44 protein-coding genes, 2 tRNA genes and 2 rRNA genes (2 of these 48 cut by a window edge) are annotated in these 57,671 nt (G+C 61.0%); 28 read left to right on the top strand and 20 right to left on the bottom strand.

The genetic code is table 11. The annotated features are described in order from the left end of the window. The 4 genes from ACYQ2T_RS00895 to ACYQ2T_RS00910 all read left to right on the top strand — a co-directional run. Positions 1-381 (top strand): 23S ribosomal RNA (locus tag ACYQ2T_RS00895) (it extends 2,561 nt beyond the left edge of the window). A 43-nt stretch (positions 382-424) separates the two neighbouring features. Then, positions 425-539 (top strand): 5S ribosomal RNA (gene rrf / locus ACYQ2T_RS00900). Positions 540-2,234: 1,695 nt separating this feature from the next. Next, complete coding sequence (locus ACYQ2T_RS00905) at positions 2,235-3,359, top strand: integrase core domain-containing protein (RefSeq protein ID WP_459897691.1); 1,125 nt, start codon at positions 2,235-2,237, stop codon at positions 3,357-3,359. A 598-nt stretch (positions 3,360-3,957) separates the two neighbouring features. Beyond that, entirely contained in the window at positions 3,958-4,596 is a 639-nt protein-coding gene (locus ACYQ2T_RS00910) for a hypothetical protein (protein WP_459897693.1), read from the top strand. A 192-nt stretch (positions 4,597-4,788) separates the two neighbouring features. Here ACYQ2T_RS00910 and ACYQ2T_RS00915 read toward each other — a convergent pair whose 3' ends face one another. Then, entirely contained in the window at positions 4,789-5,529 is a 741-nt protein-coding gene (locus tag ACYQ2T_RS00915; RefSeq protein WP_459897695.1) for an SGNH/GDSL hydrolase family protein, read from the bottom strand. Between the two features lie 386 nt (positions 5,530-5,915). Between ACYQ2T_RS00915 and ACYQ2T_RS00920 the strand changes: the two genes are divergently transcribed. The 3 genes from ACYQ2T_RS00920 (at position 5,916) to ACYQ2T_RS00930 (ending at position 10,921) form a co-directional block, all read left to right on the top strand. Further along, positions 5,916-7,214 carry an efflux RND transporter periplasmic adaptor subunit gene (locus tag ACYQ2T_RS00920; protein WP_459897697.1) on the top strand — a complete coding sequence of 433 codons (1,299 nt, stop codon included), beginning with the start codon at positions 5,916-5,918 and terminating at the stop codon, positions 7,212-7,214. Positions 7,215-7,221: 7 nt separating this feature from the next. Beyond that, a complete protein-coding gene (locus ACYQ2T_RS00925) occupies positions 7,222-10,290 on the top strand; it encodes an efflux RND transporter permease subunit (RefSeq protein WP_459897699.1) in 3,069 nt (1,022 codons plus the stop codon). A 79-nt stretch (positions 10,291-10,369) separates the two neighbouring features. After that, on the top strand, positions 10,370-10,921 hold the full coding sequence (locus ACYQ2T_RS00930; RefSeq protein ID WP_459897701.1) for a hypothetical protein: 552 nt from the start codon (positions 10,370-10,372) through the stop codon (positions 10,919-10,921). Positions 10,922-11,005: 84 nt separating this feature from the next. Here ACYQ2T_RS00930 and ACYQ2T_RS00935 read toward each other — a convergent pair whose 3' ends face one another. Then, on the bottom strand, positions 11,006-12,355 hold the full coding sequence (locus ACYQ2T_RS00935; protein ID WP_459897703.1) for a dihydrolipoyl dehydrogenase family protein: 1,350 nt from the start codon (positions 12,353-12,355) through the stop codon (positions 11,006-11,008). A 95-nt stretch (positions 12,356-12,450) separates the two neighbouring features. On the opposite strand from ACYQ2T_RS00935, the gene ACYQ2T_RS00940 reads away from it, so the two are divergent. Continuing rightward, entirely contained in the window at positions 12,451-13,404 is a 954-nt protein-coding gene (locus ACYQ2T_RS00940; protein ID WP_459897705.1) for an Lcl C-terminal domain-containing protein, read from the top strand. Here the strand turns inward: ACYQ2T_RS00940 and ACYQ2T_RS00945 are convergent. Together ACYQ2T_RS00945 and ACYQ2T_RS00950 are read right to left on the bottom strand one after the other, a co-directional pair. Beyond that, a complete protein-coding gene (locus tag ACYQ2T_RS00945; protein ID WP_459897707.1) occupies positions 13,401-14,321 on the bottom strand; it encodes a YitT family protein in 921 nt (306 codons plus the stop codon). The genes ACYQ2T_RS00940 and ACYQ2T_RS00945 overlap by 4 nt on opposite strands. A gap of 254 nt (positions 14,322-14,575) precedes the next feature. Further along, positions 14,576-15,400, bottom strand: coding sequence for a hypothetical protein (locus ACYQ2T_RS00950; RefSeq protein ID WP_459897709.1), 825 nt, complete (start codon positions 15,398-15,400; stop codon positions 14,576-14,578). A gap of 359 nt (positions 15,401-15,759) precedes the next feature. Between ACYQ2T_RS00950 and pheT the strand changes: the two genes are divergently transcribed. The 6 genes from pheT (at position 15,760) to ACYQ2T_RS00980 (ending at position 21,712) form a co-directional block, all read left to right on the top strand. Continuing rightward, positions 15,760-18,159, top strand: a complete 2,400-nt coding sequence (gene pheT, locus ACYQ2T_RS00955) for a phenylalanine--tRNA ligase subunit beta (protein WP_459897711.1) — start codon at positions 15,760-15,762, stop codon at positions 18,157-18,159. Positions 18,160-18,244: 85 nt separating this feature from the next. Then, positions 18,245-18,595, top strand: a complete 351-nt coding sequence (locus ACYQ2T_RS00960) for a MerR family transcriptional regulator (protein ID WP_459897713.1) — start codon at positions 18,245-18,247, stop codon at positions 18,593-18,595. A gap of 79 nt (positions 18,596-18,674) precedes the next feature. Then, on the top strand, positions 18,675-19,313 hold the full coding sequence (locus ACYQ2T_RS00965; protein ID WP_459897715.1) for a LysE family translocator: 639 nt from the start codon (positions 18,675-18,677) through the stop codon (positions 19,311-19,313). Between the two features lie 278 nt (positions 19,314-19,591). Continuing rightward, positions 19,592-21,244 carry a SulP family inorganic anion transporter gene (locus ACYQ2T_RS00970; protein WP_459897717.1) on the top strand — a complete coding sequence of 551 codons (1,653 nt, stop codon included), beginning with the start codon at positions 19,592-19,594 and terminating at the stop codon, positions 21,242-21,244. A 208-nt stretch (positions 21,245-21,452) separates the two neighbouring features. Beyond that, a tRNA-Pro gene (locus ACYQ2T_RS00975) sits at positions 21,453-21,529 on the top strand. A gap of 107 nt (positions 21,530-21,636) precedes the next feature. After that, positions 21,637-21,712 (top strand) — tRNA-Thr (locus ACYQ2T_RS00980). A gap of 467 nt (positions 21,713-22,179) precedes the next feature. On the opposite strand, the gene cobU is transcribed toward ACYQ2T_RS00980, so the two are convergent. From cobU to ACYQ2T_RS01015, 7 genes are all read right to left on the bottom strand, one after another. Further along, positions 22,180-22,713, bottom strand: a complete 534-nt coding sequence (gene cobU, locus ACYQ2T_RS00985; RefSeq protein ID WP_459897718.1) for a bifunctional adenosylcobinamide kinase/adenosylcobinamide-phosphate guanylyltransferase — start codon at positions 22,711-22,713, stop codon at positions 22,180-22,182. A gap of 151 nt (positions 22,714-22,864) precedes the next feature. Continuing rightward, the gene (locus ACYQ2T_RS00990) at positions 22,865-23,002 is read right to left on the bottom strand and encodes a hypothetical protein (RefSeq protein ID WP_459897720.1); all 138 of its coding nucleotides are present in this window, start codon (positions 23,000-23,002) and stop codon (positions 22,865-22,867) included. Next, a complete protein-coding gene (locus ACYQ2T_RS00995) occupies positions 22,999-23,769 on the bottom strand; it encodes an HD-GYP domain-containing protein (protein ID WP_459897722.1) in 771 nt (256 codons plus the stop codon). The genes ACYQ2T_RS00990 and ACYQ2T_RS00995 overlap by 4 nt, the downstream gene beginning before the upstream one ends. After that, positions 23,766-24,068 carry a tetratricopeptide repeat protein gene (locus tag ACYQ2T_RS01000; protein WP_404845606.1) on the bottom strand — a complete coding sequence of 101 codons (303 nt, stop codon included), beginning with the start codon at positions 24,066-24,068 and terminating at the stop codon, positions 23,766-23,768. The genes ACYQ2T_RS00995 and ACYQ2T_RS01000 overlap by 4 nt, the downstream gene beginning before the upstream one ends. Then, entirely contained in the window at positions 24,065-24,376 is a 312-nt protein-coding gene (locus ACYQ2T_RS01005; RefSeq protein WP_404845607.1) for a DUF2325 domain-containing protein, read from the bottom strand. The genes ACYQ2T_RS01000 and ACYQ2T_RS01005 overlap by 4 nt, the downstream gene beginning before the upstream one ends. Before the next feature lie 76 nt (positions 24,377-24,452). Next, positions 24,453-26,627: a ferrous iron transport protein B gene (gene feoB, locus ACYQ2T_RS01010; RefSeq protein WP_459897725.1), complete on the bottom strand. Its 2,175-nt coding sequence runs from the start codon at positions 26,625-26,627 to the stop codon at positions 24,453-24,455. Positions 26,628-26,630: 3 nt separating this feature from the next. Further along, complete coding sequence (locus ACYQ2T_RS01015) at positions 26,631-26,846, bottom strand: FeoA family protein (RefSeq protein WP_404845822.1); 216 nt, start codon at positions 26,844-26,846, stop codon at positions 26,631-26,633. 44 nt (positions 26,847-26,890) lie between these two features. Between ACYQ2T_RS01015 and ACYQ2T_RS01020 the strand changes: the two genes are divergently transcribed. From ACYQ2T_RS01020 to ACYQ2T_RS01040, 5 genes are all read left to right on the top strand, one after another. Beyond that, a complete protein-coding gene (locus ACYQ2T_RS01020) occupies positions 26,891-27,202 on the top strand; it encodes a hypothetical protein (RefSeq protein WP_459897726.1) in 312 nt (103 codons plus the stop codon). A gap of 103 nt (positions 27,203-27,305) precedes the next feature. Continuing rightward, on the top strand, positions 27,306-28,244 hold the full coding sequence (locus tag ACYQ2T_RS01025) for a GGDEF domain-containing protein (protein ID WP_459897727.1): 939 nt from the start codon (positions 27,306-27,308) through the stop codon (positions 28,242-28,244). Positions 28,245-28,364: 120 nt separating this feature from the next. Continuing rightward, positions 28,365-28,970, top strand: a complete 606-nt coding sequence (locus ACYQ2T_RS01030; RefSeq protein WP_459897729.1) for a DUF1007 family protein — start codon at positions 28,365-28,367, stop codon at positions 28,968-28,970. Beyond that, complete coding sequence (locus tag ACYQ2T_RS01035) at positions 28,925-29,896, top strand: nickel/cobalt transporter (protein WP_459897731.1); 972 nt, start codon at positions 28,925-28,927, stop codon at positions 29,894-29,896. The genes ACYQ2T_RS01030 and ACYQ2T_RS01035 overlap by 46 nt, the downstream gene beginning before the upstream one ends. Positions 29,897-30,076: 180 nt before the next feature. After that, positions 30,077-31,312 carry an ISL3 family transposase gene (locus ACYQ2T_RS01040; protein ID WP_459897733.1) on the top strand — a complete coding sequence of 412 codons (1,236 nt, stop codon included), beginning with the start codon at positions 30,077-30,079 and terminating at the stop codon, positions 31,310-31,312. 3 nt (positions 31,313-31,315) lie between these two features. Here the strand turns inward: ACYQ2T_RS01040 and ACYQ2T_RS01045 are convergent, their stop codons facing one another. Further along, positions 31,316-33,832 carry a PAS domain S-box protein gene (locus tag ACYQ2T_RS01045; protein ID WP_459897734.1) on the bottom strand — a complete coding sequence of 839 codons (2,517 nt, stop codon included), beginning with the start codon at positions 33,830-33,832 and terminating at the stop codon, positions 31,316-31,318. A 178-nt stretch (positions 33,833-34,010) separates the two neighbouring features. Here ACYQ2T_RS01045 and ACYQ2T_RS01050 point away from each other — a divergent pair, with 178 nt between their 5' ends. Together ACYQ2T_RS01050 and ACYQ2T_RS01055 are read left to right on the top strand one after the other, a co-directional pair. Continuing rightward, positions 34,011-35,444 (top strand): sigma-54-dependent transcriptional regulator, encoded by a 1,434-nt coding sequence (locus tag ACYQ2T_RS01050; protein WP_459897736.1) that lies wholly within the window; start codon positions 34,011-34,013, stop codon positions 35,442-35,444. Between the two features lie 141 nt (positions 35,445-35,585). After that, positions 35,586-36,866 (top strand): O-antigen ligase family protein, encoded by a 1,281-nt coding sequence (locus ACYQ2T_RS01055; protein ID WP_459897738.1) that lies wholly within the window; start codon positions 35,586-35,588, stop codon positions 36,864-36,866. Between the two features lie 83 nt (positions 36,867-36,949). On the opposite strand, the gene ACYQ2T_RS01060 is transcribed toward ACYQ2T_RS01055, so the two are convergent. Both ACYQ2T_RS01060 and wbaP read right to left on the bottom strand, forming a co-directional pair. Beyond that, positions 36,950-38,041, bottom strand: a complete 1,092-nt coding sequence (locus ACYQ2T_RS01060) for a glycosyltransferase (protein WP_459897740.1) — start codon at positions 38,039-38,041, stop codon at positions 36,950-36,952. A 29-nt stretch (positions 38,042-38,070) separates the two neighbouring features. Continuing rightward, positions 38,071-39,417 (bottom strand): undecaprenyl-phosphate galactose phosphotransferase WbaP, encoded by a 1,347-nt coding sequence (gene wbaP, locus ACYQ2T_RS01065; protein WP_459897742.1) that lies wholly within the window; start codon positions 39,415-39,417, stop codon positions 38,071-38,073. Between the two features lie 515 nt (positions 39,418-39,932). Here wbaP and dctP point away from each other — a divergent pair. The 5 genes from dctP (at position 39,933) to msrA (ending at position 44,961) form a co-directional block, all read left to right on the top strand. After that, positions 39,933-40,946 (top strand): TRAP transporter substrate-binding protein DctP, encoded by a 1,014-nt coding sequence (gene dctP / locus ACYQ2T_RS01070; protein WP_459897744.1) that lies wholly within the window; start codon positions 39,933-39,935, stop codon positions 40,944-40,946. Between the two features lie 104 nt (positions 40,947-41,050). Further along, positions 41,051-41,572 carry a TRAP transporter small permease gene (locus ACYQ2T_RS01075; RefSeq protein WP_404845619.1) on the top strand — a complete coding sequence of 174 codons (522 nt, stop codon included), beginning with the start codon at positions 41,051-41,053 and terminating at the stop codon, positions 41,570-41,572. A 27-nt stretch (positions 41,573-41,599) separates the two neighbouring features. Beyond that, entirely contained in the window at positions 41,600-42,898 is a 1,299-nt protein-coding gene (locus ACYQ2T_RS01080; protein WP_404845620.1) for a TRAP transporter large permease, read from the top strand. A 21-nt stretch (positions 42,899-42,919) separates the two neighbouring features. Continuing rightward, entirely contained in the window at positions 42,920-44,140 is a 1,221-nt protein-coding gene (locus ACYQ2T_RS01085; protein WP_459900071.1) for an L-serine ammonia-lyase, read from the top strand. 290 nt (positions 44,141-44,430) lie between these two features. Then, entirely contained in the window at positions 44,431-44,961 is a 531-nt protein-coding gene (msrA, locus tag ACYQ2T_RS01090; RefSeq protein ID WP_459897747.1) for a peptide-methionine (S)-S-oxide reductase MsrA, read from the top strand. 66 nt (positions 44,962-45,027) lie between these two features. Here msrA and ACYQ2T_RS01095 read toward each other — a convergent pair whose 3' ends face one another. Continuing rightward, complete coding sequence (locus ACYQ2T_RS01095; RefSeq protein WP_459897749.1) at positions 45,028-46,686, bottom strand: PAS domain S-box protein; 1,659 nt, start codon at positions 46,684-46,686, stop codon at positions 45,028-45,030. Positions 46,687-47,049: 363 nt separating this feature from the next. On the opposite strand from ACYQ2T_RS01095, the gene ACYQ2T_RS01100 reads away from it, so the two are divergent. After that, complete coding sequence (locus ACYQ2T_RS01100) at positions 47,050-48,360, top strand: OmpP1/FadL family transporter (protein WP_459897751.1); 1,311 nt, start codon at positions 47,050-47,052, stop codon at positions 48,358-48,360. A gap of 279 nt (positions 48,361-48,639) precedes the next feature. Here ACYQ2T_RS01100 and ACYQ2T_RS01105 read toward each other — a convergent pair whose 3' ends face one another. After that, positions 48,640-49,539 (bottom strand): LysR family transcriptional regulator, encoded by a 900-nt coding sequence (locus ACYQ2T_RS01105; RefSeq protein WP_459897753.1) that lies wholly within the window; start codon positions 49,537-49,539, stop codon positions 48,640-48,642. Positions 49,540-49,780: 241 nt separating this feature from the next. Here ACYQ2T_RS01105 and ACYQ2T_RS01110 point away from each other — a divergent pair, with 241 nt between their 5' ends. Continuing rightward, positions 49,781-50,215, top strand: a complete 435-nt coding sequence (locus ACYQ2T_RS01110; RefSeq protein WP_459897755.1) for a PACE efflux transporter — start codon at positions 49,781-49,783, stop codon at positions 50,213-50,215. Between the two features lie 187 nt (positions 50,216-50,402). Here the strand turns inward: ACYQ2T_RS01110 and ACYQ2T_RS01115 are convergent, their stop codons facing one another. From ACYQ2T_RS01115 to ACYQ2T_RS01130, 4 genes are all read right to left on the bottom strand, one after another. Then, positions 50,403-52,835 carry a cyclic nucleotide-binding domain-containing protein gene (locus ACYQ2T_RS01115; protein WP_459897757.1) on the bottom strand — a complete coding sequence of 811 codons (2,433 nt, stop codon included), beginning with the start codon at positions 52,833-52,835 and terminating at the stop codon, positions 50,403-50,405. 925 nt (positions 52,836-53,760) lie between these two features. Then, positions 53,761-55,935, bottom strand: a complete 2,175-nt coding sequence (gene rnr / locus ACYQ2T_RS01120; protein WP_459897759.1) for a ribonuclease R — start codon at positions 55,933-55,935, stop codon at positions 53,761-53,763. A 222-nt stretch (positions 55,936-56,157) separates the two neighbouring features. Then, positions 56,158-57,228 carry a tetraacyldisaccharide 4'-kinase gene (gene lpxK, locus ACYQ2T_RS01125; protein ID WP_404845628.1) on the bottom strand — a complete coding sequence of 357 codons (1,071 nt, stop codon included), beginning with the start codon at positions 57,226-57,228 and terminating at the stop codon, positions 56,158-56,160. 42 nt (positions 57,229-57,270) lie between these two features. Continuing rightward, positions 57,271-57,671 carry the 3' portion of a Bax inhibitor-1/YccA family protein gene (locus ACYQ2T_RS01130; RefSeq protein WP_404845629.1) on the bottom strand. Its footprint extends 310 nt past the window's final position, so only the last 401 of its 711 coding nucleotides appear in the window; its start codon lies beyond the right edge, outside the window — the gene reads right to left on this strand; it ends in the stop codon at positions 57,271-57,273.

Here is a 57,671-nt window from a genome sequence, read left to right on the forward strand (position 1 = left end):
GGGGCTGGAGCAGGTCCCAAGGGTTCGGCTGTTCGCCGATTAAAGTGGTACGCGAGCTGGGTTTAAAACGTCGTGAGACAGTTTGGTCCCTATCTGCTGTGGGCGTAGGAGACTTGAGGAGGGTTGCCCCTAGTACGAGAGGACCGGGGTGAACGAACCTCTGGTGTTTCAGTTGTCACGCCAGTGGCACTGCTGAGTAGCTATGTTCGGAAAGGATAACCGCTGAAGGCATCTAAGCGGGAAGCCTGCTTCAAGATTAGGTCTCCCTGGACATTTTTGTCCCTAAAGACCCCTCGAAGACTACGAGGTTGATAGGCTGGGTGTGTACGCACAGCAATGTGTTGAGCTAACCAGTACTAATCGGTCGTGCGTCTTAACTGATCACAAATCTCTCCCTATTTTACTAATATATTTACATATTTGTCCTGGCGACCAGAGAGAGGTGGCTACACCCGTTCCCATTCCGAACACGGAAGTTAAGCACCTCATCGGCGATGATACTGCAGAGGAGTCTGTGGGAAAGTAGCCCGTCGCCAGGACTTTTTTTTGCCCAAAAAGCGCCAACAGCACACCACGCCGTCGGCGCTTTTTTTGCGCCCAAAATCCACCACCCTCACCAAATCCCAACCTCCCACCCTCAGCCCCAATCCCCAAGCGCTGCCCACACAACACCATCGCAACCCATCCGCCTCACGTATCCCATGGGCTTCACCGTCTGCCTATGCCCCATACTCCTGCCTCCGGCGGCACAAGGACTCCGCCCTTGAGAATCCCGAGTGCGCACTTGCCGGGTGCGTGTGGAGATATTAGCCGTCACCCCTGTGAAGCTCTCGCCCGAGTAGACAGGTACGAAGGGAAAAGTATTTTTGGGGGCCGTGGCGCTTTAGAAGAGCGGTGAGAATCCCTGACATGCGGCTCAATATATTTCGAGATTGCCAGCCCGCCATCATCAATCCCCCTCGGCCCACCCGCCCCGGACTCCCCCATAAAATCACTCCCAGCCTACACCTCACATCTCCTGCCCCCAGCGGCTTCAGTTCTTCGTCCGTTGGGTTTCGAAAGGGCGACGGGACAGAGAGATGAAGAGAGCAGAGCGGCTCAAGGACTCCGCCCTTGAGTCATCCCAAGTGCGCACGTGCCGGGTGCGTGTGGAGAAAACAGCCGTTACCCCTGTGAAGCTCTCGCCGAGTATATTGGCTGGAAAATATTTTTGGGGGCCGTGGCGCTTTGGAAGAGCGGTGAGAATCCTTGATTTGCACCACAACATTTTTTCGAGTTCGCCAGCCAGCCAGCCAGCCAGCCAGCCAGCCAGCCAGCCAGCCATCATCAATCCCCCTCGGGCCGCCCCCCCCCCCGCACTCCACCATAAAATCACGCCCAGCTTACACCTCACATCTCCTGCCTCCAGCGGCTTCAGTTCTTCGTCCGTTGGGTTTCGAAAGGGCGAAGTGACTGAGAGATGAAGAGAGCAGAGCGGCTCAAGGACTCCGCCCTTGTGAACCCCAAGTGCGCACCTGCCGGGTGCGTGTGGAAGCATAGCCGTGACCCCTGATAGGCTCTCGCCCGAGAGTATTGGCTGGGAAAATATTTTTGGGGACCTTGGCTCTTTGGAAGAGTGGTGCGAATCCTTGATTTGCACCACCACATTTTTGGAGTTCGCCAGCCCATGACAATCAATACAACCCCACCCCCGTGCCAAGAACTCCCCAACCACCACACCCTCGCGCGAAGCACAGAAACACCAAAGCATTCGGACGCTTCCAAGCGTCCAGAGCGGCCAAGTCCGTACCGTGCTCCGCCATTCACTTACCGTCACCATCCGCGCACAGCACCCGGTCAGCCTGCCACGATCAATAAAACCCAACCACCCGAGCCCAAACCTCCCCAACCTCCACACCTCCGCGCGAAGCACAGAAGCACCAAAGCATTCGAACGCTTCTAAGCGTTCAGAGCGGCCCGGACCGTGCCTCCCTCCACCAAGCGCCCACCGCCTCGATTCGCGCAAAGCACCCGGTCAGCCCGCCCAGCCACAGCCTAAAAACCACGCCCGAGACCGCCTCGCACCCACCACATCCTACAATCCGGCTCCGGCAGGAGGGGGACGGGTGTCCAGAGGGTGCGGGGGGAATGGTACAGTCCGGGTACATAGGTAACAGATTAGTCCGGGAACATGGGTAACACTTCAGGCATAGTCTGCCTGGAGGTAGCGTATGCCCTGGACAGAGGTAAGACCTATGGATGAACGGATTCGATTTGTTGTAGAGGCTGGGTCAGGAGCTGAGACCATGTCTTGGCTTTGTAGAAAATATGGCATTAGCCGAAAAACTGGCTATAAATGGCTCAATCGCGCACAACTGCATGGAATATTTGCTTTAAGCGAACACAGTCGAGCTCCGCGAAATTGTCCGCATCGCACGCCAATCGAGATGCGAGAGGCCCTCATTGCTTTGCGCAAAGCGAATCCAAGTTGGGGGCCAAAGAAAATAGCATCTGAAGTAAGCGATCGCTTTGGCCTAAGGCCTCCGGCGCCAAGTACGATTGCTTTGATTTTCCAAAAGGAAGGACTTAGCAAGCCCCGCAGACGCCGTAATGTTGTTATCCGCAACTGGCCCACCAAGCTCACTGAAGCAAGGCATCCAAATCATGTATGGACAATGGACTATAAAGGTTGGTTTGAGTTGCCCAATCGTAAGAAATGCTGGCCCTTTACTGTGATGGATCTGCACAGCCGTTACGTTTTGGCTTGTGATCCACTTGCCCAACCAGCCTTGGCCCCAACACAAGAAGTCTGTGACCGTGTTTTTTCCTACTTCGGCTTACCTCAAATTATCAGGGTGGATAATGGAATTCCCTTTGCGAGCTGTGCGGCCGGAGGAATATCGCGCCTTAGCGCCCAGTGGCTTCGCCTCGGAATAACCGTGGAATTCATTGAACCGGGAAAGCCTCAACAAAATGGTGCGCACGAACGAATGCACCGCTCTTTAAAGCGAGAACTTCGTAGAGCAGACACTCTTCGCCGCCAAAGACGCAGGTGTCAGACATGGCGGAGGATTTACAACCATAGCCGCGGTCATGAAGCTTTAGGCATGCGAACGCCTGCTGCTCTTTATGCGCCATCAAGCAGACGCCCACCAAAAATCCTTCCAGATTTCGTATACCCCCCTGAGTATATCCTAAGGCGAGTGAAGCGAAGCGGCTCCATACAATGGAGGGGACATCACCGATTTATCAGTCAAAGCCTGCACCGATGCACAGTGGGCCTTTTGCCAAACCAAAAGGGCGGTATGAATATCTATGCTGGATCAATTTTTTTAGGAGTACTGAATGATTCAGACGCAAAAGGCTTAGTCAGGCCCTAGGGGCAACCTGTACCGCCAGAACCTGTCACCTCTGTTCCCGGACAGAAGTGTTACCCATGTTCCGGGTTGTACAAATCCTGCAAGGTTCCCCCAACACCCTTTGGCCGTCGGAGACACGGCGACAACATACAGAAATCCCACCGAAAGCACCTCTCGGTCCCGCCACCATAATGCATAACCAGCCCCGCCATTTTCCCCATGCCAAAGCTCCTCTCCCCCCCACCACACACCACCTCACCACCAAGACTATTTCCTCCTCCCTACGAAAGGTACGTACACCCCAGACCATGGGTAACACATCTGTCCGGGAACAGAGGTGACAGGTTCTGGCGGTACAGGTTGGTCCCTAGGGCCCGACTAAGTTCTTTTCTCCTTCCTGCCCCCCCCCAACGCTTCCCTTGCCTATCGGCCCGAGGTTCCTGAAAGGGGAGCTTGAACGCCCGGCAGAAGGTGAAGGCGTAATAAGAATTGGGGTCCAACGTACTGCCGATAAATATCTTTTGCCGATTGCTCCTCATTGCCCAACAGTGCTATGGAAAAGGACCGAAGACATGTACGTGGCTATTTCCCCGATCAGACGCACAAGAAGGAGACCGCTGTGGCTGACATACTCGTCCTTTATGCTCTTCAATCTGATTCAGGCAGGGCGGCTCGGTTTGGTCCAGGAAAGGCGGATTCAGCGAAAATGAAATTTCGCTCTGGAGCTGGTGAGGCGACCATTGATGAAGCGTCACTTCCTGTCGCGGCCGATTATAATATTCTTATTTTCTTTGCTCACGGGCGAAAATTCACCAGACAAGATGCTGACGTCCAAGTGCGCGAAGGGTTCTCTATGTCGCGGTATCGGGCTATGAGCAACTATAGTGGCTATGGCCGAATGACGACCCACCAAGGGGTCGTCACTCCGGCCGTACGACGGTCGCAACCTGTTTCTGAACAATCTATTGCGAATGTGATCAAACGCTATAATCCACGATTTGTGATGTTTTTTGTCTGTTATATGGGGCGAGGACACACGCTTCGACTGATCTATGAGCACCTCCGCGGAGATCCAATACTGAATCATACCTGTTTGTTGTGCGCGGATAAGGATTCCGTGATGTTCTCCCCCTCACGCGGGAAAATTTCACTTTTGGGAAACTCATTTTATGGGAATAAGGATGGTGGGGCCGCTATGCAGTATGATGGCCCGACATCTGTAGGAACATTCACCTCAGAGTTTAATGGTTATTTTTGACTCCTCGGTGTTTTGAGTTTTTGTCCGTCGCCATTATCAGAGCGTGGCGATTTCCCGTTGCTGGCGGTTAGAAAGCTGCGTCTATCCATGCGCTTAGCCGCCTCGCCCACCCTCAAAGCCTTCGCCAAAGAAAAGCCCACCACACAGAAAGCGTGGTGGGCGTCGTATAGAATCGGCCGTGGTCTTTTGGGTTTACCTGTCTCTTTCTCCACGTATTACTTTATACGCTGCATCCGCAAAATACCGATGCGTTGCCGTCATGGGATGCCAGTCATCCCACCACATGAAGCCATCTGCTTTGGGATAGGAGTAGGTCCCGAGCCATGGGGCGTCTGAGATTTCGAAGGTTCCCGATGCCGCGAGCGTGTTGAACAGCCCATAGGCATCGACTGCGTGGAGCGTGACCTCCGGGTGCCTTTCAGAAAATCCGCCCGCCCCATGGAGCTCGGCGCTGAGCTTCGCATTGATGCCGACGACGAGGTGCGCAACCTCGGCTTTGACGTGTGCGTATTCCCCGGCGTAGGCCGGGGCAAGGGTGATATCGGGAAGCGTACTGATGAGGCATGTCCGCATACCTTTCGCGGCGAGACGCTCCAGCGCGTCGATGGTGTTGGCGGCCACGTCGCCCGCGTCCGCGTCGCCTTCGTAGATGTCGTTAATGCCGATAAGCACAGTGCACAGGGCCTGCGGCAAGGCGCTGTCATCGTCAAAGGTCTCCACCTGCCATGCAAGGCCGGACCAGTCCTTGGGACCGGAGGCGTTGCCGTGGCCACTTTGCGCGCCGCACCATGCTCTATCCTCAAGCGCCACGCCAAGACGCGCCGCGAGATGCTCAACCCACACGGGACCGTTACTGAGACGGTTAAAGCCGCTGCCGTTGCTGAATCCGTTGTCCGAAAAACTGTCGCCAAAGGCGATAACCCGCTGAAACATCGTAAAATCTCCGCTGACTGGTCGATGTGATGGAACGGCGTTGGTTTCTGATCGCGATCATTTTCCCGAATCACGTACCGCGATGCACGCGGAAGTTCAATCTTTGGCGAGGCGTGAGCGGCGCGCTGCTGTTGTTCTGTGCCGGATTGGCCGTATGCACGGGCCGGACGCACACCCTGGCAAAGCTGTATTGCTTTGGTCACGGGCGAAGACATGAGGGCGCAAATGTGGACAGGGAGGGCGCGTTGTCGTGCCCCGGTGTGCCTTGGGGAGAAGTTGAGACTTCGTGCGTAAACGTCTCCTCATTCTGCGTGGAATGTTGTAGGATGCGTGGTGCTTGCATCGTGTGGTTTCTGGGATGCAGGGCTGACACGAATGAACACTGAATGAAGGTGGTGGATATGCGTGTGTGGCGCTATGCAGTACTGGCTTTGTTGACGGTGGCGCTGTGCTCTGGGTGCGGCGATGATGACGTGCAGCAGCCGGAGGTGGTGCGTCCGGTGAAATCCATGCTCGTTGAGTCGCCCTCCAAGGGCCGGACCTATCGTTTTCCGGGGCGCGTTGAAGCCGCGAAGGAAGTGGAACTGGCTTTTCGTGTTTCTGGCACGCTGGTCGAGTTGCCTGTGAAGGAAGGGCAGACCGTGGAGCAGGACCAGCTGATTGCCCGGCTGGACCCGCGCGACTTTGAAACGGAAGTCTCCCGCATCGAGAGCCAAATCAATGAAGCCAAGGCCCAGCTGGAGGCGATGCAGTCCGGCGCGCGCAGCGAGGACGTCCGCAGCCTTGAGGCCAAAGTGGCTTCGGCCGAGGCAAAGGCGACGGAAGCGAAACTGCAGGCCGAGCGCAAGGCGAAGTTGTATCAGGATAATGTGATTTCCAAGATGGAATACGACAACGCCGTGGCCACGCGTGATGTGGCGCAGGCGAATCTGGAGGGCGCCCGGCAGGAACTGCGCAAGGCGCGCCAAGGCGCGCGGCGTGAGGATGTGCAGGCAATGCAGGCCAGAATTGCTGGTCTGCGCACGCAGTATAAGCGCGCCATGGACGCTTTGGCGGACTCCGTGCTTCGCGCGCCATTTACGGGCACGGTGTCGCGGAGGTATCTGGAGAACCATCAGGAAATCTCCGCACGCACGGCGGTGGTGAAGCTGCAGAACCTGACGGATGAGGTGCAAATCGGCATTGATGTTCCGGAAAGCATCATTGCCCACGGCGAGCGCGGCGAGGCAAAGCTGTTTGTGTCCTTCGAATTTTTGCCGGGAGAGCGCTTTCCGGCCGAGGCTGTGGAAGTGGGAACCGAAGCGGACCCGGCAACGGGCACCTTCCCGGTCAAGTTGGTTATGCGCCCCCGCAACGAGACCGAGCGTTTTAATGAAGACGGGCGTGGGACGTACATCCTTCCCGGTATGACCGCCGTGGTGGAGGCCGTGACCTATCCGCCTAAGCAGGATCAGGACGCGCCCCTGCGGGTGCCGGTGCACGCTGTGGCCGCGGATGCTGATGGCCGCCCGTATGTGTGGGTGGTCAACCCCAAGGACAGCACGGTGCACAGGCGGCCCATTATCCGCGGCAGGCTTGAGGGAAGCAGCATCGAGGTCACGTCCGGCCTTGCGGTGGGTGAGCGGATTGTGACGGCTGGCGTGGATTATCTTGTGGAAGGTCAACACGTCCGAGTTGGTGAGTAGGTGCGTCATGAGCATAGCTGAATTTGCCATACGTCGCAGAACTGTGACCCTTGCCCTGTGCGCCGTCATCCTGCTGGGCGGGCTGTATGCCTACGAAAAGCTGGGGCGCCTTGAAGACCCGGAATTCACCATTAAGGACGCCGTGGTCATCACCGCCTATCCGGGAGCCTCAGCGCGCGAGGTGGCGGAGGAGGTGTCCGACGAGATTGAAACAGCTGTTCAGCAGCTGGCCCAGCTGAAGGAAATCAAATCTATTTCACGTCCGGGGCTGTCCATTGTCACTGCGCGGGTGAAGGATAAGTTTGGGAAAAGCGAAATTCCGCAGGTGTGGGATGAACTGCGCCGCAGAGTGCTGGACGCCCAGCCTAAACTCCCCCCCGGCGCGTCTACGCCGCAGGTGAATGACAACTTTGGGGACGTGTTTGGCATTTTGCTGACGGTGTCTGGCGAGGGCTACACCTATGAGGAATTGCGCCGCTATGTGCAGTTTTTGCGGCGCGAGCTTTTGCTTGTGGACAACGTGGCCAAGGTGGAGCTGTGGGGGCTTCAGGAAGAGGCCATCTTTATTGAGTTTTCGCGCTTTAAGCTGGCGCGGATGGGCGTGAGCCCGGATGTGTTTGTGCAGGCGCTGGCAACGCAGAATCTGGTGTCTCCCGCCGGGTCTGTGCCGGTGGGGCCGGAGCGCGTGCGCATCAGCCCCACCGGCGAGTTGTTGTCCGTGGAGGACATCGCAAGCCTGGAGGTGCGCGACCCGGCATCGAACCGGCTTGTGGCGCTCAAGGATGTCGCCACGGTGTCGCGGGGCTATGTGGACCCGCCGGACCATGTGCTGCACTTTGACGGCAAGCCTGCGCTGTCCATAGGCATTTCCGTGGCCCCCGGCGGCAATGTGGTGAAGCTTGGCGATGCGGTCAAAGCCCGCATGACGCAGCTGGAGCAGTACCGCCCTGTGGGTATGGAAATCGGCGTGGTGAACTTCCAGCCCGATGACGTGCGCAAGGCCGTGGACGGCTTTGTGGTGAATTTCATTGAGGCGCTGGCTATTGTGGTTGTGGTGCTTCTTGTCTTTATGGGGCTGAAAAGCGGGGTGCTTATTGGCGTGGTGCTGGCGCTGACGGTGCTGGCGACCATGATAGCCATGGACATGATGTCCATCACCCTGCAACGCATCTCCCTTGGCGCACTGATTATTGCCCTTGGCATGCTGGTGGACAACGCCATTGTGGTGACCGAAGGCATGCTGGTGCGCATTGAGTCCGGCGTGGACCGCATCAAGGCCGCCAATGAGGTGGTGGGGCAGAATATGATGCCGCTGCTTGGCGCAACGGTCATTGCTATTTTGGCCTTTGCCGCCATTGGTGGGTCCTCGGACGGTACGGGCGAGTATTGCCGCTCGCTCTTTCAGGTGATGCTGTTGTCGCTGTTTATCAGCTGGGTGCTGGCTATTACGGTCACGCCGCTTCTGTGCACCATGGCGTTTCGGCCACGGCCTGGTGGCGGGGATGGAAGCGATGCGTATTCCGGGCGGCTGTTTACGGTGTACCGCCGGTTTTTGGAGGCCGCCCTTGCGCGGCGTTGGCAGACGGTGATTGTGCTGGTTGTGCTGCTGGTTGGCGCAGTGCTGTGGTTTGGTACGCTCAAGAACAGCTTCTTCCCGCCGTCCACGCGGCCGCAGTTCCAAATCCACTATTGGCTCCCTGAGGGGACGGACATTACACGCACCGTTGCGGATATTTCCGTTATTGAGGAGAAACTGCTGGCGGATGAGCGCGTGACGTCCACGGCCTCGTACATCGGCAAGGGCGCAACGCGCTTTATGCTGGTCTTCGGGCCGGAGCAGTCGCAGTCCAAGGCCTATGGGCTCATCCTTGTGCGGGTGCACGACTATAACGACATTGACGGGCTTATTGACGAGTACGGGGCGTACTTGGCGGAGCGTTTTCCTGATGCGGAGCCTAAGCTGGACAAGTTCGTCCTTGGTCCCGGCGGAGGCTACGATGTGGAGGCGCGCTTTTATGGCCCGGACCCGGCGGAGCTGCGCACGCTGGCCAACAAGGCCAAGGATGTGTTCCGCACCTCGGCAAAGGCCACGGCCATCCGCGACAACTGGCGGCAAAAGAGCATGGTCCTGCGTCCGCGCTTTAACGAAACCATGGCGCGGCAGAACGGCCTGACCCGGCAGGACGTGCTGGAAACGCTGGAGTCGGCCTTTACGGGCAGCCGCATCGGTGTGTACCGCGAAGGGGACGACCTGCTCCCCATTATTGCGCGCTCCAATCAGGAACTGCGCGATGACGTGGCCCATATCAGCGAGCTGTACGTGTGGAGCTCCCTCACCCAGACCATGGTGCCCATCACGCAGGCGGTCACGGGCTTTGACGTGCTGTGGGAGGATACCCTCATCCGGCGCGAGAACCGCAAGCTGGTCATCACCGCGCAGTGCGACGCCGTCCCCGGCGCGCTGGCGAGCGAGGTGTTTCAGGAGGTCCGCGCGGGAGTGGAGGCCATTGACCTGCCCTTTGGCTACACCATGGAGTGGGGCGGCGAGTATGAAAGCTCGCGCGATGCGCAGGAGTCCCTTGCGGGGCTGATTCCCATCACCATCATTGCCATGGTGCTCATTGTCATCATGCTGTTCAACGCTCTGCGCCAGACGGTGATCATCTGGCTGACAGTGCCGCTGGCGATTATCGGGGTGACCTTTGGGCTGGCGGTGTTTGACCTGCCCTTTGACTTCATGGCGATACTGGGTTTTCTGAGCCTGATCGGCATGCTTATCAAGAACGCCATTGTGCTCATTGATCAGATTGATTTTGAGCGGCGGGGGGGCAAGGCGGACTATCAGGCCATTGTGGATTCGGGCGTCAGCCGTCTGCGGCCTGTGTGCATGGCGGCCATTACCACGGTGCTGGGCATGCTGCCGCTGTTGCAGGACCCGTTTTTTATCTCCATGGCGGTGACCATTATGTTCGGCCTCAGCTTTGCCACGGTGCTGACCCTTGTGGTGGTGCCGGTGCTGTACGCGCTGTTCTTTGGGGTGCGTGGGCCGGAGGCGGCGGTGTCAGGGACTGATTAATGCGTGGATTCTTGCCCGCATGTGTGGGCTGTGCTACGTCACCAGTATTCAACGAAATTGACGTCGGAGGTGAGATCGCATGAGTGTTGACGGATACATCCTGTACAGTGGCGGCGCACGCGGCGCGGAATCCTGCTTTGGCACGCTGGCCGAGCGGTATGGCATTCAGGAAGTGAACTACAGCTTTGACGGCCACCAGACCGAACGCACCAGAGGCATCCGGACCCTGACCACCGAGGAGCTCGCCCTCAAGGACGTGAGCCTGACCTATGTTTCGCGGCTGATGAACCGTAAATTCTCGCGCGCTCCCCTGTTCCGCAAGGTGCTCCAGAGCATCTGCTGGCAGGTGGCCAGCGGGCACGAGGTGTTCGTGGTCGGCTCCATTCAGGAGGACGGCACCGTCACTGGCGGCACGGGCTGGGGCGCGGAGTACGCCAAAATCTGCAACAAACCCCTCTACGTCTTCGACCAGAGCAAGGACACGTGGTTCAGATGGGCCAAAGCCCAGTGGGAGGAGGTGAAGGAGCCTGTTGTGGGGCACCATCATTTTGCCGGAACCGGAACGCGCTTTCTTGAAGAAAATGGCAAAAAGGCGCTGGAGGACTTGTTCTTCCGCAGCTTCGGCAACTAAGCCGCAGCGCAAGCGCCCCCTAAGAAATCACAAAGCCGCCCGGTCTGCATGCAGGCCGGGCGGCTGTCTTTTGTGTTCTCTGCTTTAGCGGAACATATACTTCATGGCGTAGCCAAAGGACGGGTAGGCCCACAGCATGGAGCGCAGGTCGTCGATGGAGACCTTGGTGCGCATGGCAAGGGCAAAGAGGTTCACCATCTCCTCTGCGGCGTCGCCAAGGACGTGCGCGCCGAGGAGTTGGCGGTTGTCTGCGTCGATGATGAGTTTGAATCCGGCGCACTTTTGCCCGATGCGTTCATACTCGGACCAGCCCGAGGCGTCGCCGGTGACGATGTCCACCGTGCGGCCCTGCGCGGCGGCTTGTTCTTCCAGCAGGCCCACGGCGGCAAGGGGCGGGTAGGTAAAGAGCGCGTAGGGGATGGGGCCGTATTCCATGGCCTGCGGCGTGTTGCTGAGCAGATTGTGGATGACGGTGTCGGCCTCCTTGGCCGCTACGGGCGTGAGGGGCATGCCGCCCGCGATAACGTCCCCCGCCGCGAAGACCGCAGGGTTGGTGGTGCTGCGCAGGGAGTGGTCCACAGTGACGGCGCCCTTGTCCGTGGCGACGCCCGCGGCCTCCAGATTCAGGTCTGCCGTGGCCGGAATGCGCCCTGCGGCCTGCACAATGAGGTCCGCCGGAAAATGCTCTGCGCCGCCGTGGCCGGCGTGCAGGACAACGCCCCCGTCCTCGGTGGTGATGCTGTGGGGCGGCAGGTCCGTGAGGATGGTGACGCCCTGCGAGTGCATGTGGTCCATAAGCCGCTGGGCGAGGTCTGCATCAAAGGGGCGCAGCACCCGGCTGCTGCGGTGGACGATGGTCACGTCCGCGCCCGCTGCGGCGGCGATATGCGCCATTTCAAAAGCAATGAATCCGCCGCCGATGAACACAATGCGTTCCGGCAGGGCGGCAAGTTCCAGAAAGTCGTCGCTGGTGACGGCGTGCTCGCCGCCGGGGATGTCCAGCGTGCGGGGCACGGCGCCGGTAGCGATGCAGATGCGTTCGCCCTCCAAGATGGCGGAGCCGGTGTCCACGGTGTTTGGGCCGGTAAAGCGGGCGCGGCCCTTGTGGATGTCCACACCGTTTTTGGCGTGCACGGCTTCAATCTTGTCCGAGATGGTGTCCGTGAAGGAGCGCTTGAAGGCCATGAGCTCCTGCCAGTCGATATGCGCCTGTCCTACCACGCCAAGCCCCGCGCTGTTGTGCAGGCGCTCGGCGGTTTGGATGACGTCCACCATCATTTTTTTGGGCTCGCACCCGCGCAGGGGGCAGGTGCCGCCGAATCCGTCGTGCTCGATGAGGGCGACGGTGCGCCCGGCCTTGTGACAGCGCGAGGCAATGCGTCCGCCTGCAGCGCCGGAACCTATTACAATCACATCGTAGTGCTTGGTGCTCATGGTTTTCGAAGCTCCTTTTATGCAGTAGGGTACATCATATGACACAGCATTCAACCCCTCAGCATACTGCAAAAAGTATACGGCGTGTACCTGTTTTGGCAACGGGGCAACAGTCGTGCCATGATGTTTCCGGCGCGGACATCCCGTGTTCCGGCTCCGGGCAGGACGCCGAAAGCGCTCCGGGCCTGCCGTGGCCCTCGCCCCGGTTTGTGGCGCAGGGCGAAACTGTGCGCGACGCGCTTACCGGCCTTGTCTGGACCGCCAACCCCACCCCGGCGACCTTTTCCATGCCATGGGACGAAAGCCTTGCCTTTGTGGAGCAGATGAACGCCGAGGCCTATGGCGGCGTAACCACGTGGCGCATGCCGGGGCGGCGGGAGCTTTTTAGCCTCGTCAGCTTTGCGGACCGCCGTCCGGCCCTGCCCGGGGGGCATCCTTTTGGGCGGGTGTTTCTGGGCTGGTATTGGACCACCACCACCTTTGCCGGCGCGCCGACCCACGCGTGGCGGGTGCATATGGAGGGCGGGCGGATGTTCTATGGCCGCAAGGCCGAGGAGTCGCTCCTGTGGCCCGTCAGCGGCGAGAGCGCTGTCCTGCCGGAGTCCGGCCAGCGGGACCTGTATGACGCTGGCGGACGGGACGCCCAGCACGGCGCGTCATTGCCTGCGCCGCGCTTCAGCCTTGAGGGTGATGGCGCGGTGCGCGATGCGCTGACAGGCCTGCGCTGGCGCCGCGCTGCGGACCTGTGCGGCGAGGTGGCGTGGGCCGAGGCTTTTGCGGAGGTGGCCGCCCTTGCCCGCCGCGAGGACCGACCGTGGCGTCTGCCCACCATCCGCGAACTGGAGAGCCTTGCCGATGCGTCCCGCGCGTTCCCGGCCCTTGCCGCGGACCATCCCTTTGTCGACACCGCCGACGCGTACTGGTCCTCCACCACCAGCAGCTTTGAGACGGATTGGGCCATGGCCTTTTACCTCGGCAAGGGGGCCGTTGGCGTCGGGCACAAGGGCACGGCGCGTTTTGCGGTGTGGGCCGTGATGGATGCGGATTAATTGTCCGTCAGCTTGAGGTTGCCGTAGCCGCCCCAAGCCTGCTGCACTACGCCGATGACAACAAGGGCGTCCGGGTCAATCTGCGAGATCATAAACCGCAGGTCGCTCACGCGGGAGCGGCGTACCGTGCAGTAGAGCATGGTGCGCACTTCCTTGGAGTAGCCGCCTGTGACTTCCCACATGGTAACGCCGCGCTGCATCTCGTTGACGAGGGCGTAGCGGACCTGCTCCGGCTTTTTGGTGATGATGATGGAGGTGCGTAGTTGGCTGGAGCCTTCCATGGCAAAGTCCGAGAACAACCCGTTCATGACGAGGGAGAAGAGCGCTAGGAGCGCCATTTCCCAGTTGTAGACAAGCCCGCCAAGGCAGATGACGCCAAGGTCCGTGAACAGGTAGACCTGGCTCATGGGGTAGCCGGTGAAGTTATGGATAATGCGCGCGGGGATGGACGTGCCGCCAATGGTGGAGCCAAAGCGGAAGATGATGCCGCTGCCAAGGCCAAACAGCACGCCCGCGTACAGGCTGGCTAAGAATTTATCGTGCGTGATGGGATAGGGGGCAAGCAGGCCCGGCATGATGTTTAGGAACAGCTCCACAAAGGCGGAAAAGGCAAACACCGCCATGATGGAGGAGCTCAGAAAGCGCCAGCGCCCCAAGTACACAAAGCCCAGCATCAACAGGGGAATGTTCACCAGCCAGATGACGATACCCTCGGACAGCCCAACGGTGTCGCTGAGGATAATGGCAAGGCCGGAGATGCCGCCAGCCGTGATGTTGTAGGGCACCTGAAACAGCACAAAGCCAAGAGCCGCAATGGCGCAGCCCGCCAGCACCATAATGTTGCGGAAGGTGAAACGGCGGATTCTGGTGGCGAGGGGGAGTTCCAGCTTTTTTTTGATCTTTTGGCGCGTGTTCATGGATGCAGGCTCGTTGCGGTTAAGGGGCTGTGGAAAAAGAGTGCGCTGCTGCGCTTCTGGGCGACGTATGGACCCGGCGCCGCAGAACGGCGCACAGGCTCTGTCATGGCCTTACGCGGCGTGTCGCGGCATCATTATGCAGTCCACGCCTTGTGTGGTGCGACGCTGTGCATAAGAATAGGCCATGGCCCGGGGGCACGCTCCATGTGTAGCATTATTTTGTCCGGGATGACAGGGGGATGCGGGGCGTGTCCCTATCCCGCCGTAGCGCGCTCGTCCGCATAGCGGGAGAGGCCAAGGCGCGCGAGCTCCGGGAGAAGCTGGTCGTAATTGTCGATGATGTCCGAGAGGGCGTCCGGGCTGACCTTTTGGTAGTCCGTGGTCACCGGTGCCTTGGCCGGGTCGATGCCAAGGAAGGGAAACAGCTTTGCCTGCGTCTGCGGGGAAAAGGTGTGCGCGCTGCCCCGCACATGGCCCACCATGTCCTCATACGTGATTTCCACGTGCTCAAAGTCCGAAACAATGGCCCGAAAGCGCTGTTTGCGTTTTTCCAGCTGCACCAGCGTGCCCAGCAGGCGCTTGGTCAGCGTGACGGTGAGCGTGGTTTCGCCGGTGCGGACAAAGCCGTCGTACTCGCGCATGGGCAGGGTGCCTGTGTCCACACCGCGGTTGCGGCACGCCAGCAAAAAGGCCGAGATGTGCGCGCGCAGGGTGTTGGTGCGGATGAGGTGCACCACCTTGGGCGGGTGCGTGGAAAAGTAGCCGGAGACAAAGGCCAGGCGGTCCCAGAAGTCGTATTTGATGTCCATGCCCACGATGCTGTGGCGGGCCATGCTGTCGAAGGTAGCGTCGATGAAGCGCCGGGCAAAGGCGTTCATATTGCGGAAGGTGATTTGCGCGGGGTCGCGCATCACGGCCTTGTGCCACTGGACGTAGAAATTCTCCTCCCGGTCCGGGCGGAAGGCCCAGTCGTCAAAGAGCGCTTCGCCGAACATATGCACGTCCGGGTGGCTGTTGAGGGCGCTGCGGAAGAAGTTGGTGCCCGAACGGATGGCGGCCAGCAGGATGAAGCGCGTCATGGACTCCTCACGGCTTAGGGCATGGGTAATACATACAGTATATATGGGGGCTTTGGCGCGGCGTCAACGCGTGTGCATTCCGGGCCGCGCCGCCGTGGTTGATAAACGTTCTATTTAGCGGTATGCAGGGCAGTCCTGCTGTGTGCCCTGTACTGGCTCCGCCAGAGCCGCCACGAACCGACTTCCCACCGGCCATGCGGCCTTCCTGACGGGCTTTGTCCATGTAGGAACGGCGCCGCAGCATTTCCAACGTGATGACGCTTTTTGCTGGATAACACCACCACCGGCCACCCCGGTGGACAATCTTCATCTTTCTTATGGCCCCGCGGGCAAGCCGTCCGGGGCTGCCGGAGGCGAACATGCTCCTGAGTCTGAACTGGTTGCGCGAGTTCGTTCCGTTCACGGGAACGGACGAAGAGCTGGCCGACAGACTGACCATGCTCGGATTGGAAGTGGAGGAGGTCAGCCACCCCTTCGCCCATCTTGAGAATGTTGTGGTCGGTCATGTGCTGGAGTGCGACAAGCACCCCGAAGCCGACAAACTGTCCGTATGCAGTGTGGACGTCGGCGAAGACGAACCCCTGCCCATCGTCTGCGGCGCGCCCAACGTTGCCAAGGGCCAGAAGGTGGCCGTTGCCAAGGTTGGCGCAGAGCTGCCCGGCGGGTTCAAGATCAAAAAGGCCAAGCTGCGCGGTCAGGTCTCCAAGGGCATGATTTGCGCCGAGGACGAAATCGGTCTCGGTGACAGCCACTCCGGCATTATGGTGCTGGATGAGGCCCTTGCCGTGGGCACCCCCCTTGTGGACGCCCTGAACCTCGACACCACCGTCTTTGACCTTGGCATCACGCCCAACCGCGGCGACTGCCTGAGCATGCTCGGCATTGCGCGTGAGGTGGCCATGGCCTACGGCCTGCCCCTGACCCTGCCGGAATGCGCCCTTGAGGAAGTGGCCGAGTCCGCCGCGGACCAGCTGACCATCCAGATTGACGACCCCGCATTGTGCCCCCTGTATCAGGGGCGCATTTTGAAGGGCGTGCAGGTTGGTCCCGCTCCGGCGTGGATGCGCTACCGCCTTATCGCCGTGGGCATGCGCCCCATCAACAATATTGTGGACGTGACCAACTACCTGCTTATGGAGCTTGGCCACCCCCTGCATGCCTTCGACCGCGCCAAGCTGGCGGGCGACACCATCCGCGTGCGCGCCGCCGAAGACGGCTCCGCCTTCACCACGCTGGACGATGAAAAGCGCGACCTGCTCGGCAGCGACCTGCTCATCTGCGATGCGGAAAAGCCCGTTGCCCTCGCCGGCGTTATGGGCGGCGCCAACTCCGAAGTGTCGGACGCCACCACCGACGTGGTGCTGGAATGCGCCGTGTTCGATCCGCCCACGGTGCGCAAGACCGCCCGCCGTTTGGCCCTGCACAGCGAGTCGTCCTTCCGCTTTGAGCGCGGTGTGGACCAGGGCAACGCCCGCTTTGTTGCGGACCGTGCCGCCAGCCTGATGGCCCAGCTTTCCGGCGCACAGGTGCTCTCCGGCGTGGCCGTGGCCGAGCCCACCCCGTGGGAGAACCGCACCCTGCGTTTCCGTCCCGCCCGCTGCAACAGCCTGCTGGGTGTGGACCTCGACGCCGAATTCTGCCGCACCACCTTTGAGGGCCTTGGCTGCTCCGTGGATGCCTCCAACCCTGAGGACTGGACCGTTGTGGCACCCAGCCACCGCCACGACCTTGAGCGCGAAGTGGACCTCTACGAGGAAGCCGCGCGCGTGTACGGCATGGACCGCATCGAGGCCGTGCTGCCCCGCGTGTCCAAGTCCCTCGACGGGCTGGCCCTTGCCGACCGTCGCTACGCCTTCACCATGCAGCTCAAGCACTGGGCGCGTGGCGTTGGCCTGAACGAGGCCGTAAACTACAGCTTTGTCGGGCACGAGGATCTTGATTTCTTCAACCTGCCGCAGGACAACCGCGTTCCGGTCATGAATCCGCTCTCCGAAGAGCAGAACGTGATGCGTACCGCGCTGGCTCCCGGCCTGTTGCAGAATGTGCGCACCAACGTCGGCCACGGCTCCGCCCGTCTGCGTCTTTTTGAAGTCGCTAAGGTGTTCTGGGCCGATGCCGAGTCCGAGACCACGGCCACGGAGCCGACCCGCATCGGCATGCTGGTCTACGGCCGCCGCGAGCGTGAGCGCTGGCCTTGGCCCGAAGAGGAAAACGCCGCCTACGCGGACATCAAGGGCATGGTGGAGCACCTGCTCCAGCATCTGGAACTGCCCGGCGCGCAGTACCGCCTGAAGGACGGCCACCCCTATCTGGCCCCCTGCGTCGAGGTTGTCCTTGATGATGAGGTCATCGGCGAAATGGGCCGCATCAAGCCCGAAATCGCGGATACCTACAACGCCCGCCGTGAGGTGTGGATTGCCGAACTGGATGCCGACGCCCTGCAGGAATGGCACGAAGGCGTGCTGCCCGGCTTCTCGCCGCTGGCCAAGTTCCCGCCCATCAAGCGCGACATCACCTTTATCGCTCCCGAAACGCTGACCGCTGGCGCGGTGGTGGACGCCGTGCGCGGCGTGCAGGAACCCCTGCTGGAAGACGTGGTGCTGGTGGACTGCTACCAGCCCGAGGACGCGGAAACGCGCAACCTCACCGTGCGTCTGACCTACCGCCATGCCGAGCGCACCCTGAAGGACAAGGAAGTCGAAAAGCGGCATTCCAAGGTCGTTAAGAAGGTGCTGGACGCGCTTCCGGTACACGTCTAGAATATCTTGATAATCCGGCGGTCCGGACCGTTGTGGTCCGGACCGCATTTCCCAAAAGCGTACACGACAGGTTGGAGAGTGGACCATGGGCCGGACCTACCGCATCGGGCAGGCAGCTCGGAAACTCAATCTCAACACCTCCGTGCTGCGGTATTGGGAGTCCGAATTCCCGCAGATACAGCCCATTCGCACCCGCAAGGGCCAGCGGCTGTACACCGATGAGCACATCGAACAGCTGACGCTTATTCGGCATCTGCTCCATGAGGAGGGGATGACCATTGAAGGGGCGCGCAAGAAGCTGGAGCGCGACGACGCCATCGCCGCGGCGGAAGCCGCCGGAGACGACGAAACAAGCGCGACCCTCCGGCTGGATGCATTCCGGCGGAGTATGATTGCCGAGCTTGAGGAGATGAAACGCCTCCTCAAGGGTGAATGACCACAACCCGCCCCCGTGGCGGGTTTTTTGTGAGCGATGACATGCGGCGCGCCGGAGCCTGCCGCACTGAGGAGACGCCATGATTCTTGACGCATACGGCATGCAGCACTGGGCCACCTTTTTTGTCGCGGCCCTGCTTTTGAATATTTCCCCCGGTCCGGATATGGGCTTTATCCTCGCCAACACCGTGCGCGGCGGAAAACGGCACGGCTTTGCCGCCATGTTTGGCGTGTGGACCGGTTCGCTGTGCCATACGCTGTTCGCCGCGGCTGGCCTGTCCGCACTGCTTGTGGCATCGGCCACGGCCTTTTCCATGGTCAAATACGCCGGCGCGGCCTACCTTGTGTGGCTGGGTATTCAGGCGCTGCGGTCCAAGGGCGCGTTTGCCGCGCAGACGGGCGGCGGCGTTGTTGCCTCGCCGGGGCGCATCTACCGACAAGGGGTGTTCATCAACATCTTGAACCCCAAGGCCGCGGTGTTCTTCCTTGCCTTTTTGCCGCAGTTTGTGGTGCCGGGTGTGGCCCCCGTGCCCATGCAGCTGGCCTTGCACGGGGTGCTGATTATTCTGGTGGCCGCCCTTGTGGAGCCGATGGTCATCTTCGCCGGTGACCGCATCACCACCAGCCTGCGCTCTAACCGCCGCGTGTCGCAGTGGTTCGACCGCACCCTTGGCGCGTTTTTCCTTTTCCTAGGCGTGCGCCTCGCCGTCTCGCGTTAACGGCGCGCTGCTTTGCCCGTACCGCGGCCCGGCATCCCATCATGGGGTGCCGGGCCGTTTGTGTTGCGCTGCGCGGAAAAGGGCAGAGCATTGCCCGGTTATTGATAACAGGTTCCCAAGATTCGGGAAAAATGGTGCGTGGGTTGCCTGAAACGTTTCAGCGTCCTACGATGGGCCGTTTTTCCCTTTTGTCCTGCCCCTTCTCACAAGGCATAGAACGCCGGATGGCTGACGTTCGGGGACGGGACCGGTGTTTTTAGAAACAGGAACGTAGAGAAATGAGCTACCCCATGAACGCAGTGCGCGGTGACATCTTCGGAGGTTTGACTGCAGGCATCATCGCACTGCCTCTTGCCCTCGCCTTTGGCGTTGCAAGTGGAGCGGGCGCGGCCGCCGGATTGTACGGCGCCATCGCCCTTGGACTTTTTGCTTCCATCTTTGGCGGCACCCGGACGCAGGTGTCCGGCCCCACCGGCCCGATGACCGTTGTCATGGGGACGGCTGTTGCCGCCTTCTCGGGGCAGCCCGAGGCCGTGTGTCTGGTTGTGCTGCTGTGCGGGCTGTTCCAGATGCTGTTTGGTGTGTTCCGCCTTGGCGGGGTGGTGAAGTTCATCCCCTATCCCGTCATCTCCGGCTTTATGAACGGCATCGGCGTGATTATCGTGCTGCTTCAGATTCAGCCGCTCATGGGCTGCGAGAGCCTCAAGTCGCCGCTTTTGGCCCTGATGGGCCTGCCGGACGCCGTCGCCGCCATGAACCTGTATGCGGTGGGGCTCGCCGCCGCGACCATGGCCATTGTGTTCCTGACTCCCGCACGCATCTCGCGCGTGGTGCCGTCGCCGCTTATTGCGCTCATCTCCATGAGTGTGCTCGCCTACGCGCTGAAGATGCCCGTGCCCACCATCGGCGCCATTCCGTCCGGATTGCCCGATCTGCACATTCCCGGTCTGCCCCTTGCCGACTGGGGACGCATCGCCACCCTTGGCTTTGCCCTTGCCCTGCTTGGCACCATTGATACCCTGCTGACCTCCATCGTTGCGGACTCCATGTCCAAGGACCAGCACAACTCCAACCGTGAGCTTATCGGCCAAGGCATCGGTAACATGGTGGCGGGCTTCGTTGGCGGTTTGCCCGGCGCGGGCGCGACCATGCGTACCGTCGTCAACATCAAGGCCGGCGGCACCACGCGCCTGTCCGGCGTTATCCACGCGCTGTTCCTCGTGGCGGTCCTTTTGGGCCTTGGTCCCCTCACCGCCAGCATTCCCCTTGCCGTCCTCGCGGGCATTCTCGTGAAGGTGGGCGTGGATATTCTGGACTACAAGCTGCTGCGCCTTGTGCGAAAGGCCCCCAAGCAGGACCTCGTGGTCATGCTGGCTGTGTTTGGCATTACCGTGTTTGTGGACCTTATTGTGGCGGTTGGCGTTGGCGTGGCCCTTGCCTGCCTGATGCTCGCCTACCGCGTTGCCCGCCAGACGCGCATTCAGGTCACCAGCATGGAAGACGACGCCGACCGCGACAAGTACATGGACGCCATCACGGCCAGCGACAAGCAGGTGCGCGTTATCACCATCAACGGCGCATTCTTCTTCGGGACCTCCTCCCTTATGCAGGACAAGGTGGACCGCCTCTATGGAACGCGCTGTGTTGTCGTCAACTGCACCGGCGCGCCGTTTATGGACATCTCCGCCGTGTTTGCCCTGAGCGAAATGCTGGAGAAGCTGGTGGGCGCAGGCGTGCGCGTGATGCTTGTGGTGAATGCGGACCAGCGTACCACGCTGGCCGAGTGCGGAGCAGGGGATATTCTGCCCGCACAGGACGTCTTCTCCACACTGGATACGGCCCTTGATGCCGCCCTCGACGCCGTGGCTATCGACCACAAGGACAAGGCCGCACGCATCGCCGCGCTGCGCTACGCCAGCGCCTCGGCCTAAACGCCATGCATCCCGGCCCGTTGCCCGCCATGTTCGGCCTTCGGCCCGGCGTAAAAGCCCCATGATACCGGGCGAGTGCAGGCATGGCGCAGATATCTGGACAGGCCGGGGAGAAAATGCGAAAAAAATGAAAAAGGGCGTTGACATTTGGGCCGATGCCACCTAGATATCTACCTCGCCGCTTGAGAGAGCGGCTTTGAAAACTCGTCGGGATGTGGCGCAGTCTGGAAGCGCACTTGAATGGGGTTCAAGGGGCCGGAGGTTCAAATCCTCTCATCCCGACCACGATGAGATTAAGGCGGGTTATGCAAAAGCATGGCCCGCTTTTTCTGAAAAACATTGCCGCGCTTCGCCAGACCTCGAAGCCACAACCCCAGTGAGGCAATGATTAAGCCCATATAGCTCAGTTGGTAGAGCGCATCCTTGGTAAGGATGAGGTCAGCAGTTCAATTCTGCTTATGGGCTCCATCCGTCAGTATAAGGCCAGTCCGAAAGGGCTGGCCTTTTTTGCGTTCTGCGCACGGCGCACGGCGCAGGAAGACGGAAGACGGAAGACGGAAGAAAAGGCATGCCTCCGGCGGCTCAAGGGTGTGACACCCTTGAGAATCCCCAGGATTTTTGAGGCGGAAGCCGCCTCAAAAATAGGGGGGTGTCGTTCCAATATATAAAGCCCGCGCGGTATTGCCGCGTGGGCTTTTCTTTGGCTTCACCTTACCCACAACAGGGATTCTCACCGGTCTTCATACGGCGACAAGGCCCCCAAAAAAAATTGTCCCATCCATACGGACGGGAGCTTCACAGGGGTGACGACTGTTTTATCCACTGGCACCCGGCCTGTGCGCACATGGGATTCTCAAGGGCCCACGGCCCTTGAGCCTGCGGAGCAAAAAAACTTCCGCCCCATTCGCCAACACACTCCACCCGGCACGCCCCCGTTACAGGGGCAACTCCCCTTTGACGGCCAGCGGAATGCCGCTGACGGACAGCACCACGGTGCTGGCGCAGGCGGCGAGGCGCTGGTTGACGGCGCCGGTGAGGTCGCGGAAGCGGCGCGCGAGGGCGTGTTCGGGGACGATGCCGCTGCCGACTTCGTTGGAGACGATGACCACGGCGCAGGGGAGGTCGGCGAGGGCGCGGACGAGGTCGTTTGTGCGGGCGAAGACGTCCTCGTCGTCCATGCCTGCCATGAGGCAGTTGGTGACCCAGAGGGTGACGCAGTCGAGCAGAATGACGTCGGCGCTTTGGCTGGCGCCGAGAAGGGCGGGGACGATGTCGATGGGTTCCTCGACGGTGGTCCAGCCTTGGCCGCGGGTGGCCTGATGGGCGTCGATGCGCTGTTGCATCTCGTCGTCGAGGGCCTGCGAGGTGGCGAGGTAGACGCGGGCGGGACCGACGGATTCGGCGTAGCGCTGGGCGTAGCTGCTTTTGCCGCTGCGGCAGCCGCCTGTGACGAAGGTTATGGTGCTCATGCTGTATCCTTTGGCAGTGATGTTGGTCCTGTGGGTAGCATGATGATGGGCGATGCGCCAGTGAAGGTGCTGGGCGCAAAAAGGCCCACCCGGGGCGAGCGGGCGGGCCAAGGCTTGGGAGGCATACGGTGGTGTACGAAAAGTGGCAGGGCTATTTGCGCTCTGCTGTGGGGGCGGCGCTGTCCTGCTGGGCGTCGGTGGTGTTCGGGGCGTCCTTCTTTTTAAAGACGCTGGCGAACAGGGAACGGGCCGAGGTGCGGGACGAAATGCTGGATCGGCAAACAGTCATGATATGAGCTCCAAGGGTTGAGGTCGCTGAGGGGTGCGGCCCGGCTGTGCGGGGGCGGCAGTGGTGGGCAGACCGGCTGCGCGCCGCATGGCCGGAAAGGTGGCCGCAATGATGTCCTTGCCCCGGGTGAGTGCGTTGACGACTTCGGGGTCGTATTTGGTTCCGGCAAGGCGCAGCACGTCGGCGTAGGCCTGCGAGAATGTCTTGGGGCGGCAGTAGGGCCGCGGTTGCAGCATGGCGGAAAGGCTGTCCGCCACGGCAATGATACGTGCGCCGATGGGGATGGCCTGCCCACTGAGACCGTGGGGATAGCCGGAGCCGTCGAGGCGCTCGTGATGGTGCAGAATCATCCCGGCGATGCCGTTTTGCGGCGCGAGGGCCGCGATGGGGCGCACGATGTCTGCGCCCATGCGGGGGTGCTGCTGAATGATGTTCCATTCGTCGTCTGTGAGGGGCCCGGGCTTGCGCAGCACGGCGTCCGGGATGCCGATTTTTCCGATGTCGTGCAGATGCCCCGCTATGTGGATGGTCTCGGCCTCGTCCTCGTTCATGCCGAGGTACAGGGCGAGTATCCGGCTGATTTCCGCGACTTCCTCGGAGTGGAAGTGCGTGGAGTGGTCCTTGGCGTCCACGGCGTTGCCGAGGGCCTCCGCGAGCTGATGCCCGGTAAGGGACAGCTCGCGGCAGGTGGCAAGACCGCATGTTCCGGTGCCGCTTACTGAGGCGCTATGCCTTGGGCACGCCGACATGCGGCAGGTGGTGCTCATGCGGCAAGCCCCTCAAGGTTGGAGCGGATGCGCTCGTGAAAGCGTGTTTTGGTCAGTCCTGTTTGGGTGACGGTGTCCAGCGCCTGCGCAAGCAGGCTGCGGGCCTCGTCTGTGCGGCCCTGCATGATGAGGATGAGGGCGAGGTTATGGCGCACCTTGGCGCCGGGCAACGGCGACGTGCAGGCGCGCGAGCGCATAAGGGCCTGACGCAGAAGAAATTCGGCATTTTTCAGGTCGCCGTCTTGGCAGGCACGCATGCCTTGCCGGTTCAGCTGACCCATTTCCATGATGGGGTTCATGCGTCCCTCCGCGGGGCGTTAGGGCAGTTGGTGTTGGTGCATTCAAGGCACTGGCGGAGCGTAGAGATGCCACAGGAGTGCATGAGGTGCAGGGGAATGTTGTTGGCCTTGGCGTAGGAACACACTTCCTTGCGGGCCTTGTGAGACACCTGATTTGTGAACACAACGACGAGGTCGGCCTTGCCCAGCTTGGGGGCGATGGCGTTCTCCTTGCCGGTAAAGACCTTGAGCTTGACGCCCATATCCTTGGCGGCGTTGATGTAGTTCCGTTTCAGGCGGTCCATTCCGCCGATGACTGCTGCGCACATGACGTTCTCCTGTGGTGGACTCTTCCGCACCTGCGCGCCACATGGCGCGCAGGGCGAAAGGGTTGATGGTGTGTGCCTAAAGGGCGCTCCCCATCTGGAAGGCGAGCGTTGCCAGCGAATAGGCAAGTGCCGTGTTGAATACGACGGAGAATGCAGCCCACTTCCAGCCCGATTCGCGGCCGATGACGACCACCGTCACGAAGCAGGGGGCATAAAGCAGGGTGAAGATGATAAGGCTGATGGCGCTCCACATGGTGAAGGCTTCGTCCGCGGCCAGCCGGTCGGACAGGCTGCCTGCGTCTTCGGCGTCCACTTCGCCCAGGGAGTATGCGGTACCCATGGTGGACACGATGACTTCCTTGGCGGCGAAGCCGCCGAAGAGGGCGATGTTGGTGCGCCAGTCAAAGCCGGCCAGTTCGGTAACAGGCTCAAAGAAGGTGCCCACGCGGCCTGCAAAGGAGTGCCGCAGTTCGGCCTGAGCAAGATGGTGGTCAATGTCGCCAAGCTGTTCGTTCAGGGAGGCGATGGCGGTTTCGTCGGAGGTCTGCTCCAGCTGCTGCTCGACGGCGGCGCGCTGGGATTCAAAGGCCTGAGACTGGTCCTCGGGCAGGCCGGGGAAGGTCATGGCCGCCCACAGCAGGATGGAGATGGCCAGAATGACGGTACCGGCCTTCTTGATGTACTGCCAGCCGCGTTCCCAGGTGTGGATGAGCACGCCACGCAGGGTGGGGATGCGGTAGGGGGGCAGTTCCATAAGGAACGGCGTGGCCGGGCCTTTGATGACCGTCTTGCGCAGGATGAGGGCAACGATGAGCGCCATGGCCCAGCCCGCGAGGGTGATGATGAACAGTGCGTCTGCGCCCTGCTGCGGGAAGAACGCCGCGATGAGCAGGATAAAGACGGGCACCTTGGCGCCGCAGGAGAGGTAGGGGGCCGTCAGAATGGTGGCCAGCTTCTCACGCGGGCTGCGCAGGGTGCGCGCGGCCATAACGCCGGGGACGGCGCAGCCGCCGGGAATGCCGCCGGAGATGATAAAGGGCATCACGGAGCTGCCGTGCAGGCCAAACATCTTGAACACACGGTCGAGCATGTAGGCCATGCGCGCCATGTAGCCAAAGTCCTCAAGGAAGGACAGGCAGAAGAACATGACAAGGATGAGCGGCACAAAGCCGAGCACGCCGCCAACGCCGTCGATGACGCCGGAAACAATAAGGGACTGGAAGAGTCCTGCCGGGATGGCGGCTTCTGCCGCACCGGACAGCCAGCCGAAGAGTTCCTCAACCCAGCCCATGGGAATCTCGCCCACGGCAAAGGTGAGCTGGAACATGCCGTACAGAACGCCCAGCATGATGATGGGGCCGAGGAAGGTGTTGGTCAGCACCCGGTCCAGCTTGTCGGAAATCTGCAGGCGTTCGTGGGTGACGTCCTTGCTGACCACGTCCTGCTTCACGAGGGACGAGATGAAGCCGTAGCGGTGGTCGGCAATGAGGGCGTCGGGCGTGGTATCCAGCGTCTTTTTGACGTGGTCCGCCAGCTTGGCGGCGCGGGATTCCAGCTCGTCGGAGAGGGGACCGGCCTTGCGGCCACGTTCCAGCACCTCTTCGTCGCCTTCAAGGTATTTCAGGGCGACCCAGCGCGCGGGGAGACGGTCCGTCAAAAAGCGCGCGGCCATGATTTTCTGTTCCAGTTCGTCCAGAGCGGCGTCGATGTCCGCGCCGTAGGAGATGCGCAGGGGTTCCACTTCGCCTTTGTGGGCTTTGGCGTGGTCCAGTGCCTCGCTCAGCATTTTGTCCATGCCCTGACCATCGCGGGCGATGGTTTCCACAACGGGCACGCCAAGCAGGGTGGAGAGCTTGGCGGAATCGATGAACATGTTGCGGCGCTTGAGCTCGTCAATCATGTTCAGCGCGACAATGACAGGAACGCCCAGTTCAAGGAACTGCACAACAAGGTAGAGGCTGCGCTCAAGGGTACCGGCGTCCACCACGTCAACGACGGCGTGGGGCTTTTCGCCGATAAGGAAGTTGCGCGCGGCCAGTTCCTCTTCGGAATAGGGGGTCAGGGAGTAGGTACCGGGCAGGTCAACGATGCGCGTGGCCGTGCCGTTGACGTTGATGGTGCCTTCCTTCTTGGTCACGGTGACGCCGGGATAGTTGCCAACGTGTTGGCGCGCGCCGGTCAGCGCGTTGAACATGGTGGTTTTCCCGGAGTTGGGGTTGCCCGCGAGGGCTATGGTCATTTCGGCATGCATTGCTTAGGCCTCCAAAAGCTCAACGGTAATGTGGTCTGCCTCATTGTTGCGCAGGGTGAGGGTAAAATCCCTCAAACGCAGGGCAACGGGGTCTCTGAGAGGGGCTTTGCCCACCAGCTCTATTTCGGTGCCGGGGACGAGGCCCATGTCGCGAATGCGGCGGCCCAGTTCACCATCAGCCTTTATGGATGCGATTTTTGCCTTGCCGTTTTGGGGCATCTTCCGAAGCCCAGTCACACGTGCCATCGAAGCCTCCTCTTTGCGTGAATGCTCGTGAAATGCAGTTTTCAGCAATTGAAATTCATTATCAACAACTGATCAAAAAAAAAGGTTTTGGATGCCACATCGGCCTGTACGCGGTGCACTGCGCCTGCGCAGGAAGGCAGAAATGGAGCGGTGCGGCACATGGTTGCGCCCGTGCCGCCTCCAAAAGCACTGCCGAAGCTATTGAAGTTGAGAACCAATGTCAATTGCAAAGAGCATTTTTTCTCCCATTAAGGATACTTCTGTTGATATTTCCGTGTGATGCCGGTCAAAAAATCGTCGTGCCCTGCGCTGGTGCGCACGACGGGTGACGACTTATTGACAATGAAAATCGATTTCAATATATGCCATGAAGCCGCCAAACGCAAGGACTTTGCAAAATTATATGACGGCATAACCGTGAGGAAGGCCGACATGCGTGTTGAAACGGGGATACTTGGCGTGCTGCTGGTTGTGGTTGTGGTCCCCCTTGGGACGGGAGCCATGCTGGTGCATGAGGGGTTGTACGCCGAGGCGGAGGGATTTTTGGCGCTGGGATTCATTTTGTCCATTGTGCTGGCCAAGCCCATCGCGTGGGGCGTGGCCCATTACCTTATGATGGGCGAGGTGCGCTCCATGAATACCTTTTGCGAGAAGGCCCGCAATGGGGAGTATCCCACGTCGTGGGACCTGCCCGAGCAGACCGAGGGAGAAAACGACCTGCTGCGGCTGCGGCGCAACCTGTATTGGCTGGTGCGTGCGGCGGCAAACCGTGAGGAGTGGCTCGCCGCGCGCCTGTCGCGTGCGGCGCGCTCCAGCTGGGAGTACGAGCGCCTTGCCAATGTGGACCCTTTGACGGGCGTCTCCAACCGGCGGCACTTTGAGCTTTTTATGCAGGGAGCGGTGACGTCCGGCGGGGTGATACATTTGCTGCTTGTGGACTGCGACGGATTCAAGGCCGTGAATGACACCATGGGGCACGCCGCGGGGGACGAGCTGCTCAAGCGGCTTGGGGCTGTGCTGTCCGGGGCTGTGCGCGGGCCGGAGGATTGCGTCTTTCGGTATGGCGGGGATGAATTTGGCGTGGTGCTGCGGGGGCGGGAACGGGACACGGCGCTTGCTGTGGCTGAGCGCGTACGCGCGCGTTTTGCCCGCGAGGGGCGCGGGGTTAGCCTGAGCATTGGTGTTGGGGAGTACCGCGTGCGGCGGCGTGCGGACCCGGATGAGGCTGCACGGAGACTGCATGCGGACGCGGACGCCGCTGTGTACGCGGCCAAGCGGCGCGGGCGCAACCGGGTGGAGGCGGCCTGGACCCTACCCGGCGGCGACGAGGCGCTGCGGGAAATGACGGCGTGCGGCAGGACCGCGGGATAACGCCAACCGAAGAATTGCGGAGAAGATGGCCGGGCGGTCTTGCGGTACGCGGCGGAACCGGACAAAATGCGCCCAGCATTGCGGCCAAGCATGGGGCTGGCCGCCAACTCCGGAGAATATATGGGCCTTCGACGTACCGTGAGCCGGGGACTGGGCGCAGTTCTCGTTTGTCTCTGTCTTGTGGGGATGCCGACTCGTGGCATGGCGCATCCCCATGTTTTTGCAACGAATATCGCCACGTTTGAGTTTGACGCCAAGGGCGTGAAGGGCATCCGCCTGCTGTGGCACTTTGATGAAATGTTCGGGTCCTTGCTCCTTGAGGACTACGACGCCGACGGCGATGGCGCATTCAGCCCCGCCGAGCAAAAGGTGCTCAAATCCGAGGCCTTCGATAACCTGAAAAACTTCGGCTACTTCAGCCACTTGGCCATTGGCGGGCAGCCGCACAAGGTCACCGAGGTGCAGGACTTTACCGCCGGAGTGGACGGGGCCGAGGTGTTCTACAGCTTTGTCATACCCTGCCGGGTTGCTCCGGGGACGGAGATCTCGCTGGCGGTGTTCGACCCTGAATATTATGTGGACTTCTACACGCCGGAAGGCGCGGCCGTGCGCCTTGAAAATGCGGATGCGTATTCCGTGACCTCCAAGGTTGCGCCCAATGCGGACATCTCGTTTTCCACATGGCTGATTACGCCAACCGAAATATCCCTGCGGTTTACGCGATGATGCGCCGCCATATTGTGGCCCTGTGTGTGGGGCTGTTTATTGTTCTGGCTGTGGCGCCGTCGTGGGCGGCAAATCCCTTTATGCGCGGCAGCGGTGGCGGGGCGGGTGACGCTTCGGCGCGTGTGACGCGCTCAGCGCCGGAGTCGCCCGGGCTGTTTGCCGCGCTGTACGCCAAAAGCGTGACCATCCAGCGCGACCTGCGCACCGGCCTGTCCGGCTACGTGCGGCGGCTTAAAACGTCGCCTTCGCCGTGGGAGCTGATGCTTTTCCTTGGACTGGCCTTTGTCTACGGCGTGGTGCATGCCGCCGGGCCGGGGCACGGCAAGTCCGTCGCGTCGTCGTATTTCCTCTCGCGCGGGGGGAGTGTGGGGCAGGGCGTGGCCCTTGGCCTTGGCATGGGCGCAACCCATGCGGCGTCGGCGTCCCTTGTTGTGGGCGGGGTGTATCTGGTGGTCCAGCGGACATCCATGACGAATTTTGCGGCGGCCAGCGCCACCATTGAGCAGGCAAGCTACCTGCTCATCACCTTGCTTGGGGCGTGGCTGGTGTGGTCTGCCGTGGCAGGGATGCGCGGTGCAGAGGGCGAAGGGGACGCGCCTGTTGTCCCGGCCACGCGGCGCAGCCTGTGGGCGGTGACGTTGTCGGCCGGAATTATCCCCTGTCCGGGGGCGGCGCTTATTTTGCTCTTTGCCTGCGCGCAGCAGGCGCTGGTCCTTGGGCTTGGGGCCGTGGTCGCCATGGCCGCCGGAATGGGCGTAACCATCGCCGCCGCCTCCGTGGTGGCCGTGTGCTGCCGGGGAGTGATGCTCCGGTCCTGCGGCGCGCGCCGGCGTTGGCAGAGGATTGTGCGTCACACCGTGTCCCTTGGGGCTGCGGTGGTGGTCTTTGGCTTTGGGCTGATGCTCCTTATGGGGAGCGTTGGCTAACTCCCGCCGCATCGCGAAAGAGATAGAATGTGAAGCGGGTGCGGAACCGATATGGTTCCGCACCCGTTTATTTTTGGTTCACCTCCCAATTCCGGGGGAAACATAAAAAATTGAGGACAACGGAAACCCTCAGTAATCTCGACAGTTGCACAACAGACGAGAGCTACAAGGAGGGCACCGTTGTCCAAGGGCAAGATTACCCGGTTGTTGGGAGACTGGAAAGGGTATCGTGTTGGAACTGTTCAGCGCCTTGAAGCCAGCGAAGCTCGGAAGCACCCCGAAGTCTGGATCGAGTTGATTCCAATCAGGCGAAGGCGAATGAGATGCAGCGGGTGCGGCAGGCTTGTCTGCGCAGTTCACGACTATGTCGAACGCTGGGTTCGTGACTTGCCTGTATTCGACGCGGCAACGCATTTGCTCGTTATCCGGCGTCGGGTCCATTGTCCCGTCTGTGGACCAAAGCTGGAGCAGCTTCCTTGGCTCGACAGGTATTCGCGTGTCACAAGGCGGCTGGCCGAGTCCGTTGTTCGGCTCTGCCGCATACTTCCCATTAAGCACATCGCGGAATGCTACGGCCTGAACTGGAAGACCGTGAAGACAATCGACAAGCGGTACCTAACGGAAAAACTCAATCCCATTGACTTGAAAGGCGTCAAGGTTGTCGCAATGGATGAGTTTGCCATCCGCAAAGGACATCGCTACGCCACGATCATCGTCGAGCCCTACACCAAGCGGGTTCTGTGGGTAGGAAGAGGCAACAGCCGGGAGAGCATCCGACCATTCTTTGAACTGCTTGGCCGTGATGGTTGTGCCCGAATTGAGGCCGTTGCAATGGACATGAATGGTGCGTATGCCGCCGAGGTGAAGGCGCAATGCCCGAAAGCCGAGATCGTCTACGATCTATTTCATGTCGTTGCCAAGTATGGCCGAGAAGTAATCGACCGCGTCCGAAACGATGAGGCCAAACGCCTCAATCATGACAAAGACGCCCGTAAGGTTGTCAAAGGCTCACGATGGCTGCTCCTGCGCAACAGGCGGAATCTCATGCGACAGGAAGATCGAATCCGGCTCTATGACCTGCTTCGAGCCAACAAAAATTTGATGAAGGTTTATATCCTCAAGGAGGATTTGAAGCGACTCTGGGACTACCGATACTCCAAAGCTGCCAAGCGGTTTTGGAAAGGTTGGTACCGCCGCGCCATGCAAAGCCGAGTCGAGCCGCTCATTAAATTCGCTAAGCGCCTCAAACCCTACATCTCGGGCATTATCTCACACTGCCGATATCCGCTACACACCAGCCTACTCGAAGGGATCAATAACAAGATCAAGGTGATCAAACGGATGGCCTACGGCTTTCTCGACGACGAGTACTTCTTTCTCAAAATCAGAGCAGCCTTCCCCGGAATTGGGAGATGAACCTTATTTTTTGGCGTCTGGGGCTTGCGTCCCAAGGGTTTCGCCGTGCTCCAGCACATCGTGGATGGCTTGCGACAGGACGGCGAGGTCAAAAGGCTTGAGCAGGATTTTGCGGATGCCGTTTTCGCCCTTGGTGATGTGGCGGATGCGGTCCGAAAACCCGGTGCTGATGATGATGGGAATATCCGCGCGGATGGCCACAAGCTCCTCGGCAAGGCGCTCGCCCGTCATGCGGGGCATGGTTTGGTCCGAGATGACAAGGTCGTAGTCCGCGCTGTGCGTGGCAAACAGCGTCAGCGCGTGGTGGCTGTCCGTGGTGGTGTGGACGGTGTAGCCAAGGTCCTCCAGCATCTGCTGCAGCACGTCCACCATGCTCTGCTCATCGTCCACCACAAGGATGGTGCCCGAGCCGGGGATGACCTGCCGGGCGTCGCGCCGGGGCGCGTGCGGGTCGGTGTCCGTTTCCGGCAGCAGCACGGTAAAGGTGGTGCCCGCACCCTGCGTGCTGGTCACGCTGATGGTGCCGCCGATGCTGCCCACCATGCCGTGGACCATGGACAGTCCCATGCCCGTCCCCTTGCCCTGCGGCTTGGTGGTAAAGAAGGGGTCAAAGATGCGGCCGAGAATGTCCCCCGGAATGCCGGGACCGGTGTCCGTGACCGTCAGTTGCAGGTACGGGCCCGGTGCGGTCTTTGGAGTGGCCGACGCCGCATCAATCTGGCGGTGGGTGAGGCTCACCGTGAGTTCTCCGCCGGACTTGCCCATGGCGTAGCCCGCATTGGTGCCAAGATTCATGATGATTTGGTGAATCTGCGTCGGGTCCGCAAGGACGGTGCGGCCGCGGGCGTGGATGTCGCGGTGCACCTCGATGGTGGCGGGCATGGTGGTCTCCAGCATATCCAGCACCTCGTCCAGCACCGGAGCAAGCTCCACAAGGCGGCGCTCCGGCTCACGGCGGCGGCTAAAGATGAGGATTTGGTTGACCATCTCCTTGGCGCGGCGACCCACCTTGCTGATGTTTTCAAGGTTGGTGTGCGCGCGGGAACCGGGCTCGGTCTTGAGGAGCGCCAGTTCCGCATAGCCGAGGATAGCCGCGATGAAGTTGTTGAAATCATGGGCGATGCCGCCGGCAAGGGTACCCAGTTCCTCCATCTTTTGGCTTTGGCGGAGCTGCTCCTCCAGCTGGCGCTGCTCCGTGATGTCGCGTGTGACTTCCACGTAGTTGATGACGCTGCCGTCGTGGCCGAAAATGGGCGACACCGAGGCGTCGACCTCGTAGAGCGCGCCATCCTTGCGCTGGTAGGTGGAGTGCCCGCGCCAGACCTCGCCATTTCGCAGCGAGGCCCACAGGTCGTTGTAGAAGGCGCTGTCCTGCCTGTCCGAGCGGATAATGGCGCAGTGCTGGCCCACAAGCTCCTGCTTGCTGTAGCCGGACATGCGCGAAAAGGCGGGGTTGGCGTATTCGATGACGCCGCTGGTATCGAGGATGAAGATGCCGTCCTCGGTCTGCTCAATGGCCGTGAGCAGCTGCACCCGCGCTTGGAGTTCCCGCTCCAGTTCGTCGGTGCGTTCGCGCACGCGGCGCTGGAGGGTGCGGTTCCACGAGATGATGGCCACCAGCAGGAGCACCACGGCGAGGATGCCTGCCCCCACCCAGTACCAAAAGCGCTTGTTCTGCAAAAAGAAGGAGACGTAGTTTTGATCCAGCGTCACCCATTTGCGGAAGATGCGTTCCTTTTCCTGCGGGGTGATGGAGTCCAGCCCTTTTTGGATGATGCGGCTGAGCATGGGCCAGTCCGAGCGCACAGCGATGCGGTTGTAGATTTTGAAATCCGTGTGCCCGGCCACGCGCAGGTTGGTGATGCCCTTGTCCTTGATATAGTAGCTGGCCTGCGGCAGGGAGATGATGGTGGCGTCAATTTCGTCAAAGGAGACATGGAGGAGCGCCGCAAGGTAGTTGTACACCGGCTGGACGTGGATATCCGAGTGGTATTTCTCTATGTAGTCCAGAACGGCGTATTCTTTGGGCAGGGCAAGGTCCATGTCCTGCATGGTCTCAAGGGTGAGGAAGCGGTGCTGGCTTTTGTTGACGAGGATGACGGTGGGCAGTTCCAAAAACGGGCGGGTAAAATGCATAAAATCCACCCGCGCAGGATTGGCGGCAAAGGCGCTGATCATGTCCACCTCGCGGTTCTTGGCCTTTTCCAGCACTTCCGTGAGGTTCTTGGATTGTACAACCGTAAACTTTGTGCGTAGCTTCTTTTCCAGCAACGTCACATAGTCCGCCACCATCCCCTGATAGCGTCCTTCCGCGTCAAAGTATTCCAGCGGTTTGTTGGACGGCGTTGCCGCAATGCGGATGGTGCCGACATGGGCGCTGAGCCATTGGCGCTCACGCGGGGTAAGGGGATCGTGCCAGCCCGCAGGGCGGGTGGCTATCCAAATCACCGCGAGCAGAAGAAGTGTCGCGGCAACGAAAAGTGGCGTGGATTGCCTGAGGCTGGCCTGATTGTTGGTCATAAGGCGGCTCCGGGACAGGGGTTACGCCGTGGCGCAGGGACGTAGCGCGGCCCGCAAATGGGCAGAAAGCGCATTCCGCCAGCGGGCGGGGACTCGACATCGCCTTGAAAATGGGACATGGAGCCTTTCAGTCGGCCACAGTAGAGCGCATTCCGCCGACGGTGCAAAGGGAGGAGTGATGGCACGCATTCTTATTCTGGACGATGATCCGGATATTACGAATATCATAACCCAGCTCGCTGAAGATGCGGGGCACGAGGTTGTTTCCGCCGCAACCCTTTCACGGGGTATTGCGGCGCTGCATGCATCCCCGGTGGACCTCGTGTTCCTTGATGTACGTTTGCCGGATGGAAGCGGTATAGATGCTCTGCCGGAAATCCGCAAGACACCCGCGCATCCGGACGTCATCATCATTACCGGCCTCGGCGACCCCGACGGCGCGGAGCTCGCCATCCAAAACGGCGCGTGGGACTACATCGAAAAGACGAGCACCATTAAGCAGATTATGTTCTCCATGGACCGCGCGCTGGCCTACCGTGAGCGGCACAAAAAACCGCAGCCTCTGTTAATCAAGCGCGACGGCCTTATTGGTGATAGTCAGGCTATGCTGCCTGTTTTGGAGAATGTCGCCATCGCGGCCAGCGGTGATGCCGGCGTGCTGGTCACTGGCGAAACCGGAACCGGCAAGGAAGTCATCGCCCGGACCATCCACGACAACAGCCCCCGCAAAAATGGGCCGTTTGTGGTTGTGGACTGTGCGGCGCTGTCTGAAACCCTTGCCGAGGGCGAACTGTTTGGCCATGTGAAGGGCTCCTTCACAGGCGCGCACACCACGCGTACCGGCCTTGTGGGGCAGGCCGATGGGGGCACGCTCTTTCTTGACGAGGTGGGCGAGTTGCCGCAGGCGGTGCAGGCGACCTTCCTGCGCGTATTGCAGGAGCGGCGCTACCGGCCTGTGGGGTCGACATTCGAGGAGGAGAGCGACTTCCGTCTCATCGCGGCGACCAACCGCGATTTGTACGTCATGTGCGAGAACGAGACCTTCCGCAGCGACCTGTACTACCGCATTAAGTCCTGCCACATCTCCATGCCGCCCCTGCGCGAACGCGCCGAGGATGTCCCGGACATTGCCCGCTTCCACTTAAAGCGCCTGTGCAAGCAGTACGACATTCCCGAAAAGACGCTGTCCGAAGACGTCTTGGTGGCCCTTGCCAACTACGATTGGCCCGGCAACGTCCGTGAGCTGGTCCAGACCCTGGAACGAACCCTCATGCGCGGCCGCGCCGAAGATGTCCTGTATCCGGAGCATCTGCCCGTGGACGTGCGCGCCCGCGCCGCCCGCCGCGCGCTGGAGCACGCCGAAGGTGCCCCCAATAACTGCCCGCCGCAGGTGGTCATCCAATCTTATTCCGATTCCCTGCTCGCCGGGCCGCTCCTCGGCTTTAAGGAATACCGCAAAAAATGCATCGCCCACGCCGAGGGCAAATATCTGGAGCGCCTGCTGCAGGAAACCGGCGGCTCCATCAAAGAAGCCTGCGCCCTCTCCGGCCTCTCCCGCACCCGGCTCTATGTGCTCATGAAAGAGCATGGCATCACCCGGCACGGAGCGTGATGGGGCGCGGAGGAGTGGTCTTGGCGAAAAAGCGGGGATTTTCCCTTGATTTTTGATGCGGTCCAGCCATAGTGCGCCGCAGAACAATCGATATGGCTTTGGGTATGGATGGAGAGTGAGAAGTCGCTGAAGGAGAAAAGCGTGGCGCTTGGTGTAGAGAGCATTCGTGGCAGAATATTGGATTGGGGCAAGGCGACGGACGCGGAGAAGGCGGAAGGCTTTCGCACGGCGCTGAGCTGGGTGTTTGTCGTTTCCTTGGCGCTGTTTCCCTTTGGGCATTCCTTCCGTGAGGCGGGCCCGATTCTTTGCGGCGTGCTTCTCGCCTGCTATTACCGCTACGGCTATGCGGACTCCAACCTTGCCCGCTTTGGCGGCAAGTGGCTGTTTGCGCTCTTTTACGTCTTTGTGGCCGGTAACGTCCTGTGGTCCATTGATATGCCCCACAGCTGGGACTATGTGCGCCCCAACCTGTGGCAGGGCTTTTTGCTCCCCTTTATTGGCATGGAAGTGGTGCGCAGTGTCCGTGATTTGCGGCGCGTGGTTGTGGCATGCTGTCTGGCGGTATTTTTTCAGGGGCTGGACGGCGTGTGGCAGTTCATCACCGGCGCTGACCTCATCAAGGGCGACCCTATTATGAGCGGGCGGCTGACGGGGTCCATGAGTACCTACCGCGTGGGAAATTATATGGGCATTGCGCTGCTCCCTGCGTGTGGATTTTGGGCGCTTTTGGCTGCGCCGCGCTCCGCGTGGGGGCGTGCAGGATTGACGGCGCTGGTGCTTGCTCCGGCGCTGTTTCTGTGGGTGTTTGCCAAGACGCGCAGCGGGTGGTTGGCGTTCTCCGGTGGGCTGTTCCTGCTGTGGGTGGCCGTGCTTGGCCGCTTTGCATGGTATAAGGTGCTTATTCCGGCAGCAGGGGCTGTGGCGCTTGTGCTGTTTGGTCCCCAGCGCGCGAGCCTTGAGACCGCCATGCAGGATGGGCGCGTGGAGATTTGGCGCATTGCGTGGAAGATTTTTGAGTCCCACCCCTTCATCGGGGCCGGAGCCTCAACCTTTGGCCCCGGACGCGACGCCCTTGGGCTGGAGCTTGTCCGCAACCCCCATGACATTCCGCACCCACACAACATCTATCTGCAGTTTCTTTCCGACGGCGGCGTGCTGGGCTTACTCATCGGCTGCGCGTTTCTCTTTGGGCTGGCGTGGTGGGCGTGGCGCATTATCCGGCGCGGCATTTGGAACGGACGGCAGGGGCAGTGCGTCTTTTGGACGCTGGCGGCCTTTGTGTGGGCCGGGTACATGGGCTATCTCATTACCGGCATGACTGGGCATAATTTTTACAGATCGTGGTGGCTGGCGCAGGGCATGGGCCTGCTTGGCGTGACACTCGGCGCCTGTGTGGCCGGGCGGCGACGCGACACCGCGTAAGCACAGCATAGACTACGAGACGCACAAAGGGCGGCTCCGCAGAAAGCGGAGCCGCCCTTTTGCATGAAAAACGTTGTGCGTGATTAGGACGCGGCCATGGCGGCGTCAATGGCGCGCTGCATGTCGTCCTTGAAGCGTTGCGGACCGAAGGCTTCAGCGTGGGCGCGGATGGCGCTGGCGGAATAGGCCTCAAGGGTCTCTTCAAAGGCGGTGATGGCTGCAAGCAAGGCGTCTTCGGTTTGCTCGTTGAAAAAGCGGCCGGTGATGCCGTCCTTGACGGTCTCCAATGCACCCCCCTGCCCAAAGGCGAGAACCGGAGCGCCGGAGGCCATGGCTTCCACGGGGACGATGCCGAAGTCCTCCTTGCCCGGAAAGAGCAGGGCGCGGCACCGGGACATGTGGTCCTTGATGACGGAGAACGGTTGGCGGCCCATGATGGTGACGCTTGGGCCAGCCATGGTTTTGAGGTCTTCCAGTTGCTCGCCGCCGCCGATGACGACAAGGCGCTTTCCGGTGCGCGAGCAGGCGCGTACGGCAAGGTCGGCGCGTTTGTAGCCGACGAGTTCGCCCACCATAAGGTAGAAGTCCTCGCGCGGGGCGTCGTGGGTGAAGGCGTTCACTTCCACAGGCGGGTGCACCACGGTGGCGCTGCGGCGGTAGTGTTTGTGTATGCGGCGCTTTACAAAGGCGGAATTGGCGACAAACTCGTCCACCCGGTCCGCGCTGAGTCTGTCCCACATGCGCAGGTAGTGCATGAGCGGGGCAATGAGGGCGCGCTTGAGTGTGCCTGCGGATTCAACATAGTCGTGATACATGTCCCACACATAGCGCATGGGGGAATGACAGTAGCATACATGGGTGGTGTCCGGGCCGGTGATGACGCCCTTGGCCGGGCCGGATTCGCTGGAGATGACCAGGTCATACCCGCGCAGGTCAAGCTGTTCGAGGGCTAGCGGCATAAGCGGTAGGGCGTATTGGTACCATTTGGCGATGCGTGGCAGACGTCCGATGAACGAGGTCTGCACCCGGCGCGCGTTGATGGTGTCGGACATGGCGCCGGGGACATGGACATGCGTAAAGATGTCCGCCTGCGGGTACATTTCGCACAGGGCTTCCAGCACGCGTTCGCCGCCCCTTCTGTTCACGAGCCAATAATGGACGAGGGCAACCTTCATGGTGGTCCTTGGAGGAAGAGGTGAAAGGGCTAGTATGCGCCGTCGCCGTCAAGCACTACGCGGAAGGTTCGGGTCAGGATGTGGATGTCCATCCAGACCGACCAACTGCGGGTGTAGTACATGTCCAGCCGGATGCGCTCCGCGTAGGAGGTGTTGCTGCGGCCCGAGACCTGCCACAGGCCTGTGAGGCCGGGCATGCTACGGGTGTAGAGGTCGAAGGCTTCTTGATAGCGTTCGATCTCGCTTTCCACAATGGGGCGCGGTCCCACAAGGCTCATTTCCCCAAGGGCTACGTTGATGAGCTGGGGAAGTTCGTCGAGGCTCGTCTTGCGCAGGAAGGCGCCAACGCGGGTGACGCGCGGGTCGTTTTTGAGCTTTTGGGTCTCGGCCCATTCCCTCGCGATGGCCGGGTTGGCGGCGAGGTGCTCGCGCAGGACGGCGTCGGCATTGGGAACCATGGTGCGGAATTTCCAGATGCGGAAGGGCTGGCCGCCATGGCCGATGCGCTCCTGCCGGAAGAAGGGCGCGTGGCGGTCCTCAATGAAGATGGCGAGGGCGACAAGGGCGAAAAGGGGGATCAGCACCGGCAGGCTGAGGATAATGCAGATGAGGTCCATGGCGCGCTTGATGCGCTGGCGTACCGGGTCGTGCCATTTGGTGTGCGATTGGAGAAACTGCATACCGCCGATGTCGTGCACCGTCAGGTTCAGTGTTTTGAGAAAGGCGGGCGGCAGGAACAGGATGCGGCGGAAATGGTTCTCCAGCCAGTGGATGCGCGAGGTGTCTTCAAGGTGATGCGGCTCAAGGGCGCACAGAAAGATGGGCATGGGGCGCATCTGGGCTGTGTAGGCAAGGGCGTTTCGCGCCGCGTCGTCGTCCACTTCGTCCGAGGCAATGATGTGCTTGACGCGGATGCCGAGGCCGAGCTCCTTGTCATAAAAGGCCGCAATATCGTCCACCATGGACCGGGGGCCGTACAGCACAGCCGGAACGCCCCACCAGTCTTTTTCACTCAGCCTCGCGCGCACAAAGCTGCGGGCAAAGGGGACGGTGCCAAGGGACAGAAACCAGCCGCCAATGATGGCAAGGCGCGAGAAGTCGTCCGCCGTGCGCATAAAAAAAGTCATGGACAACAGGCTCAGAAACACAAGGCAGGTGGCGAGGGTCTGCCGCTTCAGCTCCTCATGCCGCGCCACCAGTATGCTGGGGTACAGCCCCGCAAAGGCATAGAACAGCGGGAAAAGCAGCGTCACCGGCGACATCTCCATATAGAAGCCCAGGGAAAAACTGCCGCCAAAAACAAGGCGCAGCACGATGCACAGGCTCATGGGAATGGCGATGGCCAGGGTGTCGCACAGCACAAGAAGAACATTCATTCGGGAAAAAAACACTGCGGCCTCGGTCTCTTAGGGGTGTACGGCGTCAGCAGGGCCACGCGGGGAAACTGGACGTCTGCGTTTTCCATGCATTGGATTTATGGGCTTTCTGATAAGCTCCCCCGCATTTGCTTGTCAACGAACTGGGAGAATTTCCGGACATGGTCGCGCATGCGACACCCCCGCGTCACAAAAACAGAACACCGATACAGGGGCCATAGCGGGCTATGTTCACAAAAGCGGAACAGTTCTGTTTTCCGGGATGGGATATCCCGTGTTTGTGAACCGTTTGTGGGTGCGGCGGTGTGGTGTCGGTTCGGTGACAAAAAGGCGTTTTGTGCATAACGGTATAATATATATAGGGAAATATGAGTTGGCACCCTTTGTGATGTAAGGGAGATGTCTGCGCGCTGCGAAAGCGCATTGCGAGACACCGAGTTTGTGGAGGGGGCCGGACGTGGGGTCCGGCCCTGACTCGCAAGGACGTTCAACCTTTGCCAGAGGGATGAAGACTGATGAAGAAGATTCTCATGCTCGTGCTCAGCATGATCGCCGCTGTGGGGCTTTTCGCCTGCAACGACGAGAGTGCAAAGACCGGTAATGAACCCGTGGTGCTCAAGTTCGCCACCCAGCATCCTGTGGAGCACATGGCCCACAAGGCCGCCGAGCGCATCAAGGCCCGTGTCGAAAAAGAGACCGAAGGCCGCGTGCAGATCAAAATTTACCCCGCCAACCAGCTTGGCGACGCGTCCCAGATTTACGAGGAAGTCATCCGTGGCTCCATCGACATCGCGCACATCACCGTGCCGGACCAGTATGACTCCCGCCTCGGTGTCGGCTTCATTCCCTACATCGCCCGCGACTACGACCAGATTCGCGAAGTGTTCGCCAAGGGCACCTTCATCGACACCGAGATGGCGAAGATGCACGACGCCCTCGGCGTGAAGTTCTTCTCCTACTTCGGCGAAGGCTTCATCGGTGTGGGCACTGTTGAGCCCATCGAGAACATGGACAAGCCCGGCGTTGAAAAGGGTCTGATGATCCGCGTGCCCGGTCTGGACGTGTTTAAGTTTGGCGGCGAGGAGCTGGGCTTCCGCACCACCTCCATCCCCTATGCTGACACCTACTCCGCCCTGCAGACCGGCGTGGTCAAGGGCTGGCTCGGTGGCCCGCCGAACCTGAACTACCTCGGCTTCCGCGACGTCATCAAGCACTACTACCAGTTCAACGTGAACTTCGAGTCCACCCAGTACGTCATGAACAAGGCCAAGTTCGAGGCCCTGCAGCCCGAGGACCGCAAGGTCGTCGAGGCCGCCTTCACCGACGAAGGCCAGCAGAGCTTCCTGATGGCTGAGAGCGAAGACCAGATGTACCGCAAGAAGCTGGCCGAGGCCGGCGTTGAAGTGGTGACCTTCTCCACGCAGGAACTCGAAGCCTTTGCCAAGTACGTGCGCGAGCACGCCTGGAAGCGCCTTGAGAAGAACCTGACGCCCGAGATCGTCAACGGTCTGCGCGGCTCCTACGAGTAAGAGATAATCCGAATCCGGCAGGGCGCCTCTCCTCCATGCGAGGCGCGGGCGGCGGGTGATTGCCCGCCCGCCGCCACCCCTGCCTTCTTTCAGGGGGAGACGCTGTGACTTTTCTCGATAATCTGCACAATTATCGTTTTTGGCGGAACCTGAACCGGTTCCAGAAGTTCATGATGGCCACGTCGAGCATCCTCATCGTCGCCATGATTTGCATCGCCGTTGTGGCCCGCTACATTTTTGAATCCGACTTTTATGGCTCTGAAGAACTCATCTCCATGGTGGCCTTTTGGCTGTACTTCATGGGCGCGGCGCAAGGCAGCCACGACAAGAGCCAGATTTCCGCAGACATTGTGTCCTGCTACATCAAGGGCGATAAGACCCGCCGCATCATGCACATTGTGACGGACCTCGTCACTCTGGCCATCTGCCTGCTTGTGACCGTATGGGCTGTGCAGTTTGTGGCCTGGGGCTTCAAGATGAACCCCAAGTCGCCGGTTTTCCGTTTGCCCATGCTTATCCCGCAGTGTGCTGTGGGCCTCGGCTTCATCCTTATGTCCTGGTACCACCTCGTGTATCTGGTGCAGGACATTCGCACCCACCTGAAGCTGGTCCGTCAGGGCAGCTAACAGGGTTTCAATACAGGGAAGAGAGCAATGACCATCGCCATAGCCATGTCCATCCTTGTGGTGACGCTGTTCATAGGCGTGCCTATCCCGTTCGCCTTTTTCAGCTCCGCTGCGTATCTTATATATACCGGGGGCTACGACCCCAGCTTCCTGCTGCCGTACGGCTTTTCCAAGATGAACTCCATCGTCCTGTTGACCATTCCGCTGTTCATCATGGCGGGTGGCGTTATGGACAAGGGCCGCATCGGCGACAAGCTTGTTGACGTTGTGGATACCATTGCCGGACGCATCCGCGGCGGCCTCGGCGTTGTGACCGTTATCACCTGTGCCATCTTTGGCGCGGTGTCCGGCAGCTCCTCGGCCACGGTGTCCTGTATTGGCTCCATCATGATGCCCAAGCTCAAGCGGGCGGGCTATCCCATCGGCCACGCGGCGGCGCTGCTCGCCTCCTCCGGCGTGTTGGGCATCCTGATTCCGCCGAGTATGTTGATGATTTTGTACGCGTGGATGGGGAACCAGTCCGTTTTGGCCTGCTTCCTTGCCGCGTTTACGCCGGGCCTTATCCTGACGGTCCTGTTGTCCGCCGTGAACCTGTTCCTCTTGCGCAACAATAAGGACATCGAGGTCCGCCCCCACGAGCCCATTGGCGAAACCGCCAAGCTGTTCGTGTCCAAGAGCGCCAAGGCGTCTCCGGCGCTGATGATGCCCGTCATCATCCTCGGCGGCATCTACGGCGGCTTCATGACACCCACCGAGGCGGCGGCCGTGGCCGTTATCTACGCCATTCCGGTGGCGATGTTCATCTACAAGGGCCTGAAGGCGCGCGACCTCGTGGCAACGCTCATCGAGTCCGCCACCACCACGGGCGTTATCATGGCCATGATGTTTGCGGTGATGATTCTCTCCCGCCTGTACATCATGGAGAACCTGCCCGATCAGCTGATGGGCGTGCTGACCGCAGTGTCGGAAAACCCAATTATCATCATGCTGATGATCAACGTCTTTATGATTGTCATGGGCATGCTGATGGACGACGTGTCCGGCGTGCTCCTTGGCACGCCAATCCTCGTGCCCTTGGTGACGCAGCTGGGCGTGGACCCGGTGCACTTTGCCGCCATCATGGGCGTGAACCTTGGCCTTGGCAACGTCACGCCGCCCACCGCACCGCTGTTGTACCTGTCTGGCCGCATCGCTGGCGCGCCGGTGAACAAGATGATGAAGCCCACCATTTATCTTATCCTGTTCGCTTGGGTGCCCACGCTGCTCATCACAACATATATTCCCGAAGTGTCCCTTGGTCTGGTACACCTGCTCATGGGTAACTAACGGACGCGCAAGGAGTCGATGATGGAATCTCTTCGGGAATTGTATCGCATTGGCGTCGGACCTTCCTCCAGCCATACCATGGGGCCGCGCAAGGCCGCGGAGCGGTTTTTGGCCGCACACCCCGAGGCCGCCCGCTTTCGGGTGACGCTGTTCGAGTCCCTTGCCGCAACAGGCAAAGGCCACCTGACGGACTGGGCCGTGAACGACGTCCTTGGTGAGGACCGCACCGAAGTGGTCTGGAAGGCCGAGGAAAAGCTCCCCCAGCATCCTAACGGCATGCGCTTTGAGGCGCTTGACGAGGGCGGCGCCGTGACCGGCGGCTGGACCGTGTACTCCGTTGGCGGCGGCGCCATCCGCGAGGAAGGACAGGACGCCTCCGCCGGGGAACAGGTCTACGACCTGCCGGACATCGCCACCATCATGACCATGTGCCAGCAGAAGGGCATTGCGTATTGGGAGTACGTTGAGCAGTGTGAAGGCCCTGAGATATGGGACTTTCTGCGCGAGGTCTGGACGGTGATGGAAGCGGCGATACACCGCGGCCTCAAGGCGCAGGGCGTGTTGCCCGGGTCCATCGGTTTGCGGCGGCAGGCGTGGAGCTATTACCGCAAGACCAAGCACTCCGGGCTGGATATGCAGCAGACCGGCAAGGTGACGGCCTACGCCCTTGCCGTCTCCGAGGAGAACGCGGGGGGCGGCGTTATTGTCACTGCGCCCACCTGCGGCGCGTGCGGCGTTGTCCCGGCCGTGCTCCATTATCTGAATGAAATCCACGACGACCTCGACGAAGGCGATATGCTCAAGGCCCTTGCCACGGCGGGCCTGTTCGGGAACGTCATCAAGCATAACGGCTCCATCTCCGGCGCGGAGGTTGGCTGTCAGGGCGAGGTCGGCTCGGCCTGCGCCATGGCCGCTGCCGCCGCGGCCCAGCTTATGGGCGGTTCTGTCGGCCAGATTGAATACGCCGCAGAGATGGGACTGGAGCATCACCTTGGCCTCACCTGCGACCCGGTGGACGGGCTGGTGCAGATTCCCTGCATTGAGCGCAACGCCTGCGCGGCCACGCGCGCCATGTCCCGGGGCCAGATGGCCATCCTGTCCGACGGCACACACCGCGTGCCCTTTGACGAGGTAGTCGAGGTCATGACCCAGACCGGCCACGACTTGCCAAGCCTGTACCGCGAGACGTCCACGGGCGGCCTCGCCAAGGCGTACGGCAAGCGCGTGCTCGGCGCAAAATAAAGCCCCCCGCCGCATCCTGCGCGAGTGATGCGGCGGTTTCGCACCTCCACCACGTTGGAGCATTGCGCCCGTCCGGAGCGGTTGATGCCGCCACCCGGACGGGCGCTTGTCTTTTGCTGGCGGGCGTTTGGACGCGTTATGACGTGGGGCGCGGGCCGTGCTATACTCCGGCAGGGCATATGACCCATGCAGAGGAGGAGCCTATGGGCGTTCGGATGGTAGTAGCGGCGATGTGCATGGTGGTCCTTGCGGCGGGAGCCGCGTGGACCGCGGAGCAGGAAGGAGACGGTATGACAGCGCAGACAGCAGTGGCGACCTTTGCCGGAGGATGTTTTTGGTGCCTTGAGTCGCCTTTTGATGGTGAAGAGGGCGTGTTGGAGACTGTGGTGGGCTACACCGGCGGCGAAACGGAGAACCCGACGTACGAGCAGGTGTCCTCCGGCGGCACCGGGCACGCGGAAGCCATCCAGATTACCTACAATCCGGCCGTTGTGGGGTACGATAGGCTCCTTGGCATCTTCTGGCGCAATATCGATCCGCTGGACGCTGGCGGGCAGTTTTGCGACCGGGGCAGCCAGTACCGCAGCGCCATTTTTTATCATGATGTCGAGCAAAAGCGTCTTGCCGAGGCCTCGCGCGATGCCCTCGCCGCGTCCAGCCGCCTTGATGGGCGTATTGTGACGGAAATTGTTCCTGCGGGCGCCTTTTGGCCTGCGGAGGACTATCATCAGGACTACTACCGCAAGAATCCCATCCGGTATAAATTCTACCGCTATGGGTGCGGGCGGGATAATCGTCTTAAGGAATTGTGGGACAAATAAGGCGGCGGAAAGCACACGCATGATGCGGCGGCCCCGGACGGAAACGTCCGGGGCCGCCGTGCGTTTTTAGACGTCGTCGGGGGCTTGGGACAACAGCTGGGTGCCAAGGCCGGTGAGGAGCCAGTCCAGCGATGTGCCGGTGCGCGTCCCCACGGTGACCAGCCAGTCCGGCGGCACGCGGCGGTTTTTTTTAGCATTGGAGATGGACGCCGAGGAAACGTTCAAAAACGCGGCGAGCTCTTTGTAGGTGGCGCTTTGGGTGGCGGTTTTCAGGCGCTCCAGCACGCGAGTGGGCGAGCGCAGCAGCTTGGCGCGCGACAGGTCGCGGACCGTGACGTACATGCGCGGCTCACCAAAGAAGGTGTCGTTGTAGTGGGCGCGGATGAACACCGTGGAGAATTTGCGGCGGCGGTAGCGCACGTCGCATTCAAAGCTGACGGGGCGCTTGCGAGAGAGGACGCGGCGCATGGCTTCCTGCGCGCGGGGCAGGTCCTTGGGGTGCAGCAGGTCCACAATGGAGGTGATGTCCTGCACGCGGCCGTCCTCGGTGGCGCCAAGGATGGGCTGACGACGTTTGGACGTGGCGGTGCGGATGATGCGGCCTTCGGAATCAATGACAAGAAGGGAGTCCGTGCCTTGCTCCATCAGGCTGTGCATGTAGGCGGTTTCCTTTTCCACCTCGTCCGTGATGTCCTTGCAGATGCCGATGAGGCCGATGATATCCTGCGAGGCTTCGTCAAACACCGGGCGGCGGACGATGCGGTACCACTTGTCCTCTCCGGTAAAGTGGCGGGCTAGCGGCGTGGTGATCTCGCGCCGCTCCTGAAAAACCTGAATCGCGGTCTGGATGAGCGGGCGCGAGAGGTCTTCCGGCAGAAATTCCGACTCCGTGCGTCCGGTGATGTCCGTGCGGCTGAGGCCGAAGGCGGCGCAATAGGCGTCGTTGGCGGTGACGATGCGGTGGTCGCGGCCCTGCACCCAGGCGATGTCCGGCAGGGCGTGGACAACGGGGGAGAAGTCCTTGGACAGCTTGTTGGTGTGCGGAAAGCCGCTGGGCAGGAAGTAGCCGGAAAAGGCGCGGATGCGTCCGGATGCATCGCGCACGGGGTGGGCGGTGTACAGAAAGCTGATGGGCGCGCCGTTTTTACAGCGCAGGGTCACCTGGCCGCGTTCAATGCCGCCGCGCCGGAGCATGGTTTTGATGGTCCGGCGGTCTTCTGGGCTGTAGTAGAGCTCGCCCGTGTTGGTGGCGAGCACTTCCTCACGCGTGTAGCCACACATGGAGCAGATGGCGGCGCTGATGTCGAGGATGGCGCCGGCGGGCGTAATGGTAAAGCCCATGGCGCTTTCGTCTTCGTCCTCGCCCAGCGGATGCAAGGGCTTGCCCTGCGCCACAACAAGGTTGGACTGCCCAGCCGGGGTGAGGATTTCCATGCCCTGCCAGCGCAGTTGGCGTACGCCCGACCCGTCGCGCGTGCGCATGCGCAGGACGAGTTCGGCCATGTGCGTGGTCTTGGAACTGCTGGCGATGGTGCCCTTGAGGGCGGCGACTTCAGAAGGTTCGATAAGCTCGAAGATATTGCGCCCGATGATTTCCTCGCGCGCTTGTCCGCGCCTGTCGAGGTAGGCGGCGTTAACGTAGAGCACGGTTCCGTCGGGCTGAAAGATAATGCCGCAGTCTTCACTGTTGGACAGGCCACGGCTATAGAACGAAAGGGCGTCCAAGGCGGTCTCCTTGTGGTGCTGCGTTGTGCGTGGTTGGCGCGGCTCATGCGCCTTGCGCCTGATGGGGCGCGCGGGGGGCGGCAACGGGGGCGGCGTCCTGCCGCTGTTACCGTCATGCCGTACGCTTCGGGGGCGCTTTGGCGGCGCATGACTCGGCGCGTTTAACGCGCGCGAACGCCCTGCACAGTGCCAGAGAGTTCATAAAAAGTGAATCGCCTTTGCTCCCCTTCATAAATCGTGAATGTAAAATGGCGGGATGTGCCTTGCATAAAAGGTTTTTTACGGTACTGTACCGCGCCTGTCATTAAGCGCGTGCGCGCGCAACCGTTTGAGATTCTACAGAGAAGTGAGAGGGGGAAAAGAGTGAAAAAATGTATTGTGGGGCTTATTCTCGCCCTGTTGTGTGGAGCTTTGCTCGGCGGGACGGCGTTTGCGTCCGGCTACGGCATCTATGAGTGGAGTACCAGGGGCAACGCCCTTGGTGGAACGCTGATCGCCCGCGCCGACGACCCGAGCGCTGTGGCCTATAACCCGGCAGGCATCACCCAGTTGCCGGGCATCAACACCATGGCGGGCCTGACCGTTATCGCGCCCAATGCCGAGGTCAAGATGGCCAGCGGACACGGTAACGGCAAGGGTGCGGATTCCGCATGGGCCATCCCGCACGCCTACTACACCCACCAGCTGAGCGATACCGCATGGTTTGGCGTTGGCACCTTCTCCCGCGTGGGCCTTGGCACCGAATACGTGGACGACGAGAACTGGGCTGGCCGTTACAACTGTTCCTACGCGGGCATCAAGTCCACCTCCCTGAACCCGAACCTCGCCATTAAGGTCACGGACAAGCTGTCCGTTGCCGCTGGTGTGGAGATCGTGTTTTTGGAGTTTGCGTTTGATAAGGCGGAGGACCTTGATGCTAAAGTAGGCAGTTCCGCACCTGATCCCAGCTCCAACACCACAGACGTGAAGTCCAAGACCCGCGCTCAGGGCTGGGCACCGGGCTGGAACCTTGCCATGCATTATAAGGCCACGGATTGGTTGTCCCTTGGCGCTGTGTACCGCAGTCAGGTGGATATGACCGTTGACGGTAAGACGCATTTTGACGCCAATCCTGGTGCAGCTGCGATGATTAGCGCTATCCCACCATTTAAGGCTGCCTTTGGCGACCGCACTGATTCCAAGGGCACCGCCCCCATTCCGGCGTCCACGTCATTCGGCATCATGGTCAAGCCCATGGATAAGCTCACTGTCGAAGTCGACGCCGTGCACACGGACTGGAGCTCCTACACGGACCTGACCTTCGAGCATGCAAATACGAATCTTGGCGATGATGGTGTTTCTGGCAGCGACAAGAACTGGCGCGACACATGGCGCTACCAGTTCGGCGTGGAATACGCCATGCGCGACTGGATGGACCTGCGCTTCGGCTACGTGTGGGACGAATCCCCCATTGTTGACGACCACGCCGACTACGCTGTGCCCGGCAACGACCGTCAGATTCTGACCGGTGGTGTGGGCATGCGTTTTGACGAGTGGACCGTGGACCTGTCCTACGGCTACCTGTGGATGAAGGGCCGCGATATCGAAGCCCGCCCCGACGAGGGCGTGTTTGAGTCCGAGATCGAAGACGGCCACTCCCATATGGTGGGTCTGTCTGTGAGCTATGCGTTTTAATTTGTGATGCCGGACCGCTGAAGCGCTTTCTGCCACTGCGCTTTGGCCGGGACCTCTCCGGTGTTTTGCGGGGATGGATGCTGCGTGCGTCCATCCCCGTTTTTGCGTGGAGAGGGCAAAAGATGTGGCAGAGCGGTGGGAGGGCGCATCAGGAAGGCGGCGGTAATGCGTGTGGGAACGCAGGGTGGGCGGGACGAGCATGCTGTGTCGGGACGTCCTTCGCCGTCGTGGGCATCTGTACAGCGTCCTTGCGCTCACATCCGCTGCGGTATTCCCTCGCTATCCCTCCGGCGCTTCCGTGGGCAGGCCCGCAAGGGTGCGCTGCAGCCAGCGGGCGGCCGGGCGCAGGGTGCGGCCGCGCGGCCAGATGAGATAGATGGGCGCGGTGATGGTGGCCCCCTTGAACTCCACGGGCAGTTCCACCAACCGTCCGGCGGCAAGGCTTTCCTGCGTTAGGGACGTGGGCAAAAAGGCCCAGCCCACGCCGGATTCCACAATGCTCCGCACGATGTAGTAGTTTTCGGCCAGCCAGACCGTGTTGCCGATGACCGCCTTTTCGTCGAGGCGTTCGCCGCCGCGGCTGGTGGGGATGACCTCTCGGTAGGCCGCAAGGTCGTCCACGGTAGGCCCAATCATGGCGGAGAGCGGATGCTCCGGCGCGGCAACGACAGTGAATTCCAAATTATGTAGCAGGCGGAAATTGAGGGACGTTGGCGCGTCCTGCCGAAGCGGCGTCATAAGGCCAATCTCCGCGCGCCCGGAGGTGACGAGTTCCGCCACGTCGCCAAGGGCGGCGAACAGGCATTCCAGCTCCACATGCGCAAAGGTCTGCGCAAAATCCGCCAGCACGCGGTTCAGAACGTCCGGCGGCGCCATTTCGTCTGTGGCGATGGTGACGCGGTGCTCCATGCCAAGGGACAGTGTGCGGGCGCGCTCCTCCATCTCCGCCCCGCGCGTGACGATATGCCGGGCGTCGCGCAGCAGGGCGTTTCCTTCCTCGGTAAGCACGGGCAGCTTGCCGCTGCGGTCAAAAAGGTCAACGCCGAGGTCGATTTCCAGATTCATGATGGCGGTGCTGACGGCGGACTGCACCTTGCCGAGGCGCCGCGCCGCCGCTGAAAACGAACCGCTTTCCGCTGCAGCGATAAAGGCTTTGAGATGTTCAAGGTTGAGACTCATGCCCACATCCTATAGAAGGTTCATCCATCTTGATTTGAGATGGTATCTGACTGGATATTGCCTGTAAACACGATATACAGTCGGCTTGTTCGCGCGGGATAGCCGCGGACACTCTACGCCGGAGGCCCCGGCGGACCCACCCCTTCCTGCTGAGCCAAAGCGCTGCGAGCGCGGCGTTGCCGCGTCCGTGACAGGCGGGGTGCGCACAACAAGACAATTTTTCAAGCGAGAGGAATATACAATGCGTACGACAAACGACCGTCTGCGCCACGCGGTTCTCTTTGAACTGTTTGGCCTGCTTATCGCGGCTCCCATGGCCGCATGGGTGACCGGGAAATCCATTTCCCACACCGGTGTTATGAGCCTGAGCCTCAGCCTGTCCGCCATGGTGTGGAACTGTGTGTACAACTGGGGCTTTGACCATATGCTGGTGTGGATGAAACGTCCCCTGCACAAGCGTCCCGTGTGGCTGCGCTCCGTGCACGCGCTGATGTTTGAGGTCACTTTCCTGCTGCTGACGCTGCCCGGCGTGGCGTGGTGGATGGATATGCCGTTGTCGCACGCCCTTGTCATGAACATTGGCTTCTCCACCTTCTTTATGGTGTACGCCTTTGTGTACAACTGGGCCTACGACATCGTGTTTCCCTGCCCGTCCGCAGCGCAGGCCGAAGCCTAACACGGCCTTTCCTTGGTGGTGCAAAAGCGCCCCCTCCTGTTGGAGGGGGCGCTTTTTTTTGTGCTCCGCAGGCTCTCGGACGTTGCCCTTCAAAATCCCAAGTGCGGCCGGGACGTGCGCGTGTGGAAGGAATGCAGCGGCACCACCGCCGTGCTTTCGGGTGAGGCTGGGAGAGGGGAGCGCCGTGCTACGTCATCAGGTCGCGGACCTTGGCGTTGGCGTCGGCCACGCGCTCGGACAGCAGGTTGACGATAAAGCGGTGAATGGCCGCGGTGAAGTGCGGCGCCTTGGCTTGCAGCTTGTGCAGGACCGTGGTGGACAGGCGGTACAGGGTGCAGTCCTCCGCCGCGATGATGGTGGCCGAGCGTGGGGCGGATGTATAGATGCCCATCTCGCCAAAGGCGGTGCCCGGTCCCATCTTTTTCAGGCGCAGAATCTTGCCGCCTTCCAGCTCTAACTGCACGTTCACCATGCCGGATTCAATAAAGTACATGGCGTCGGACGGGTCCCCCTGCCGGAAGACGGGCGTGCCCTTTTTGATCTGTACCTTCTTGAGCACCTTCATCAGCAGGGGGATATAGCGCGGTTCGGGGAAGACGGGCCGCAAAAGCTCCGCAAGGGGCTGACTGTCCACGGTCAGGGCGTCTTCGGCGTCGAGGATATGATCTTCGGCCCATTCAAGGGCGTAGTCGAGCGACGTGACGGTGAGGGAGTGGCGTTCTGGATCGTTCAGGATGCATCCCGCACCCTTGAGCTGTTCCTCAAGCTCAAAGGGGATGTTGGTGAAGACCAGCATAAAGCTGAACTTGCGCGCCATCTGCTGGAGCTTGGTGAAGGAGAGGGCCACGGAGGAGTCCAGCCCGCCGATGAAGGTAAAGTCGAGGAGCAAAAAGCGCAGTGCGTTATGCTCCCTGTTGCGGATGCGGGTATGAATATGGCGGAGCAGGCCGCTGATGGTGCCCAGAAAGATAAAGCCCTGCAGGGCGATGACGTGAATCTGGTCGCCCTTTTCCTTGAGGATGCGGAACTGTGAGGGAGCGCGGTCCACGTTGCTGTGGAAGGTTGCGCCGGACATTTCGTGCTTGACCACGCTCATGGAGCCGTAGCGTCCGGCAACCACCAGCAGCGCGAGGGCTGCTCCGATACCCGCACCGACAAGGATGCCAAAAGCGCAGGTGAGCAGAAAGATGAGGACAAGCAGGGAGTAGTCGCCCTTGTGTGTGAATTGGGTGCGGGTGGAGATGAGCCAGCGCCACATCAGGGACAGGCCAAGGGCAAGGAGCAGGCCCGTTGGGACAAAGCGCGGAATGAACGCAATGGCGTAGTGGATGCCAAACAGCGCGCCACCGCAGGTCAGGGCGGCAATGATGCCCGCCACAGCGCCGCGGGCGCCAAGGGCCTTGTTGCTGAGGCTGCGCGACAGGGCGTAGGTGGCGGGCACGCCGCCTAAGAGGCCCGTCAGCAGGTTGCCCATGCCCATACCGAGGTATTCGCGGTTGATGTCCACGTCGCGGCCGAGGGCAATTTCCATCTGCGTAATCTTATACATGGTGCCCACAAGGATAAGCCCTGTCAGGACCACGATGTAGCCAACGTTGCTGACAATGGCCGCAAGGTCCACGTCATGAATAAGGGAAGAGGAGTAGATGTTCCAGAAGTGGTCCTGCGCCATGGGGGCAAAAAGCCACCCCTGCATCCGCGCCGCCTCAAGGTCCATCCCAAAGGCAAAAAACGCCGCGTGCGCGCCGCCAATGGCAAGGAGCATCAACGGCAGAATAAGCGCGTCCCCGCGCTTGAGGCGCATGACAATAAAGAGCACCAGCCCGAAGGCCGCAGGCGGAATCCACATCAGGCAGGTGGATTCGTCAAACAGCCGCAGCAGCAGGTCCATTCCGGTCCCGGAACACCCCACCACAAAGGCCAGCGTGTATTTGATGACATAAAAGCCCACACCCGCCGCCATGCCCCCGATGGCTTGAATGGGGACAAAGCGCAGCCAATCGCCATTGCCGACGCCGCCAATGGTCCACAGGCACAGCCCCACGAAAACGGTGAGGACCATGGAGGCCGCAAGCAGTGTGGTGCGGACGACGATGGGCGCCGCTGTGTCCGGCAGGGCGGCGTGGACCCCGCCAAGGTAGAGAAACAGCAGCAGGGCAACAATGGACTCCGGCCCGGCAAGGGCAAAGGCTACGCCGCTGCGCGAGGCAATGACCAGCCCGACCACGGTGGCGCTGATAAGCGTGATGCTGAGGGCGTGGGCGAAACTGTTGGCTGTAGGCACCTGCGAGGAAATGAGCAGGGCGGCGGCAACGCAAAACAGAATGCTGAGCAGACCGGAGAACACCCCGGCAAAGAGGTTGAGTCCGAAGTTGCCCTGAAAGATATGTACCGGCTCTACTTCGGCCTCGGTGAGCAGCTCGTGCGGGGCATTGGAGGGCGGCGGGACGGCTGAGGCGCGTGGCGTTGCGTCTGGGATCATGTCGTCCAGATTCAGTTCACCCGCCTCGGCTTCGGCCATAACCGGGGCGCCGCACGACGGGCAGGCAATGGTCTGCCCGAGCGATTTTTCGGAAACGGTGTGAGATTGCCCGCACTTATTGCAATGTACAACTGCCACGGTGCTGACTCCGTCTGAGTGGTTAAAGGCCGAATTTCAATCAATATAGCCTGTTTGCGGAGCAAAGTGCAACTCGTGGTGTGGAAAAAGAGTTGGCGTGGGAGTGAAGGGCATGCGGGAAGCGTGGGGGCAACTGGGCCTTGTGCGCAGGGCCAAGAACCCAATGCGCCCTTCCGGCCGAAGCCGGAAGGGCCGCAGGGCACACCGCGGCGGAGGGATGGCCGCGGCGTGACAGCATTCGTGTGATGTAGGTATGGAGGTAAAAGACCGGCGCAAAGCGCCGGATGGTTCCATGTTCCGCACGCGCCGCGTGGCTGTTTGGAGGACGGTGCGCGGCGCGTGCGGGAAATGGGCGGGACCGAGGTGGGAGCCCGGTCACCAAAGAGTGGGATACGGATTGGCTCTATGCGCCAAAACTGCTGGAGTGCTTCTTGGATTCGAGAATGTGAACACAGGCTGTACCCAAAGGAGGGAGGCCCGGTCGCCAGCAGTATGAGGGCTTTTATGAGCGTAAAGACATCCAGAGTATCCAACATGGCTTTACGTCGAGGTCGATGGGGCTCATCGTTCGCTCGTGGGTTCTATGTAGATATTTTCACATGGCATGGCAAGGGGTTTGTTCACTTTTTTAGTAGAGAAAAAAGATTCATAAAATACGTATGCTTAGCGAAAAGTAAACACTCATTCCTAACGACTTCCGCGCAAGGGCTTCAAAAAACTCCAACAAAAACAGTCTATTACAGTGTCGTTTGGACGACGCAGAAATTTTGTGATCGCGATCATTAAGTTATATAATTCACATAATGTCGAGCGTTGCTGAATTCTGGCGTGTGGTGGGGTTTTGGTGGCGCTGCGGGCTGGCGCAAAAAAACGGGCGGGAAGCGCACTGCGCATCCCGCCCGTCGTGGTGGCAGAAAGAGTGAGGCTAGGACTCGACGAGTTCCAGATTCACCTCAAGGCGCGACAGGTTCACGTCGCGCAGGAAGACCCGCACGCTCTGGCCTATGCCAAAGCGTTTCTTGGTGCGTTCGCCCCAGATTTCCTGACGGTCGGCCATATAGGCATAGTAGTCGTCCTCCAGCGTGGAAAGGCGCACAAGGCCTTCGGCCATGACTTCATTCAGCTCCACCCAGAATCCAAAGTCCGCCACACCGTTGATGATGCCCGTAAACTCCGCGCCAACCTTGTCGCGCAGGAACAGGATGGTCACGCGGCGCAGGATTTCGCGTTCGGCCTTCATGGCCACACGTTCACGGGCGCTCAGGTGGTCGCCAAGGTCGGCAAGGGTGTCAAACTCCGGTGCGGGCACATCGCCAAAGCCTAGGGCCGCCTTGACCGAGCGGTGGATGACAAGGTCGGCGTAGCGGCGGATGGGCGAGGTGAAGTGGCAGTAGCAGTCCGAGGCAAGGCCATAGTGCCCCTCGTTTTCCGGGCCGTAGCTGGCCTGCATCATGGAGCGCAGCACAAGGCGGCCCACAATGAATTCCATATCCGTGCCCTCGGCGGCGGCAATGAGGTCACGCACGGCCTGCGGGGAGGGAGACGTGGGAATCTTGGACCCAAGCTCGGTGCGCGCCAGCATCTTAAAGACGGACTGGAGCTTCTCTGCATCCGGCGAGGGGTGCACGCGGTAGAGGCAGGGCATGTCCCGGTTCTCCAGAAAACGCGCCACCGCCTCGTTGGCGGCAATCATGAACTCCTCCACAATCTGGTGGGAGAAGGTGCGCGCCTTGGGCTGGATGTCCGTGGCGACGCCGTCCATGTCGAAAAAGATTTCCGGCTCGGGCAGGTCAAAGTCCAGGGTGCCGCGGTCCTGCCGCATGCGGTTCAGGATGCGGGCCAGGCGCTCGGCGTCCTCCAGCATGGGGACAACATGGCTGACGGCGGTGCGTTCGGCCTCGTCCTTGTCCTGCAGGATGCGGTGCACCTGCGAGTAGGTCAGGCGCGCATGGCTGCGGATGACGGCGGGGTAGAATGTTTCGCCGCTGCACTGGCCGTCTTTGCCGATGACCATCTCGGCCACCATGGCGAGGCGGTTGACGTTCGGGTTCAGACTGCACAGGCCGTTGGAGAGCGCCTCCGGAAACATGGGTTCCACGGACTGGGGGAAATAGTAGGAGTTGCCACGCTCGATGGCTTCCTTATCCAGCCCGCTGCCCGGCCGCACATAGTGGCTGACGTCGGCAATGGCCACCCACAGGCGGTAGCCTTTGCCCTCGGGGCGCACGCAGATGGCGTCGTCAAAGTCGCGGGCCGTTGCGCCGTCGATGGTGACCAGCGGCAGGTCGCGCAGGTCTTTGCGGCCTGCGAAGTCCGCCTCGCTGGGTTCAACGGGCAACTGTTGCGCCTCGGCCAGGGCGCTGTTGGGGAATTTGCGCGGCACGCCGTGCATCATCTTCACCAGCCCTTCCTGAACGGACACGTCGTCCTCGGCGCCGAGGGCCTCCACGGCGTCACCGGCCCACAGCTTGTGGTCCAACTTTTCACCGGGCAGCACGGAGACAATGTCCCCAAGCGCCGGTTCTTCGTCCAGCGGCTCCGTGTCGCACATAATGTTGAACTGGAGCTTGGTATCCGTGGGGTGGGAGATGAACATGTCCGGGCCGAGGCGCTTGATGAGGCGTACCGTAATCTTGCGCAGTGAGCGGTCCAGAACGCGGACGATGCGGCCTTCCGGGCTTTTGCCCTTGCGGGCGGCGGGGATGACGGCGGCAACCACGCGGTCGCCGTTCCAGGCATCGCCAAAGTTGTTGGGGCTGATGAAAATATCCTTGCGGCGCTTGTCCTCGGGGAGAAGGAAGCCAACGCCCGAGCGCTGGACTTCCAGCGTGCCCGTGACAAGGGACATGCTTTCGGTCAGGCCGTAGGCGCCGCCCTTGGTGCGGATGATTTTGCCGTCGTCCTCAAGGGATCGCAGCAGGTCCTTGAGCGCGCGCTTAGCGCCTTTGCCCTCCTGCAGGCGGGAGAGGATTTCGGCGATGCGCATGGGGCGGCCGACATCCTTGAAGAGCTTCAGCAGATTGCGGGGATTGATGCCGCGCTGGGCGGGACGTGTGTCCTCGCCGGACCGGGAACGTCTTTTCTTTCGTTTACTTGCCATAATGGTTTTATCGTATCCTTTGGATGTGAAATTTTGATGTCGGGGGAATCCGGCATTCTTGTACTGTGCTGGTCTGGGCGCGCTGTGTCCAGCCGTTTGGGCGTGTGGGCAGGGACGGCGCGCCGCGTGTGTGGTGGCGGCGCGGCCAGCGTGTGGCGGCGGATGAAGGGCCGGGGCCCGTTTTGTGTGGCGGCGCTGCGGACGGCTGCGCCGCGCGGGGCGTTAGTCGCGGGGGCGGAGGATGGTCCACCATTCTTCCCACCAGTTGGGGAAGGTCGTCTCCGCGAAGTAGGCCGGACCAAACTCCAGCGTGTGGTCAAAGGTCCACAGGTTGCGCGGCTCAAAGCGCGCCAGCTTCACGGCGTCCTTGGCCGTGCAGAGGATGTGGCGGATGTTTTTTAGGTTCGACTGGTTGCGGATTTCGTCCCAGTCGCGCTGGGTGTAGGTGTAGTGGTCGTCAAACCGCAGGTGCAGTGACGGACGGTCTCCCAGCAGGATTTCCGTGGTCTCCACCACTTGGTCAGGCTCGCCGACGCCGGTGACGAGGGTGTAGGGCGCGCCGCCAAAGGTGCGCGCGGAGTCGGCAACATCCAGCCGCTTGATGCCAAGGGGCTTGAAGGAAAAATTGAACACCGGCGCATTGTACTTGGCGAGGCGTTCCTGAATAAGCGGTTCCAGCGACTGGAACTCGTCCTCCTGACATTTGATAAGGAACGCGGCGGCGCGGGTGAGGGCGCCTTCATCCTCGCGCCACGACCCGGCGGGAATCACCGAGTTCCATTGGTCGATGAGGTCCTTTGGGCGCAGCAGCACAAGGTCAAGGTCGCGCTGCACCTTGAGGTGCTGGAAGCCGTCGTCCAGCAGAAAAAGGTCGGGGCGGAACTCGCGCCATGCCCATTTGGCGGCGCGGGTGCGGTCCGGGTCCACAATAACGCGCGACTCCGGGCACGAGCGGGCAAGGAGCAGGGGTTCGTCTCCGGCTTCCTGCGGCGTGCTGTCCGGGGTGACGAGGTAGTGCGGACCGGGCGGATTGGCCCCATAGCCGCGCGTGAGCACGGCGGAGCTGACATCGTGGCGCTCGCTCCAGCGCATCAGCCATTCCGTCAGCGGCGTTTTGCCACTGCCGCCCCAGCCGATATTGCCAATGCTGACGCAGGGGCGCGGGGGGCGGTGGGAGAGGATGCGGCCATGTTCATACCATTCGCGGCGGGCGCGCATGAGGCGTGCGTAAAGGCGGCTGGGCAGATAGAGCAGCGGGGCGAGAGTCTGTTGCAGAGAGAGTAGGTCGCTCATAGATAAAAAAAGGGGGTGGCACTCCGCCACCCCCGGGAAGGCTTAGTCTCGGGAGGCTCCAAAGAGCCTGAGGAGCATGAGGAACAGGTTGATGAAGTCAAGGTACAGGGTCAGGGCGCCAAGGATGGTGCCGCGGCGGATGGCGGTGTGATCGCCATGGGGCGCGGACTCGCCCATCATGCGCAGGCGCTGGGTGTCATACGCCGTCAGACCCGTGAAGATGACCACGCCAAGCACGGAAATGCCCCACTGCAGCGCGGAGCTGCCGACGAAGATGTTCACGATGGAGGCAATGATGATGCCGATGAGGCCCATGAACAGGAAGCTCCCCCACGAGGTGAGGTCCTTCTTTGTGGTCATGCCATAGACGCTCATACCCGCGAACATGCCCGCGCAGATGACGAAAGTCATAAAGATGCTCTGGCCGGAGTACACCAGCAGAA

Source organism: Desulfobaculum senezii (assembly GCF_054657395.1).

Coding starts and splice junctions, on each gene's coding strand:
- ACYQ2T_RS00905 (WP_459897691.1), top strand. CDS start 2,235: ATGGATGAACGGATTCGATTTGTTGTAGAGGCTGGGTCAGGAGCTGAG.
- ACYQ2T_RS00915 (WP_459897695.1), bottom strand. CDS start 5,529: ATGTTTCAGCGGGTTATCGCCTTTGGCGACAGTTTTTCGGACAACGGA.
- ACYQ2T_RS00920 (WP_459897697.1), top strand. CDS start 5,916: ATGAAGGTGGTGGATATGCGTGTGTGGCGCTATGCAGTACTGGCTTTG.
- ACYQ2T_RS00925 (WP_459897699.1), top strand. CDS start 7,222: ATGAGCATAGCTGAATTTGCCATACGTCGCAGAACTGTGACCCTTGCC.
- ACYQ2T_RS00930 (WP_459897701.1), top strand. CDS start 10,370: ATGAGTGTTGACGGATACATCCTGTACAGTGGCGGCGCACGCGGCGCG.
- ACYQ2T_RS00935 (WP_459897703.1), bottom strand. CDS start 12,355: ATGAGCACCAAGCACTACGATGTGATTGTAATAGGTTCCGGCGCTGCA.
- ACYQ2T_RS00945 (WP_459897707.1), bottom strand. CDS start 14,321: ATGAACACGCGCCAAAAGATCAAAAAAAAGCTGGAACTCCCCCTCGCC.
- ACYQ2T_RS00950 (WP_459897709.1), bottom strand. CDS start 15,400: ATGACGCGCTTCATCCTGCTGGCCGCCATCCGTTCGGGCACCAACTTC.
- pheT (WP_459897711.1), top strand. CDS start 15,760: ATGCTCCTGAGTCTGAACTGGTTGCGCGAGTTCGTTCCGTTCACGGGA.
- ACYQ2T_RS00960 (WP_459897713.1), top strand. CDS start 18,245: ATGGGCCGGACCTACCGCATCGGGCAGGCAGCTCGGAAACTCAATCTC.
- ACYQ2T_RS00965 (WP_459897715.1), top strand. CDS start 18,675: ATGATTCTTGACGCATACGGCATGCAGCACTGGGCCACCTTTTTTGTC.
- ACYQ2T_RS00970 (WP_459897717.1), top strand. CDS start 19,592: ATGAGCTACCCCATGAACGCAGTGCGCGGTGACATCTTCGGAGGTTTG.
- cobU (WP_459897718.1), bottom strand. CDS start 22,713: ATGAGCACCATAACCTTCGTCACAGGCGGCTGCCGCAGCGGCAAAAGC.
- ACYQ2T_RS00990 (WP_459897720.1), bottom strand. CDS start 23,002: ATGACTGTTTGCCGATCCAGCATTTCGTCCCGCACCTCGGCCCGTTCC.
- ACYQ2T_RS00995 (WP_459897722.1), bottom strand. CDS start 23,769: ATGAGCACCACCTGCCGCATGTCGGCGTGCCCAAGGCATAGCGCCTCA.
- ACYQ2T_RS01000 (WP_404845606.1), bottom strand. CDS start 24,068: ATGAACCCCATCATGGAAATGGGTCAGCTGAACCGGCAAGGCATGCGT.
- ACYQ2T_RS01005 (WP_404845607.1), bottom strand. CDS start 24,376: ATGTGCGCAGCAGTCATCGGCGGAATGGACCGCCTGAAACGGAACTAC.
- feoB (WP_459897725.1), bottom strand. CDS start 26,627: ATGCATGCCGAAATGACCATAGCCCTCGCGGGCAACCCCAACTCCGGG.
- ACYQ2T_RS01015 (WP_404845822.1), bottom strand. CDS start 26,846: ATGCCCCAAAACGGCAAGGCAAAAATCGCATCCATAAAGGCTGATGGT.
- ACYQ2T_RS01025 (WP_459897727.1), top strand. CDS start 27,306: ATGCGTGTTGAAACGGGGATACTTGGCGTGCTGCTGGTTGTGGTTGTG.
- ACYQ2T_RS01030 (WP_459897729.1), top strand. CDS start 28,365: ATGGGCCTTCGACGTACCGTGAGCCGGGGACTGGGCGCAGTTCTCGTT.
- ACYQ2T_RS01035 (WP_459897731.1), top strand. CDS start 28,925: ATGGCTGATTACGCCAACCGAAATATCCCTGCGGTTTACGCGATGATG.
- ACYQ2T_RS01045 (WP_459897734.1), bottom strand. CDS start 33,832: ATGACCAACAATCAGGCCAGCCTCAGGCAATCCACGCCACTTTTCGTT.
- ACYQ2T_RS01050 (WP_459897736.1), top strand. CDS start 34,011: ATGGCACGCATTCTTATTCTGGACGATGATCCGGATATTACGAATATC.
- ACYQ2T_RS01060 (WP_459897740.1), bottom strand. CDS start 38,041: ATGAAGGTTGCCCTCGTCCATTATTGGCTCGTGAACAGAAGGGGCGGC.
- wbaP (WP_459897742.1), bottom strand. CDS start 39,417: ATGAATGTTCTTCTTGTGCTGTGCGACACCCTGGCCATCGCCATTCCC.
- dctP (WP_459897744.1), top strand. CDS start 39,933: ATGAAGAAGATTCTCATGCTCGTGCTCAGCATGATCGCCGCTGTGGGG.
- ACYQ2T_RS01080 (WP_404845620.1), top strand. CDS start 41,600: ATGACCATCGCCATAGCCATGTCCATCCTTGTGGTGACGCTGTTCATA.
- ACYQ2T_RS01085 (WP_459900071.1), top strand. CDS start 42,920: ATGGAATCTCTTCGGGAATTGTATCGCATTGGCGTCGGACCTTCCTCC.
- msrA (WP_459897747.1), top strand. CDS start 44,431: ATGACAGCGCAGACAGCAGTGGCGACCTTTGCCGGAGGATGTTTTTGG.
- ACYQ2T_RS01105 (WP_459897753.1), bottom strand. CDS start 49,539: ATGAGTCTCAACCTTGAACATCTCAAAGCCTTTATCGCTGCAGCGGAA.
- ACYQ2T_RS01110 (WP_459897755.1), top strand. CDS start 49,781: ATGCGTACGACAAACGACCGTCTGCGCCACGCGGTTCTCTTTGAACTG.
- rnr (WP_459897759.1), bottom strand. CDS start 55,935: ATGGCAAGTAAACGAAAGAAAAGACGTTCCCGGTCCGGCGAGGACACA.
- lpxK (WP_404845628.1), bottom strand. CDS start 57,228: ATGAGCGACCTACTCTCTCTGCAACAGACTCTCGCCCCGCTGCTCTAT.